The organism is Janthinobacterium fluminis (assembly GCF_028595325.1).
GTDB lineage: Bacteria > Pseudomonadota > Gammaproteobacteria > Burkholderiales > Burkholderiaceae_D > Janthinobacterium > Janthinobacterium fluminis.
Genome location: NZ_JAQQXR010000016.1, coordinates 1 through 57,671, shown reverse-complemented (window position 1 = coordinate 57,671; position 57,671 = coordinate 1). Strand labels below are relative to the sequence as shown.

Below are 57,671 nucleotides of genomic sequence, written 5' to 3'. Positions count from 1 at the left end.
CACCGCGAAATCTTCCACGACGAAATGCTGCACCTGTTCCGCCAGATCATGTCGGGCGAGATGTCGCCGAGCATGATCGCGGCCCTGACGATGGGCCTGCGCGTGAAAAAGGAAACCATCGGCGAAATCGCCGCCGCCGCCCAGGTGATGCGCGAATTCTCGACCAAGGTGCCGATGGCCGACACCAGCAATCTGCTCGACATCGTCGGCACCGGCGGCGACGGCGCCAACACCTTCAACATCTCGACGGCGTCGATGTTCGTCGCCGCCGCCGCCGGCGCCCGCGTCGCCAAGCACGGCGGGCGCAGCGTCTCGTCCTCTTCCGGCAGCGCCGACGTGCTCGAAGCGCTGGGCGCCCACATCAACCTGAAGCCGGAGCAGATCGCCCAGTCGATCGCCCAGACCGGCATCGGCTTCATGTTCGCCCCCAACCACCACGCCGCCATGAAGCACGCGGCGCCGGTGCGGCGCGAACTGGGCGTGCGGACGATTTTCAACATCCTCGGGCCGCTGACGAATCCGGCCGGCGCGCCCAACATCCTGATGGGCGTGTTCCACGCCGACCTGGTCGGCATCCAGGTGCGCGTGCTGCAGCGCCTGGGCGCGCAGCACGCCGTCGTCGTCTGGGGCCGCGACAATATGGACGAGGTGTCGCTGGGCGCCGGCACGCTGGTCGGCGAACTGGTGAACGGCACCATCCGCGAATATGAAATCCACCCGGAGGACTTCGGCCTGCAGATGATCGCCAGCCGCAACCTGAAGGTGTCGGGCACGGCCGAATCGAAAGAGAAGGTGCTGGAGGCGCTTGACGGCGTGCCCGGCGCGGCCGGCGACATCGTCGCGCTGAACGCCGGCACGGCGCTGTACGCGGCCGGCGTGGCCAGCTCGATCGCCGACGGCTTGGGCCGGGCCCGCGCGGCCATTGCCTCGGGCGCGGCCAAGGCCAAGCTGGAGCAGTTCGTCCAGGTGACGCAGCAGCTCGGCGCCAATTAAACCCCGGGGGTAACCGGGCGCGGCGCATTCCGCCGTCCCCGCCCCCAAGGCCCGCGCCTCCGCCTCCAAGGAAAATTCCACTATGCTCGGCATCCAAAACCTGTCCCTGTTCATCGCCTCCGGCCTGCTGCTGAACGTCATCCCCGGCCCCGACTCGCTGCTGATCATGGCGCGCAGCGCCACCCAGGGCTGGCGCGCCGGCTCGGCCGCCGCGCTCGGCGTCGGCGCCGGCACGATGATGCATGTGCTGGCGGCCGCCGCCGGCCTGTCGGCGCTGCTGGCCACCTCGGCCGCCGCCTTCGCCATCGTCAAATGGGTGGGCGCCGCCTACATCGTCTATGTCGGCATCGCCCTCTTGCGCAGCAAGCCGGGCAAGGCCGCGGCGCCCGCCGCCCTGCCGCCGCAGCCCTACCGGCGCATCTTCCTGCAGGGTTTCCTGACGAATGTGCTGAATCCGAAAGTGGCGATCTTCTTCCTCGCCTTCGTGCCGCAATTCATCTCCGCCGACGCGCCCAGCAAGCCGCTGGCCCTGGTCGTCCTCGGCTGCGTGTTCAATTTCAACGGCATGCTGTGGTGCCACGCGCTGGCCGTGTTCACCGCGTTCGCCAGCCAGCGCATGCGGCTCAAGCCGCGCGTCACCGCCTGGCTGAGCCGCCTCACCGGCGGCCTGTTCATCGGACTCGGCCTGAAGCTGGCCCTGTCGAAACCAAACTGACCTCTCACCCTGGAAGCGCCATGTCCGACATCCTCAACACCATCCTGGCCGTCAAGGCCGACGAAGTCGCCGCGGCGAAAAAACAGCGCGGCTTTGCCAGCCTGCGCCGCGACGTCGAGGCCGACGCCGAATTGCGCGCCAATCTGCGCGGCTTCGAGGCCAGCCTGCGCCGCCACATCGGCGCCGGCGGCGCCGCCGTCATCGCCGAGGTGAAGAAGGCTTCGCCGTCGAAGGGCGTGCTGCGCGCCGACTTCCGCCCGGCCGACATCGCCGCCAGCTACGCGGCCAACGGCGCGGCCTGCCTGTCCGTGCTGACGGACGCGCAATTCTTCCAGGGCGCCGGCGACTATTTGCGGCAAGCCCGCGCGGCCTGCGCCATCCCCGTGCTGCGCAAGGACTTCATGGTCGATCTGTACCAGATCTACGAGGCGCGGGCGATGGGCGCGGACTGCATTTTGCTGATCGTCGCGGCGCTCGACCACGGCCTGATGGCCGAGATGGAGGCTTGCGCGCACGAGCTGGGCATGGGCGTGCTGATCGAGGCGCACGACGGCGCCGAGCTGGACGCGGCCTTGAAGCTGGACAGCGCGCTGGTCGGCATCAACAACCGCAACCTGCGTACCTTCGAGACCTCGCTGCAAACGACGCTCGACTTGATGCAGCGCATTCCCGCGGAAAAGCTCGTCATCACCGAATCTGGTATTCTGGTGGCGGACGACGTGCGGCGCATGCGCGACGCCGGCGTCCACGCTTTCCTGGTGGGCGAAGCGTTCATGCGCGCGCCCGACCCCGGCGCCGAATTGCGCCGTTTGTTCAGCTAAGAGCAAGGCGCCAATGCCGGGTCCGCGCCTGTGGTGTTGATTCAGACTGCCGCCCGACCAAGCTTGGGTGGCGCGGGAGGTGTGACATGTCGCGCGCTATGAAGAAACTGCTCGTGCCGGCATCGCTGGGGCTGTTCGCCCTGCTGCTGAGCGCCTGCCAAAAAGGGCCGCCGCGTGTGCCGCCCACGCCAACGACGGGCGAGCGGCCGCCCGTGGCCGTGGCCGCGCCCACGCCCGCGGCGCCGGCCGACTCAATCGAGCAGTACAAGGCGCTGGTGGCCCAGCAAATCCTCGACGCCAACCCGAGCATCACCTTCAGCGGCCGCCTGCCGCCTATGCTGCCGGCCATCGTCGTCGTCAACATCAGCGTCGACAGGGACGGCGGCTTGAGCGCGGTCGTCGTCAAGCGCTCGCGCGACAGCGAAGCGTCGAAGGTGGCGCTGGCCGCCGTGCGCCGCGTCGCCGCGCCCTTCCCGAAACCGCTGCACCTGCTCCATCGCAGCCACAAGACGCTGGAATTCTCCGAAACCTTCCTGTTCAACGAGCTCTATCAGTTCCAGCTGCGCAGCCTGGCCGGACCGCAATAGGCGCCTGCGCGTCGGCCAGCTCGACGCGATCGCGCCCGTTCGCCTTGGCGCGGTACAGCGCCGTGTCGGCGCGCGAGAGCAGCTCGTCCAGCGTTTCCGCCGGCACCAGCTGGCAGGCGACGCCGATGCTGACTGTGTAGGCCGGCAACTGCACATCCAGCCCCTGGCGCAGCGACGCGCGGATGCGCTCCGCCACCCCCAGCGCCAGCTCGACGCCGGTGTCGGGCAGCAGCACGATAAACTCCTCGCCGCCGAAACGCGCCACCGAATCGCTCTCGCGCAGCGCCTCGCCAATCTGGCAGGCGACGTGGATCAACACGCGGTCGCCCGTGGCGTGGCCGAAGCGATCATTGATCGACTTGAAATGGTCCAAATCGATGCTCAGCAGCGCCAACGGGCGCGCCGCGCGCCACAACTGCGCCTTCTCCCTGGCGTAGACGTCGGCGAAGCCGCGCCGGTTCAGCACCAGCGTCAAAGGATCATGCGTCGAGCGCCGCTCCAGGATAGTCTGCAGGCGGCGCGTGGCGACGGCCATGAAGGCGACGTTCAGCAACAAGGCCATGAAATTGGCGGTCGCGACATACACGCTGGCGACGACACCGCTCCTCAACAAGTCGACGCTGGCGCCGCCATACAGCAGCGCGGCGACGCCGCGCGTGAGCACCACCGCCGACTGGATCAGCATCAAGCCCGCGAAGAAATAGCTGGAAAAATGGCGCTCGCCGTAACGCACGACCAGCGCCAGCTGCGTCGCATAAAAGACCAGCACCAAAAAGGAGAAATAGGCCACGCGCAGCGCGAAATCGGGCTGCACGAGCAACCACCAGGCCAGCCCGGCCACGCCGGCTATCCACACCGCATGAAACAACCGCCAGTTGGGCAGGCGGCCATAAAACAACTGCGTGCCGACCATCGACAAACCGATACCCCAGAACAGGGCCGCATTCGCGCCCAGCACCGACAACCAGTCGGGCACACCGCCGCGCAAAGAAAACATCAGCGCCGCCGCGACCAGCAAAGCCAGGCCGAGCGACCAATGCCCCAGCCCCCTCACCTCGCTGCGGAAGCTGCGATAGACAGAATACATAGCGACACTCATCACGCCGCACATCAGCGTGGTCATAAACAGCAGCGTGCGGAGGTCGAGTGAAGTCACGGTCGTTTAAAGAACGCCAAGTTCGGTATAGCAAGAAGAATTTCTCGCGGGAATTCTATCAGAAATTAAAATTTTGAAATGTTTAGTGAAAATATGACAGTTTTTTAGAACCAACTTTGGGGTCAGGTCTAGACATGGCGGTTTTTATCCGCAAAAACCGCCATGTCTAGACCTGACCCCATTGTTGCTTTAGCGGGTGGCGCTCGGGCGGCGCAGGGCCGGGGCTTTTTTGCCCGCCGCGACGCTCAGTGCGACGCCCGGCGTGCGTTCGCCTTGCAGGGTGGCGGTGAAGTCCATCAGTTCGTCGCGCCGGAAGGCGTGGATGATGAGGCTTTCGCCCACTTTGTAGCGGCCCAGCAGGGTGTCGAGCGTGGCCGGGTTGCCGCTCACGCGCAGGCCGTCCAGCGCCACCAGGATGTCGCCCGCCGACAGGCCCGCCAGGTGGGCGGCGCCGCCTTCGTGTACGTGCGCCAGTTTGGCGTCGTTGCCGTCGCGCCCCAGGCCGACGTCGAGGCTGGGTTTGGCGCTCTTGCGTTCGTCGGCGTAGACGACGCCGAACGGCGCCAGCAGTTTCGCCAGCGGCAGGTCGGCGGTGCCGCGGATGTAGCGCTCGAAGAAGGTTTTCATTTTGGCGCCGCTGATTTCGTCGAACAGGGCTTCGACTTCGGCCGGTGTGACGCCACGCCCGCCGTTCGGGTAGAAGTCGCGGCCGTAGCGTTGCCAGAGTGCCTGCATGACGTCGTCCAGCGTTGTTTTGCCCGCCGTTTTGGCGCGCAGCGTCAGGTCCAGCGCCAGCGCGATCAGTGAGCCTTTGGTGTAGTAGCTGACGATGGCGTTCGGTGCGTTTTCGTCCTGGCGGTAGTATTTGCCCCAGGCGTCGAAGCTGGAGTCGGCCACGCTTTGTTTGTTGCGGCCGCTGCCGCGCAGTACGCTGTTGACGGTTTTGCCCAGCAGTTTCAGGTAGGCGGCTTCGTCGATGATGCCGGCCCGTACCAGCATCAGGTCGTCGTAGTAGCTGGTGAAGCCTTCAAACAGCCACAGCAGCGGTGTGTAGCTTTCGGCCTGCAGTTGGTAGGGCGCGAAGGCGGCCGGTTTGATGCGTTTGACGTTCCAGGTGTGGAAGTATTCGTGGCTGCACAGGCCGAGGAATTTGATGTAGCCGTCGCTGGCCGCCTGGTCTTTCGGCGCGGCGGTGCTGGGCAGGTCGGCGCGGGCGCAGATCAGCGCCGTCGAGGCGCGGTGCTCCAGGCCGCCGTAGCCGTCGCCGACGGCCAGGGTCAGGAACAGGTAGCGCTGCATCGGCGCGCGTTTGGTTTTCGGCTCGAAGAAGGCGATCTGCGTTTCGCAGATGGCTTTCAGGTCGGCGCTCAGGCGCGCCAGGTCGAGGTTGGGCACGCGCCCGCTGATGACGATGTCGTGCGGCACGCCGTGGGCCTTGAAGGTGGCCAGCGCGAAGTCGCCCAGTTCGACCGGGTGGTCGATCAGTTCGTCGTAATTGGCGGCCAGGTAGCTGCCGAAGCCGTAGCGCTTGGCGCCCAGTTCCGGCAGCGTGGTGGCGACGCGCCAGTTTTTGCAGGCGCTGTCGTCGGGACGTTGGATGTCGACCTGGTGCGGCGTGTCTTCCTGCCCCAGCACGCGCAGGAAGACGCTGGTGCCGTTGAAGAAGGCGTGGGTCTGGTCGAGGTGGGCGGTGCGCACCGACAGGTCCCAGGCGTAGACGTCGTAGCGCAGGGTCAGCGCGCCCTTGCACGGCGCCGCCTGCCATGTGTGTTTGTCGAGCTTGGTCAGGGCCACGGCCCAGCCGTTCGATTCGGCGTTGATCTGCACGATGTTGCGCGAGAATTCGCGGATCATGTAGCTGCCCGGTATCCACGCCGGCAGCGCGAAGATTTGCCCGCCGGCGGCCGGCGCCTGCACCGTCAGCGTCACTTCGAACAGGTGGCCGGCCAGGTCTTTGGCGCGGATGGCGTAGGCGATGGCCGCCGATTTTTTGTTTGGTTTTTTCATGTCTTTCCTCGTGTTTTACACGTGTTTTTTATCATTGCAGCTCAGCGGGCATGTCCATGTCCTGCGGGGCGCCGGGATGGCCGGCGATTCCGGCGCATACAGGATAACGCGTAAGGAGCCCGCGTGCACAAGATCGGCGGGCCGCGGCGCCTGTTCCACGCCGCCAGTGGCGGTCTTTTGGGGCCGCGGACGTAAAAACGGCGCGCCGGATCAGGGGCGCGCCGCGTGGCGAATCGGGGTGAACCCGATTTACTGCTTGATGGTTGCCAGCTTCGCTTCCAGCGCCTTGGCGTCGATGGCGCCGGGAATCCGGCTGCCGTCGGCGAAGAAGATCGCCGGGGTGCCGTTGACGCGCAGCTTCTGCCCCAGCGCCAGCACTTTTTCGTGCGGCGCGGTGCAGCCGGCCGGTGCGGCCGGCGCCGCTTTACCGTTCAGCATCCAGTCGTCCCAGGCCTTGTTGCGGTCGGCCGCGCACCAGATGTTCTTCGACTTGGCGATCGAGTCTTCCGACAGGATGTTGTACATGAAGGTGTAGATGGTGACGTTGTCGACGGCCTTCAGCGTGGTCTGGCGGAAGCGCTTGCAGTAACCGCAGTTCGGGTCCTCGAACACGGCGATGACGCGCTTGCCGTCGCCCTTGACCACTTTCGTGGCCGCCTCCAGCGGCAGGTCGGAGAACTTGATGCGGTTGATCTCGTCGAGGCGCTCCTTGGTCAGGTCCTGCGAAGTCTTGGCGTTGAAGACGTGGCCGACGATCAGATATTGCGCCGTCTTGTCGGTGTAGAGAATGTCGCCGCCGGTGCGGATTTCGTACAGGCCGCCGTACGGTGTCTCTTTGATGGAGTCGACCTTGGCGCCCTCGCCCAGGCGCGGCTCGATCAGCTTCTTGATGTTCGCCTCGGTGGGCGTTTCGGCGCCGACGCAGGACATCATCAAACCCGACAGCAGCAATAACGCGATCTTACTCTTTCTCATAACGTCTCCAGTGACTTCCGCAAAAAGCGACGGGCGCGCGGGCGCGCGTCGCGTGGCCGCAGCCATTGTACTTTTCACCACTTAAGCGTGGCTTAATTCCGAGGTGGCTGAAAGCGGCCGGTTTAAGCCTGTTTTCCCAGCGCGTGGGAGATCAGCCGGCGCTTGAGCCCGGGCAATTTATCCAGCAAGTTTAATCCCAAATTGCGCGCCACGCGCAAAGGCTCGATATCCGTGCCGAAAAGCCGCGCCAGACCGTCGGTAGCCAACTGCATCAGCAGCACGTCTTCCTTGCGCGCGCGGGCGTAGCGGGCCAGCACGCGGGCGTCGCCGATGCCGCGCTGCGGCTCGCGCTCGCTGACCGTCTTGACCAGCTCGACGACGTCGCCGAAGCCCAGGTTCATGCCATGGCCCGCCATCGGATGGACCACGTGGGCGGCGTCGCCGACCAGGGCGACGCGTGGCGCGACCATCGCGTGCGGGCGCATCAGCACCAGCGGGAAGTCGCGCACCAGCTCCGGCTGCAGCGGCGTGAGCTCGCCCAGCTTGTCGGCGCAGAACACGGCCAGGCGCGCGGCCAGCTGGGAAGCCGATTCGCGCCGCAGCGTGTCGGCCAGCGCGTCCGGCGCCGACCACACCAGCGACACCCGGTCGCCGGGCAGCGGCAGCAGCGCGACGATGCCCTCGGCGCCGGTGAACCACTGGTGCGCCGCGCCGTGGTGCGGCTTGGCGCAGGCGAAATTGCTGACCACGCCGCGCTGGCCGTAGGCGCGGTAATCGAGGCCGATGTCGCACTGGCCGCGCACCCAGGACTGGGCGCCGTCGGCGCCGACCACCAGCGCGGCGCGGATGCTGTCGCCGCCGTCCAGATGCACGGTGGCGCAGTCGGCGCCGCTTTCCAGGCGCACGGCGCGGCCCCGCACCAGTTGCACGTTCTGCGCGAATTTCAAGGCGGCGTCGAGCGCCTGGCCCAGATTGCTGTCCTCGATGATCCAGGCCAGCGTGCCGACGTGGGCGCCGTAGGCGTCGAAACCGAAGCCGCCGGCGTTGGCGCCGTCGCCACTCACCAGCATCGCATCGACCGGCGCCACGCGGGCGGCGTCCAGCGCGCCCCAGACCTTCAGGGCGGACAGCAGGTGGTAGGCGGTGTGGTTCAGCGCAAAGACGCGCACGTCCCAGCTCGGCACGACGGCGCCGGTGGCGGCCGGCGCCGGCGGGGGGCACAGCAGCGTCACGCTTTGCCCGGCCTGGGCGAAGGCCAGGGCGGTGGTTTTCGCGATGGCGCCATTGCCGACAATGCAAACGTCGCTTTGACCGTGCAGGGAGCGCCGCATGGTGGGGGAAGATGGACTGTTCATGCAGGCATTATAGCGTTTGCCGGCCGCTTTTCCGTCCGCCGCGGCCCCCGCCAAAAGACCTACACCGGACGGCGCGGCGGCGCCGGCCTGGGCCTCAGTCCCACTGCGGCGCCAGGCCGTCCGGGTTGGCCAGGCGCTCGTTGCGCTCCAGGCCCGCGATCTGCGCCATGTCGACGGCCGACAGCACGATGTCGCGCGCCCGCAAATTCGCCTCCAGGTTGGCGCGCCGGGTCGACGACGGGATCACCGCGTAACCCTGCTGCAGCGACCACGCCAGCGCCACCTGGGCGGCGCTGGCGCCGTGGCGGGCGGCGATCTGGCCGATCAGCGGCTCGGCCATCACCTTGCCATAGGCCAGCGGCATGTAGGCGGTGACGTGGATGCCCTGGCTGCGGGCGAATTCGACGACCCGGGAGTTTTGCAGGAAGGGATGGACCTCGACCTGCTGCGTGGCGATCTGCGCCGCGCCGACGGCGTCGATGGCCTCGCGCAAATGCGCGTTGGTGAAGTTCGACACGCCGATCAGGTCCGTCCAGCCCTGCGCCTTCGCCTCGGCCAGCGCCGCCATCGACTCGGCCACGGCGACGGCGCCGCCCGGCGACGGCCAGTGGATCAGCGTCAGGTCGAGCCGTTCCAGGCCCAGCTTGCGCAGGCTTTCCTTCAGGCTGGGGATCAGCTTGTCGCCGGCCAGGCTGTCGATCCAGATCTTGGTGGTGACGAACAAATCGGCGCGGTCGACGCCGCTGGCGGCGATGGCCTGGCCGACCTCGGCCTCGTTGCCGTAGATTTGCGCCGTGTCGATGTGGCGGTAGCCGGCCTCGATGCCGTTGCGGACGGAGTCGATGGCGACCTGGCCTTGCAGGCGGAAGGTGCCCAGGCCGATGTTCGGGATGGTGCTGGTCATGGTGTTGTCCTCTTGTTGGATGAGCAGACGTACTATGCGCCCATCGTTTATTGAGAAAAATACCGTTCCAGGCAAATAATAATTGACCAACAAGCAAATATAATGGGACGAACGGCGCCGTAGATCGCCTCCAGCTCCCGCGTATTTGTTGAAAAGATGCTTTCCAACCCTTGCATTCCCACTTGAGCCTGCTATAATTCTCCTCCTTGGCCTGGTAGCTCAGTCGGTAGAGCAGAGGATTGAAAATCCTTGTGTCGGTGGTTCGATTCCGCCCCGGGCCACCAAGAACATCCTAGACAAAACGCCAACCCATGCAGGTTGGCGTTTTCTTTTTCGGCATTCAAAGTCCTTGTGTCCGGTCTATTTCCGGTTTGCGGACCGCATCAGAATTCGCCCGCTTTCCCGCATTTTCGCCCCCCCCCCCCCGACTGGGTATATCTCCGAATATCACCTTACGCAACGCTAAGGCAACGACCGAGCAAAGCAGAAGATCATGCTCTACGTCGAGCACTCGCCTACCGATAGCCAAGGTGGTAAACTGCATTCTTTACGATTTAAGCCGATTTAATGCGATCAAAACACGTTATGTCGGAGTGCTGCCATGACTTCTGAACCTTGGGTGTCCGTCGAACAGATTGCTGAGCATCTGGGCGTGACGCGTGATTCAATCTACCGCTGGATTGATCGCAAGGGCTTACCTGCGCACCGCGTCGGACGGCTTTGGAAGTTCCAAGTGTCTGAGGTTGATGACTGGGTACGCATTGGCGGCGCTGACGAAGAAAAAGAGCACGAATAACAGGGACTGCACGGCATGGACAAATACCAGCTCAGTGAGCGCGATATCTGCACCAAGTTCATTACCCCTGCTATTGTGCAGGCGGGCTGGCAGCAGCATCAGTTTCGCGAGGAAGTAAATCTTACCGACGGTCGTGTCATGGTGCGTGGCAAGCTCGCTGCACGTATAAAAAATCCAGATGCCAAAGGCGGCCCCAAACGTGCCGATTTTGTACTCTATGCCAGACCGAACGTTCCGATTGCGATAGTCGAGGCGAAGCAAGCCAAATTCTCCGTAGGACATGGCATGCAGCAGGCCTTAACCTACGCCGAAATGTTGGATGCCCCCTTTGCCATCAGCAGCAATGGCGCGGGTTTCCTGATTCATGACCGCACGGGCATTACTCAACCTGTCGAGCGTGAGTATCAGCTCAACGAGTTTCCGTCATTAGATTATCTTTGGCCGCTGTACCAACAGTGGAAAGGTCTGGCGGCACCCGAAGCCGTCAAACTCATCGAGCAACCGTTCTACACTGACGGTAGTGGCCGTGAGCCGCGCTACTACCAGCGCGTTGCTATTAACCGGTCTGTCGAAGCGATCGCCAAAGGTCAGCAGCGTGTGCTGTTGGTCATGGCCACTGGCACCGGCAAAACGTACACCGCCTTCCAGATCATCTGGCGTATGTGGAAAGCCAAGGCAAAAAAGCGCATTTTGTTTTTGGCCGACCGTAACATCCTCGTCGACCAAACCATGCAGCAAGACTTCGCCCCATTTGGCGAGGTCATGCACAAAGTCAGCAATCGCGAAATCAAGAAAAACTACGAGATCTACTTGGCCCTTTATCAGGCCGTCACCGGCAATGAAGAATGGAAACAAGTCTACAAACAGTTTCCAGCAGACTTCTTCGATTTGGTTGTCGTCGATGAGTGTCACAGAGGCAGTGCAGCAGATAATTCTGCCTGGCGCGACGTACTCGAATACTTCAACAGCGCCACACACATTGGCCTGACGGCCACGCCGAAAGAGACCAAAGAAGTCAGCAACGCCACTTACTTTGGCGATCCGATTTACATCTATTCGCTCAAGCAAGGTATCGAAGACGGCTTCCTCGCCCCCTACAAGGTCATTCGCATCGCGACCGATGTCGATGCCGTAGGCTACACCCCCGAAAAAGGCAAGATCGACAAACTGGGCCAGACCATTGAGCAACGCCAGTACAACACCAAGGATTTCGACCGCAGCCTGGTATTGGAAAAGCGCACCAAACTCGTCGCCAGCAAGGTGTGGGAGTACCTCAAAGCAACAGACCCGCTGGCCAAAACCATCGTTTTTTGTGACGATCAGGACCATGCCGAACGCATGCGGCAAGAGTTGGTGAAGCTCATCCCCGCCGCCGCCAGCAATCGCCGCTACGTGATGCGCATCACCGGCGACGACAATGAAGGCAAGGCGCAGCTATCCTACTTCATCGACAACGACGAGCCGTACCCAGTAATTGCCACCACCTCCAAGCTGCTGACCACTGGGGTCGATGCTAAAACTTGCAAGCTCATCGTGTTAGACCAAAACATCAATTCGATGACTGAATTTAAGCAGATCATTGGCCGTGGCACGCGCCTGCGTGAGGATTATCAAAAGCTGTACTTCACCATCATGGACTTCAAAGGAGCCACGCGACTTTTCGCCGATCCTGATTTCGATGGCGAACCGGTGGTGATCTACGAACCCAAGCCAGATGAACCCGTCGCGCCTCCAGAAGAGGCGAACCCACCGGGTGTTAGCGAACAAGATCCTCCTCCGTACTGCCCTAGCGCGAACGGTGGCAAAGACGACTGCGGCAATACAAGCAGTGGAGGCGGCGGCGAAGGCCGCATCAAATACGTGATCGATGACGTCAACGTGCGCGTGGCTGTTGAGCGCTCACAATACCTCGATGCCGACGGGAAGCTCATTACCGAGGACTACCGCGTTTTGCTTAAGGATGACATCAAGAAAGCGCTGCAAGCCGAGTTCGGCACGATGGTCAATTTCCTGCGCCGTTGGAACAGTGCTGAACGCAAGCAGGCGGTACTGGAAGAACTAGCCGAACATGGCGTACCGCTCGAAATACTGCAGCAGGCCGTAGCCAACGGCAGCGAGCTCGATGTCTTTGATTTGGTCGCCCACGTGGCCTTCGACCAGAAACCGCTCACTCGCCGCGAGCGCGCCAACAACGTCAAAAAGCGTAATGTGTTCGGCAAATACGGGGAGCAAGCCCGAGCAGTACTTGAGGCACTGCTCGATAAGTTCTCCGACCACGGCGTTCAAGACATTGAAGATGCCAAAGTACTGGAGCTACCTCCGTTTGATCAATTCGGCAGCAAAACGCAAATCCGGCGCGGCATATTCGGCGGCGTCGAACAATACACTCAAGCCGTACACGAGCTTGAAAGAGCGCTCTACGACGTATCTGAACAGAAGCAGGCATGAGCATCGCTCAAGCTGAACGAAACGAGAAGAATTCAATGAATCTAAGCAGCACCATCAAATCCATCCAGGACATCATGCGCAAAGACGACGGCGTCGACGGCGATGCCCAGCGCCTCGGTCAGCTCACCTGGATGCTCTTCCTCAAAGTGTTCGACCAGCGTGAGGAAGAATGGGAGGACGACAATGCCACCTACAAGTCGCCATTGCCCGAGCGTTACCGCTGGCGCAACTGGGCCGCCTACATTGCCGATGCCGAAGGCAAGAAGAAACCGCAAATCGCTGGCAGCGAGTTGATCAGTTTCGTCAACAACGAACTATTTCCTTCGCTCAAAGATCAGATCGATGCGAGCAAGAGCCCGCAACATAAGGTCATCAAGCAGGTATTTGAAGACGCTAACAACTACATGAAATCCGGTCCACAAATGCTGGCCGTGATTGAGAAGTTGGAAGACGCCATCAATTTCCACGACTTCAAAACCCGCGCTAGCCTGGGTGACGTGTACGAGCAAATGCTCAACGACCTACGTGGCGCAGGCAACGCGGGCGAGTTCTATACGCCACGTGCCATCACTGCCTTCGTTGCCGACCGCGTCAACCCTCGCTTGGACAAACGCGAAACGGTGATGGACCCAGCTTGCGGCACCGGCGGCTTCTTGACTGCAGCCATTGACCAGTTCCGCAACCAACTCACCACAAAATCAAGCACGGAAGATAAACGCGCCATTGAAGAGTTGATCCACGGCATCGAAAAAAAGCAGCTACCCCACCTGCTGTGTACCACCAACATGCTGTTGCATGGCATCGATGTACCCAGCCAGATCGAGCACCGCAATACGCTCGGCATCGGCTGGAACGAGTGGAGCGCAAACGACAAGGTCGATTGCCTCATTACCAATCCGCCTTTTGGCGGCTACGAAGATGATACGGTTGGCGGCGATTATCCAACCGACTTGCGCACCCGTGAAACCGCCGATATGTTCATGGCGCTCATCATCAAGAAGCTGTTGAAGGAAAATGGTCGCGCCGCCGTGGTACTGCCAGATGGCTTCTTGTTTGGCGACGGCATCAAGGGTACGCTGAAAAAACTGCTGCTCCGGGACTGCAAGCTGCACACGATCATCCGTCTACCTAAAGGCGTGTTCGCGCCCTACACCACCATCAAAACCAACCTGCTGTTCTTCACCAAGGGCGCAACAGTAGACGATGGCACCGAACACTTCCATACCGACACCATCTGGTTCTACGAGCACCCCTACCCGGCGGGCTACAAGAGCTATTCCAAAACCAAACCCATACGGCTGGAAGAATTCAAACCCGAGCAGGACTGGTGGGGCGATGAGGCCAACGACTTTGCTGACCGCGTAGAAAACGAATTCGCTTGGAAGGTGGATTTCAAAACCAAACGCGAACAAGCAGAAGCCGCCGCACAACCTCGCTGGCAGCGCGCCGAAGAACTGAACAACCTTGCAGCCGCGCTGGAAGGTGAAGCTGGCGACTTGCGCAAGAGCTTGGTAGGCAGCACTGACGCGGCCTACCGCGAAAAAATCGACACCCAAATTGCTGAACTGCGTGCAAAAGCGGAACCGCTGCGCCTGCAAGCGCGTGACGCGCAGGCAGCAGGCGACCGTATTTATTGGCCGATCTTCAACCTCGACATCAAGAATCCCAACGCGCCGGAAGAAGAGACCCATGACCCCGACCTCCTTCTGGAGAAATACAAAAAACTGTTGGGCGAAATTGAAGAAACCGAGAGCCAGCTCAAGAGCGAACTAGCGGCTGCATTGGCGCATCACTTTGTAAATGAGAATGCCTGATGGATGCACAGCAATTTCTGGCCGAATTTGGGCATATTGCGAATGCACCGAACGGCGTGACTCGGCTGAGAGAGTTGGTTCTTTCACTGGCATTCAAAGGAGAGCTGTGCTCCCCTTCTGATGGGGCAAGCAACACTTTGCTTGACGATATCGAACGCCAACGATTGGATTTCAATGGCGAAACACGGAAGCAACGTCTCACGAGGCAAAGCAATGCAGCGGGAAAATTTGTCGGGCCATATGAAATTCCAAAACATTGGAGCTGGGTAAGTCTAAGCACTGTTGGTCACACTTGGGGCCAAAAAAAACCTGACGACTCATTCGTATACATTGATGTTTCTTCAATTGATAACAAGGCCGGGGTTCTGAGCCAAAGCCCGGAGGTTATAAGCCCAAGCGCAGCTCCAAGTCGGGCAAGGAAGATTGTCAAAAAAGGAACGCTCGTCTACTCAACGGTACGCCCGTATCTTCTGAATATCGCAATCATTGATCGCGATTTCGACTCTGAGCCGATTGCAAGTACTGCGTTTGCAATTGTTCATCCATGGGAAGGTATCTCAGGTCGCTACCTTTATTTCTATCTGCGCAGCCCGATTTTTGTGAGGTACGTCGAGAGCGTTCAAATCGGAATGGCCTATCCAGCAATCAGTGACGAAAAATTCTATTCAGGAGTGGTCCCACTCCCACCGACGGAAGAACAATCACGCATCGTAGCCAAAGTAGATGAGCTGATGGCCTTGTGCGACAAGCTGGAAGCACAGCAGCTGGTCCATCGTAAACTGCAAAACAACCTGCGCCACTCTACCCTCCAAGCCGTCGCCAGCGCCACCAGCCCGCACGAATTGCAAACCACCTGGGTGCGTCTGGCCGACAACTTCGGGCGGCTGTTTCATGCGCCGGAGGATGTTGCTGCTTTCAAGGGGTTGATTCTCGACTTGGCTGTGTCTGGCGAGTTGCTGAGCATCGAACATCACCGCGCTGCTACTGGTGCCGACTTGCTCGATGCAATTGCAGCGAAACGACTTGAATGGTCACGGAAGTCAGTGGATCAAGAGCAGAAGGAAGCCGTGGCAATGCTGAAAAAGCTCCGCACACAGCAAGCGTCTATTCCAGACGCAGCATTGCCAGAACACTGGGCGTGGGCGTCACTGCTGCAGGTGTCGCAAGCCGTTGTTGATTGCCACAACAAGACCGCGCCATATGTCAGCGAAGGTATTCATCTCATTCGAACTACTGACATCCGTAACGGCAGAATGGATTTGTCCAGCACACGAAAGATTTCAGAGGAGACGTATGCCTATTGGGCGAGGCGGATGCCTCCAAAAGGCGGTGACATCTTCTTCACGCGCGAGGCTCCAATGGGCGAGGCCGCGATCGTTCCTAATGGAGAAAAGGTGTGCCTAGGACAGCGCTCAATGTTGATTCGACTCTTTCCTGATCTGTTCAGCAATCGCTTCCTATTGTGCGTAATTCAGAGCCCAAGTTTTCAATCGCGAATGATCGAAGCCGCCATTGGCATGACGGTCAAGCATTTGCGGGTCGGTGGCGTGGAAGATCTTGTTGTTCCGGTTCCACCCAAGGCAGAGCAAGATCGAATTGTTGCCATCGTTGATGCGCTTTTCCGCATTTGCGACCATTACGCGGATCAGCTCTCGCGAAAGCAGCATATCGCAACCAACCTTGCAGCTAGCGCAGTGTCCGGCCTAACCGGCATCGCCGTCGAACAAGAAGAGGAACCCATGAAAGCCCCGCAAACCGAATTGATCGCTCCGCTACGTTTAGGCATTGCGCCAGATGTCAATGCCCAAGCCCCGCTGGCCACTATTCTTGCCCGCCACAACGGTGAGACGAGTGCCAAAGATTTATGGCAACGCTTTGGCGGTGAAATCGACGCCTTTTACGCGCAGTTGAAGACCGAGGTGGCCCACGGCTGGATCTTGGAACCCGCATCCGCCGAGATGCGCGAGAAACCAGCCGAGACGATGAGGACCTGAAATGCAACTACAGCGTATCCGTATCCCGGTCTTTCGCAATCTGCGTGATCTCGACATCGCCTTCGCTTCGCATTTGCAACCTTCAAAGGGTGCGCCAGCGAATACTCAGCCTAAGCCCATTCGCAGCCACGCGCTGATAGGGCAGAATGGCACTGGCAAATCCAACTTGATAGAAGCGCTAATCACCATCTTCCGCGATATTGATCTGGATCGCGAAGCCGCGTTTGACTACACGCTGGAATACAGTATTCGCGGCCACGCGGTATGCATTGAGGCAACTAAAGAGAAGCGCCCTTCGGTATGGGTGGATGGTGATCGTGTCAAGCAGGATTACTTGGCTAGGAACGATCCGCCCGACAAAGTGCCACAAGACCATCGTCGTGGTCCGCGCCTGTTGCCAACACATATCTTTGCTTACTATTCCGGACGCAACGAACGTATTGAAGTCTTGTTTCAGGAGCATCAGCGCCGCTTCAACCAGCGTCAGGAAATCACTACCGACGAGGTGCTGTCCGGACAGTTGCTGGAAAACTTTACCGGGTCCGAAGCTGATATTCGCGCCGTGGAAGAGGCCAGGCGCCGTCGCGAGTCGCGGCTGAAACAAGCGGGCGACGACCGCTTGCGCCGACTGTTCTACTGTCGTGGTGGCCACAGTCAGTTGGTATTACTGGCGTGTTTACTGTCCGATGACCCCGTGTTTCAGAAGGTGCTGAAGAACCTGCATATCGAGACACTAGAATCGGCTTTGTTTGTTTTGAAAGAACCACACCGCTTGCGCGAAAAGCGCCGTGGCGGCAAGTTCGACGAACAAGAGTTGAACGAAGGCGACCCGCGCTTCTGGTATGCCCGAGGCAATGTGGTGAGCGAATTCCTCGACAAGCTTTGGCAAGTATCTTGGGCACCAATCGAACAGGAAGCCACCAAACAAATTGATTTCCGTGGCCGGACAGAAAAGCAGAAGCAACTTTATCTGTTTGTTCCCAACCAAGAAAAGCTGAGGCAACTGGGTGAGCTGGTTGGCGGTACCGACAGCTTCTTCCGTTACGCTGAGGGCGCTTACATCGGCGACCTTATCGACGAAGTACGCATCACTGTCAAGAAACGCGATGAATACGGCGGCAAGGTGAGCTTCACACAGCTGTCGGAAGGCGAATTGCAGATGCTGACGGTGCTTGGCCTGATGCGTATCACCCGTGAAGACCATTGCCTTTTCCTGCTAGACGAACCGGACACACACCTCAACCCGATTTGGAAGCTGCGCTATTTCGATGACATTGAAGGCGTTTTGGGCGATTTCCGTGAGGACGGGAGCGGTACCGCCGCATTTGGCAGCGGTGCCTTTGATACATCATCCGGGCAATCTCAGCTCCTCATTACCACACATGACCCCATGATGCTGGGTAGCCTCAAGCGCGAACAGGTACATATCCTGCGCAAAGATGGCCATCGCACAGCAGTGGTTACGCCTGATGAACACCCACAAGGCATGGGTGTTACCGGGTTGCTCAAAAGCGAGCTCTTCGGCTTGTCGTCCACACTGGATATCGAGACCGAACGTCGCCTATTCAGGCGCAATGAGTTGTTTGTGAAAGCGCCACGCTCGCCGGAGGAAGATGCTGAGTTGAGCTGCCTGTCTGCCGAGTTAGCCGATCTCGGTTTTTCAACCGCTGATTTTCGTGATCCTGATTACGCATTATTCGTACGCAAGATGGCACAACACCGCCGCTTCCGAAAACCCACTCTGACGCCCGAGGAGCAAGCCGAGCAGGACGCTATCGCCGACTCAATCATCGACGAAATTCTGCGCGAGGAGGATGGGGAGTGATTTTCATCGATCTTGAGAATAAGCTTCCCACCGATGCCGACCTGCCTACTCACATTCGCTGGTCCCAAGCAGATTGGGATGCATGGCTGGCTGAGACATCAATCTTGGTCGCAGCGCTTGCGACGCTCGACGCAGCAGGACAGATCAAAGAACGCAATGCGCTAATCGACAAGCGTAGCGACCATTGGGGAAAGCTGAAACCTTGGTTGCTGGCCTTATCTGGCGGCAAGTGCTGGTTCACCGAAGCTCGGGACATTGCTTCGCATTTGGATGTTGAACACTTCCGCCCAAAGAAGACTGCTCGCAATGTCAAGGGGCCCGAGCGAGACGGCTATTGGTGGCTGGCTTTCGACTTCATGAACTTCCGTATCGCCGGAACGGTACCCAATCGAAAAAAGGGGGTTTGGTTTCCGCTCCGATATGGATCTCAATGTTCGACGTACATCCGTCGTTGCGAAGGGGATGAAGTTCCTCACTTTCTCGATCCGACGAATGCCTATGACGTCACGCTGCTGGCGTTTGACGAAGAAGGCAAAGCCATTCCTGCACCAGGGATTACACGCTGGGAATACGTGCGGGTGAAGCGGACAGTGGAGCGGCTGAAACTCACTGAGCACCAAGCGTTGGCTGAGGAGCGCCGGAAGGTTTGGCAGAACACTACGAAGCTAATCAACAAGTATCTGCAGGCGCTCTCAGAGTCACGAACTTCTGGTGCGGCACGAGAGCGACTAAAGGCAGCAGCGCGCGAAATAGTCTGCCTCACCAAGGCGGATGCCGAACTTTCGGCTGTCGCGAAATGGTGCGTCCGCTTACGCAACAATTCGCAACTTTCGCGCCTGGTGGGATAAGACAGTGAAATGACCGAACTTCAAGCCCGCCTGCCTAGTGGACTCCTGCTCTACGAAACAAATGATGCGTATGCCCGAGTGAAATGCCGACTCACGGAAGAAAGAGCTAGCGACGCCAAACGAAAGCAAGAAGAAGCCGCTTATTGGCAGGAATGAAAATCCCCGCGTTGAAATAGGCAGCTAACCATCACAGTCGGGACCTGCCCGGTATCTACCCCGCTTTCCCGAATATATGATTTTCAGGGTTAAGCCCAATTAAATCCCGAAGCCCTGTGTAGGTCTTCGGGATTTTTTATTCCATCGCAGAAAAGGAAATCATGAAACGTCTGAAATTTGGCATCACCGCCGCAAGCATACCGATAGCGTTGTTGTCGGGCTCTGTACTTGCAGCGCAGGACTGTAGCGCCTACATCCCCTCCACCAACAAGCAGATGGCGAGCCATCTTGCTGCCGCCGGGCCGCGTGCGATGAAGAACGTGAGCCTGGACGAATTCGGGAATATGGTAGACCCCATGTGGGGCCGCCCTATCGTCAAACTTGACACCTATGCGCTTCCGAAATCGATCAGCAAGAAGCTGGCATATCGCTTCACCGATGCCGCCACCAAAGGCGTGCGTTCCGCCAATGGGCGAACCGTCTGCAACTTCAAGTACGAAGCCAATGACGATTTCAAGATAGAAAAGGGCTACATCAACTTCGACGTTGAGCCGTTCTCGACAACGTCTGAGGTAGTGATGTTCGTCAGCCCCGGTGAAGCCACGAGTGGCGTCAAATTCCGACCTGATGGCTTTGCCCAACAGGTCATCAACTCGGCGATCCGCAAATCACTGGCGAGTGATCCGCAATACAAGGGTAAATTCAACGTGGTCTTCTAACCATCCACGGCCCTCTTAGAAATTAGCGATGGGGCCGGTCCGCAAGCCTTCGCTAATGATCTGGTCGTCTTCCGACAAATCGTCGCAGCCCGAAGCCATTACGGCCTTGGGCTTTTTTTCGTCTCAACAAAACAGAAAGGAACAGCCATGCTGAAGATCAGCGCCAACCCCAGCTGGGAATGGCAGAGCAGGAAGCCCATCAATCGGCATGATCTCCTCATCTCGATCACCGGCAACGAAAGCGGTGGCTACTTTAGCCGCGAGTTGGTTCCATTCCCGAAGGTCGAGGCCTGCCTCGCAAAATGTGAGGCAGGCAAGGCATTCCCATCTAAAGCGCTCAAGGATGCCTTCGTCGGCCTCAGCAGCAATAACGCCGGCTTCCTGGCCGCGATCCTGCGCAGTGAGGGCTTGTTAGGCGCTGCACTCGACGCAGAATCCAAGCACATCGCAATCGGCAATGTGGAAGGGTGGAAAACGGCACTGCTGGCGGAACCCGGAACACAGATTGAGCTCCCCGATACCGGCAATGGCAAGGCCGAGACCAGCACCGAACCGGCGCCGACCGCCAAAAAGACGCTGTCCTTGCCGCGAAAAAAACAGCAATAACGCCCCCTCGTAAGCCCCCGAAGGAAATTCAAATGAAACAACCAAGCCAGAATTTCACCATCATCGTGAACTGGAAGAAGAAGGGCTTCGGGTGCGCCAAGGCCCTGCTCATACTGCAACTGGCGCGATTCGCCACTGCTGCCCCACGGCGGTCAAACTAAAGAAGCACTGGCCGCCTTCATCACGCAATGTGATAAGTCGTTTATCACGATCAGTGGCGGTGCCGATCCCTTATACAAGTTCGAGGAATACGGCCCCGAATTGCTCGCGATGATCCAGACCATCAAGGAACATGGTTACAAGGTCAGGATCATTACCCGCGAAATCCAGCATGTAGCAAAGCTCAGGGGGCTCGTGGATTACGTCTCGATCTCACTGGACGCCGACGTACTCGGCGGCATCGCGCGCTACCGGCACGAATGGGCGGGATTTGACATCGAATACTCACTGGTCTTGCCGCCACTACCAACCGCCGACATCGTCACGCTAAAGCCACAGTATTCCGCTCTACAGCGCCAACTAGGCCAGCGCCTCGTGCTGCGCGAAAATCTCAACAGCATCCATTCACTCGACTTCAGTAATCTGATCTTCGGGCACAGTGGCATCGTGTTCGTCGCTAAGAAACTGTGCCTGGCCAGCCGCTATCTGAAGGCCATCGTCGCCGGCGACTGGGTGGAAGCAGAACGCAAGTTCCAGCCTTCATTCTCGTACCAACCGTTCGTTCGCATTGTCGCCGCGACGAACTCACTGCCCTACACACGCACAAAAGCCAGTCTATCTCTCAGGTCAGTAATAGCACCACCAATCCTCCATGCGCTCGTCGCATGGAGGGTTTCTAGTCCCGCTTGCCGTGCTCTTCACCGCGTCGCCAGGTGGGCAGCTGTTTGGAATGTTGCTAGTGACACTTCTCATGAAGATGCGAACCCTCCTTAACCTCGTCAGAGGTGCCCGTCTCCAGGCAAAAGGGGCATAATTTGTGGCTGTTTGCTGTTCGTATAGCAGATCGGGCGCGCTGATTCACGTCTCTGTGAAGGTCGCTTCTTTGGGGACCATCTGCCGCGTCCTGGCGCTTCGGGCAGCGCTCGGCGATGTACCCAACCGATCCATACTGCCTCCCAAACTGCCCCAGCTGTCACGACTTGATCAGTGGGTCAATGGCAACCTCCGACCGGCACTCGTCCGCAAGCTTCCATTCCTTGTCTTCCGGGCGCTTAACCCAAAGGTCTCGCCATGCGTTACGACTATTTCCCGCGATAGTGTTTGCCAAACTGCCGGGTGAAATCGGTTTGCCGTCGTAGATAATTTCGTCACCATCTACCTTTGCGTAGAAATACGCGCCCTTGTACTGCATGCGGATCTGAGTGCCGCTGGCCAGAAACAGGTTCTTCCACTGGTAGCCACGGGTATCGCTTTCTGACAAGAGTTCCGGCTTCCAACTGGCGTTATCAAGCCAGTAGTCGATTGCGATAGACACGATCTCGACCGGGTCGCGCGGGTCTCCGTTGCTGCGAAGAAAATTTACCAACTCAAGAAATTGTTGAGTATGTACCGGCACTGATATTTGCGTTTTCATACGTTTTTCCCCTTATTTTGACTTAACTAAGTCTAGAAGGATAAAATCGCATTGTCAAGTTGAAAAACGCGCAAAAACGCATGAAAAAGTAAGCAGCCTTGTTTTGTGGCCCAGATAAGCACAGGTGCAAGGCCACGGTTCACTTCAATGCAGCGACGTAAAGCTGCACAGCAATATTGCGTGTCCGGGGCGTATAGTTATGCAATCCTTACAGCCGCCACGAGCACAACATGCCCGCAGAAATCGATCCTATTAGTTCACTCGCGTTTTCAATTTCTACCAATAAAGGAGTCTATGCGCTCCTACTCGGGTCCGGCGTTTCCCGGTCATCTAAGATTCCAACCGGCTGGGAAATTACATTGGACTTAGTACGGAAGGTCGCAGCATTGCAAGGTGCGGAGTGCGAACCTGATCCATCGGCGTGGTATTTGGCGACGTTCGGGAAACAACCAGACTACTCAGAACTACTTGATGTGTTATGCAAGAGCCCTGCCGAACGCCAGCAGCTTGTCCGCGCATATTTGGAGCCTACAGATGAGGAGCGGTCCGAAGGTGATAAGCAACCGACGCCAGCGCATCGGGCCATCGCGAATCTTGTAAAGGCTGGCTTTGTCCGCGTAATTCTGACGACAAATTTCGACAAATTGACTGAACTAGCTCTACATGATGTTGGCGTCGTTCCTACGGTCTTAAGTTCTGTCGATCATATTGCGGGGGCTTTACCGCTCGTACACACAGCTTGCACAATTATAAAGATTCACGGCGATTACCTTGACACTCGCATTCGAAATACAGCCAGTGAGCTTGCGGAGTATCCAGAGGAATTCAAGCAACTGCTTGACCGCGTATTTGATGAGTACGGCCTGATTGTTTGTGGATGGTCTGCTGAATGGGACGATGCGTTGCGCGCCGCACTTGTTCGCGCCCCCTATCGGCGGTTCTCGACGTACTGGGCAACTCGCGGTGATCCCGGCATGCAAGCGCAAGACCTGATTAAACGCCGAGCTGCGCATGTCGTTCCAATCGGCGGCGCGGACGCCTTTTTTTCAAAGCTAGGCGAATTGGTAACCATACTTGAATCATTTTCTCAGCCACATCCCTTGTCTACAGCTGCCGCCGTCGCCAGCTTGAAAAAGTACCTGTCTGAAGAGAAATATGCCATTCAGCTTGATGACCTTGTATCAGAAGAGACGAATCGAGTTCTCAATGTCATGCATGGTCAAAAATTCGACATGAGTCCGCGCGACCTAGATAGCAAATCGTTGGGTGATCGCGTCCATGCTTACGAGGCTGTATCAACGACGCTTATTGAAATGGCAGCCGTCGCTGGGTATTGGGCAAAACCAGAGCAGTTAAAGCCTTGGTTGCGATCCGTCGCCAAGGTTTCGCAACGCAAGCATGAAAGTGGCTTGGTGGCGCTTGTCGAATTTCAACGATACCCGGCGTGCTTGATCGCTTATGCTTTGGGGCTAGGAGCGGTCGCTGCAGGAAATCTAAACGTCCTTCGCGAGCTATTTTCCACAAGAATTGTAAAGGAACATCGGAATGACGTACTGGCTGTCGTGGCCCTCAATCCGGTTGCGATGTTCGAACGTGGCACGGCAGGCGCAAAACTCCTACCCGGAAAAGATCGTCACTATTTGCCATTAAACTCATGGCTTGAAGACTATTTTGCTCCGTTTGGCGGTCGCCTTTTTCAGAGCGATCAGGAATACAGAAATGGCTTTGACAAGTTGGAATTCCTTTGGTCGCTCGCGTATGCCCATTCGATACGTGCCAATGACGGCCATTTTTGGGTTCCGTTTGGCAATTTCATTTATCGCTCGGACAGGTATAGCCAGCTCATGAAGGAATTTCGTGATTCGCTTACGACGGCGGGGGACCAGTCGCCCTACGTCCTATCCTCAATCTTCGGAACGTCGGCTCAGCAGTGCCTGGAGATTCTAGACAAGATCGAACCAGTCGCAGCTGAATGGAGTCGCCAGCGCTGGTAAGGCGCGGCACGTGCATAAAGAATAAGAAAAGAGAAAACCAATGAGCAAATACAGCGCGTTAGGTCAGTTCCTTCGCAGCGTTGAAGGTGACATAGTCAAACTTGCCTTTGCTGACATTGAGCGGATTCTCGACGATGTGCTCCCCAAGTCTGCCTATAAGCACGATGCATGGTGGGCGAATTCCAAGACCGAAGACAGTCACACCTGGGCACACCTATGGCTGGCGGCCGGCTGGCAGAAGGAGAGCCACAACCTAGCTGAACGCAGTGTTGTTTTTCGACGCCTTACCGCAGAAATGCGCGGGGCTACGGACTTACTGAAGAGCCTTGAGCCGCACACGTCAGAAACCTTGTTTGACATCCTTGCCCTGGCCAACATTTCCACAGCTGACTGGCTCTATACCGGACGCGGCGAACCTGTCGTTGACGTCAAAGCAAATCCAAACTACTGCTACAACTGGTCCTTCGGCTCGGAAACCGAAGGGTTTGCTCTATGCATGTGGCACGACCTCATGGCAGTAGAAAACGACCAAATTATTTACGAAAATAACCATCAGGATCTCGCTCGGTCATTAGAGAAAATAACGCGAGATCTAACATTTGACTCTGTTCGCAGAAGCAGAGCATCTCAACAAGCCGCTCGGGCTCGCGCCTTTGATGCGGCGATCAATACCTCGTACCGCAAAGGCCTGCCGATCTTCGCCATTCTGACAGCTGGTAACCGGCGAGGTGATGACGAGCTAGGCACGGCTTCTTCCGAGGTGAAATTTAGAACACTCGATCCTGTGCATTGGTACGTTCACCAATACAACCCAGTTACGGGTGTCGCTCGTCTCGTTCGTGGTGAGAAGCCAGAGGGCGTAGTTGGTGACGAGGGGGCTGAGTTCGACACAGTCAACAACGGGACGCCAGATGAAATCCAATTTAGAGCCATTCAGACACGCCGGGGTCAAGCCAAGTTCCGTGAAGCCTTACTGGCCGCCTATAATCGCCGCTGTGCAGTAACAGGTTGCAGTATCGTTGAGCTGCTAGAGGCAGCACATATCAGACCGCATGCCGAGCAGCCGGACTACAGTGTCAGCAACGGACTGCTGCTAAAGGCTGATATCCATACGTTGTACGATCTAAAGCTACTTTCGATCGACCAACGTTGCATCGTCCACTTGGCTCCGGCCTTGCAGCTTTCGGAGTATCGCCATCTACATGGGCAGCCTTTGCGCTTTGGTCCTGATCGCTTCCTTTTTATGCCAAGCCCACAAACACTGGAGCGACGGCACCGCGAATTTTTGGATAAGCATGGCCTGAAGTAACTCCAGCTGTACGGTCAGATACGCGCTTCATTGCCGTTCTTTTCGTCGCGACATTTTGCAAAAAATCCAACGCTGAGACTGCATTTTTTGACGAGCAAAAATTGCCGCCGGTTAGCCGCTGGCCTTCACGCCGGTCTTTACGCATCAACACTTACATCGCAAAAAAATTTGGTCAGGTAGGTACCTGACGCAATCAGCTTGTCGGAGAGAGAAGCGCCGGTCTTTGTCCGGCCTCTCAGGAGAAAATGGGCGGCCTACGTGGTCAAGAGCACAGATATCGGAGATGCTTTTGCCCAGGCAAATCAGCCACGAGAACCGAACGTCCGACCTGCATCAAGGATCGACCTGGCTGAATTCATGAAAAATGGCTGCCTACCGGAAGAACCTTCATGGCGCACTTTTGCGGGTATTATTCTTGCTCGGCGTTCGACTTGAAAATCCTTGTGTCGGCAGTTCGATTCCGCCCCGGGCCACCAAGAACATACTAAGCAAAACGCCAACCCATGCCGGTTGGCGTTTTTGTTTGCGAAATCAAAGACCCTCGTGATTTCAGATTTACGTAACTGCAACTTTACCACCTCGGTGAAGGTGCCACACGACGGTCCCCTTCTGCAAGTTGCCGACTTCCTTCAACATATGCCTCCCAATGTTCATGTCGTCATGCCACATGAACATTGGGGAGGATGAGCGTAGCGAGCCCCATCGCTATCGCGTTACGCTCGCCAACCCGGCGCTGGCGATCAGGCCGCGCAAAAACACCAGGATCAGCCGTCCAGACGGATCTGGCCGGGCCCCCATGCTTTGCAGCGCCAAGCCATGCGTCAGCGCCATGAAGGCGGCCGCCAGCTCCTCCGGGTCGGCCGGCGGCGTGCGGCCAAGCGCGGCGAATAACTTGCCGACCACGCCGCCGAGCCTGCCCCGGTGCGCATCCCACACGGCCTGGTACTTGGTCGCGAACGTCGGGCTACGATTGGCGTGCAGCTGAAGTTCGATCGACATCATGCACCAGTCCGCATCGTGGTTGAGCGTGGCGGCCCAAGTCTGCAACTCCTCAAATATCTGCTCAGGCGCGTGCCCTTCGCTATCCAGTATCTTGGATAGCTGCGCGCCTTCGGCTTCCATATGCCCTCGCAGCAACTCCAACAGCACCTCCTCCTTGCTGGCGAAATTCGAGTAGAACGCCCCCTGCGAGTAACCAGCCCGATCGGCAATATCGCGGATCGACGTGCCCCCGTATCCGTTCGTGACAAACAACTGCTGCGCGGTGTCGATCAGACGCGCGCGGGTCTGCGCCTGGCTTTCCTCGCGGCTCAGCCGCTTTCTTGGTGTCGATTCATTCATGCCCTGAAAGATATCACACGAACGCCGGATAGCGTGAAACTCGGATATCACTTGACATTTATATTTGGCGCCGCCAGACTAGATATCAATCGAACTTTAAAATTCACTTGACATGAAAAATACCGCCCAACTGCAATCCGCGTTTGTCACCGGCGCCACAGGTCTGCTCGGCAACAACCTCGTGCGTGAACTGATCTGGCGCGGCTTCACCGTCAAGGCCCTGGTCCGCTCATTGGCCAAGGGTCAACAACAATTCGCTGGATTGGCGGGCGTCGAACTGGTGTTGGGTGACATGGCCGATGTGTCCTCCTTCGCCAGCAAGCTGCAAGGGTGCGACGTCGTGTTCCACACGGCGGCCTTCTTTCGGGACAATTACAAGGGCGGCAGCCACTGGCAAGAACTCAAACGCATCAATGTGGAGGGAACCGAGTTGCTCATCGAACAGGCTTACGATGCCGGTATCCGGCGTTTTGTCCAGACCTCGTCGATTGGCGTGCTCAATGGAGAACCCGGCGCGCCTATCGACGAAACCTGCCTGCGCGAGTTGAGCGACGCCGACGACTATTACCGCAGCAAGATTTTGGCCGATCAAGCTGTGCTGCGCTTTCTGGCGCGCCACCCGGACATGCATGCGAGCCTGGTGTTGCCTGGGTGGATGTGGGGACCGGCCGACATCGGCCCCACGTCGTCGGGGCAATTTGTCAACGATGTGGTACTCGGCAAATTGCCGGGGCTGGTACCCGGCAGTTTTTCGGTGGTCGACGCGCGCGACGTGGCGCATGCCCATATCACGGCGGCGGAGCAAGGGAAGCGCGGAGAGCGATACTTGGCGGCCGGCCGCCACATGACGATGCGACAACTGGTGCCCTTGCTGGGCAAGATCGCGAACGTCAAAACGCCGACGCGCGAGTTGCCTTTACCGCTGCTGTACGCCTTGGCGGCAGTGCAGGAAATTTACGCGCGCATCAGTGGCCGGCCTATCCTGCTCAGTCTGGCCACTGTGCGGCTGATGGTCAAAGAAGCCGGGCGTACCCACTTCAACCACGCCAAGAGCGAGCGCGAACTCGCATTACATTTCAGGCCGTTTGAACAAACCGTGGCCGATACCGTCACGTGGTATCGCAGCCGAGACTGGTTTTGACGCGCCGCTCGGCCTTCTCGCCGCCGGCCTCCCCATGCCCTTGGGCGCAAACCGTAGCGCCTGGTTTTAAACATCCTTGCGCCGGTGGTTCGATTCCACCCCGGGCCGCCAAGAACCAGCTCTTAAAACGCCAATTCATCGTGATTGGCGTTTTTGTTTCCAGGACTTGCAGTCCTCGGCTCCGCTCAATAATGGGCCGGAGCACGATCACGTCCAGACTCGCCACGGACGCCAGAGCAATGCTCGTCTTCATGTAAGAATATTCCTACAGTGCAACGAACGGCGTCGGCAGGTGTTCAAAATGCCAAGTCCTTGTGCCGGATTTCCCTATGAAAATGACAAAACCCCGGCTGCACAAGCATCATATTGCCTTGAGGAATTATCATCTTTCCCCCCGCGCACGCTTGCGCGCATGGGCTTAAACGCAGAGCTCGCCTGCTAGCATGATCGTCCCGATGATTCATCAACCCTGGCTGCCTATGCGGCCATTTTTTTAAGAAGGCATTTATGAAAAAAACCACTTCCCTGATCGCGGCCATCCTGGTCGCGGGCGCAACCTTCGCCTCCTCGGCGACGATGGCGGCCGACATGAGCCACACGCCCACGGTACTGACCCTGCTCGACGGCACCTCCGCCGTCGGCAGCGCTTTCGGCGCCGGCAACAAGGGCAACACCTTCCTCGACCAGTTCACCTTCAGCTTCAGCGGCTTCGGCAGCATCGACGCCCAGATTTCCTCGTACAGCCCATCCGCGGCGAACGGCCTGGACATCACCTCGCTGGGTCTGTACGGCAGCAACGGCTTGATCGCCAGCGGCGTGCAACTGCAGACCGGCAAAACCGACCTGTGGGAACTGTCGTTCGCCAACCTGGCAGCGGGTAACTACTACCTGCAAGTGGGCGGCAGCGCCGTGGCGGGCAAGGCCGGCAGCTTCGGCGGCAACCTGACCGTCAGCGCAGTGCCTGAGCCAGCAACCTACGGCATGCTGCTGGGCGGCCTGGGCCTGTTGGGCTTCATGAGCCGTCGCCGCAAAAACGCCGCGTAAGCAGCGTTAGGCATCAGTAAAAACGGGGGCTACGGCCTCCGTTTTTTTTGGCCCGGCCCGCCACGCGTGTCGTATTGCAACAGTGCAGCGACGCCGCGCCGGTTTACCGGGCCGCAAGCGCTGATCATACCCTCCGTCAACGTATAATCGGACAGGCATCGCCGGCGCGGCGGCGGCCGCCCCCGCTGCCGGGCCGCGCGAGAAAAACCGCCCCCATCCGTAGGCCGCTACCCTGGAGCCGCCTCGGGCATGAGCCACATATGAACAGACTGCTTCGCTTCGTGTTGACCGCCGCCGTGGCGCTGCCTGCCTGGCTGTGGCCGGCGGCGGCGCGGGCGCTCGAACCCGTCACGCTGCAGCTGAAATGGACACACGCCTTCCAGTTCGCCGGCTATTACGCGGCCAAGGAGCTGGGCTACTACCGCGACGCCGGCCTCGACGTGACGCTCGTCGAAGGCTCGCCCAGCGCCGACCCGGTGCGCAATGTGCTGAGCGGCCAGGCGCAATACGGCGTCGCCACCAGCAGCCTGCTGCTGGCGCGCCAAGCCGGCCAGCCGGTGGTGGCGCTGGCCGTCATCTTCCAGCACTCGCCGGCCGTGCTGATCACGCCGGCCGGCGGCGCCGGCCGCAGCCTGCGCGGCCTGCTCGGCAAGCGCGTGATGATCGAGGCGCAATCGGATGAGCTGCTGGCCTACCTGGCGCTGGACGGCGTCACGGCCGGGCGCTTCGTGCGCGTCGAGCACAACGACCGGCCGCAGGATCTGGTCGAGGGCAAGGTCGACGCGATCAGCGCCTATGTGACGACGGAACCGTATTATTTCGACCAGGCCAAGTTCGCCTACCAGATCTACACACCGCGCACGGCCGGCATCGACTTTTACGGCGACAACCTGTTCACGACGGAGGCGGAAATCCGCGCCCACCCGGGGCGCGCCAAAGCCTTCCGCGACGCCAGCCTGCGCGGCTGGCAGTACGCGATGGCGCACCCGCAGCAGATCGCCGAACTGATACGCAGCCGCTATTCGAGCGCGCACAGCCTCGACTTCTACCTGTCCGAGGCGGCGGCGATGGCGCCGCTGCTGCGTACCGACCTGATCGAGGTCGGCTACATGAACCCGCTGCGCTGGCGCCACATCGCCGACACCTACGTCAGCCTGGGCCAACTGCCGCGCGACTTCTCGCTGCAGGGCTTCCTGTATCAGCCCGATCCGAAGCTCGACCTGAGCTGGCTGGGCAGCGCCCTCGGCCTGCTGGCGGCCATCAGCGCGCTGGCGGCCTACATCTTCCGCATCAACCGGCGCCTGGCCACGGCGCTGGACGACAGCAAGCGCGCCGGGCGGGCGCTGCGCGACAGCGAGGAGCGCCACCGCCTGCTGACCGACCACGCCTCCGACCTGATCTGGACCATGGACCTGGACGGCCGCTTCACCTACCTCAGTCCCTCGGCCGAAAAACTGCTCGGCTACCGCGCCGCCGAGCTGCTGCCGCAGACCCTGGCCGCCACGCTTGCGCCGACCTCGGCCGCCATCGCCACCACCGGCCTGCAGGGGCTGATCGCGGCGATCCGCGCCGGCGGCCCCGTGCCGGCCTTCCGCCACGAACTGGAGTATACGCACAAGCAGGGCGGCACCGTGTGGACCGAGGCCACCGTGACGGGCATGCGCAACGGCGCCGGCCACTACACGGGCTTGCTGGGGGTGACGCGCGACATCAGCGAGCGGCGCCTGATCGAGGAGCGCATCCGCCACCTGGCCCAGCACGACATGCTGACGGGCCTGCCCAACCGCGCGCTGTTTTCCGACCGCCTGCAACTGGCGCTGGCCGGCGCCCGCCGCGACCACCGGCAACTGGCCCTGCTGTTCATCGACCTGGACCTGTTCAAACCCGTCAACGACCAGTTGGGCCACCGCACCGGCGACCTGCTGCTGCAAGACGTGGCGCAGCGCCTGCTCGACTGCGTGCGCGAGTCGGACTCGGCGGCGCGCGTCGGCGGCGACGAATTCGTCGTGCTGCTGCGCAGCATCGACAACGCCGAGGCGGCGCTCGGCGTGGCCGAGAAAATCCGCCACAGCCTGAGCCGCCCCTACCTCGTCGCCAGCCACGCGCTGCGCATCTCGGCCAGCATCGGCGTCGCCCTCTTCCCCGAGCACGGCGGCGACGAAATCGAACTGTCCAAACACGCCGACATCGCCATGTACCGCGCCAAGCGGGCCGGCCACGACCGGGTGCAGTTGTACCAGGGCGGCTAAGGCGCCAAACGGCCGCGCCTAATGCTGCAACACAAAATACTGCAACAGATCGGCGGGATAATATTTTTGGAAGGACTTCCACAGCACGCCCTTGCGGGCCCGCTCCAGCAGGGCGTACAACTCGGCCTGGTCGGCGGCCGACAGCGAGCGCTTCGAGATATACGCCCCGCTCTCGGTCGGCGGCAGGCCGTCGAGCGTCGTGTATTCGAGCTTGTCGCGCAGGCTGGCCAGCGCCGGGTCTTCGCTGAGCGAGGTCAGGAACACCGACGGCGCGACGATGGTGAAATCGCCGCGGCCGACCTGCAGCATGCGCGCCACCGTCGCCAGGCTGTTGGCGTAGAAAATCCGGTTCTGCGCATCGAGGCCGCGCACCAGCGCGTTATATTCGTCGCCGAACACATAGCTGCGCACGACGATGCCATTCCACTGGCGGCGGGCCAGCAACTCGCCGACGCTGGCCGGCCTGACCTGCTTTTGCTTCAGGCTGATCAAGGCCATCTTCAGCGTCATCATCGGCACGAAAATGGCCAACTGGTCACGCTCGGCGCTGCGCGAGGCCGGCAGCATCAAATCGGCCTCGCCCGACTGCAGGAACATCGACGCCAGGCGGGCCCGCGGCACGACGGGAAAGAGAAACTTGCAACCCATCTTCTCGCCCAACTCGCGCAGCATGTCGGGGAAGGCGCCGGACACGGTGTCGCCGGCGATGATGACGCTGTAGCCGGTCGGCGCCACGGGCACTATGATGTCCCGGGAACACGCGGCGCACGCCCACAGCGGCAAGGCCAGGCCCGCCGCCAGCAGCGGACGGCCGGCGCGCCGCAGCGTGCGTAGAATCGGCAACAATTTTCACCTCCGAAAGTGGCATCGCCCAGCCGCGCGGAGCGGGCGCGCAGCCGTATTGCCAAGGGCCGGGACGGACACGGCAGAGCCTCGATTCTACCCCGCGCACCGGCGCAAACAGGGCGCCGCAGAGCTTTCCACGCGGCAAAATACACCAGACGAGACAGTTGGGAAACAGGCCCTAGCCATTTGCGCCGGCGGCCTGCTATAATTCTGCACCTTGGCCTGGTAGCTCAGTCGGTAGAGCAGAGGATTGAAAATCCTTGTGTCGGTGGTTCGATTCCGCCCCGGGCCACCAAGAATAAAAAGTGAAAACGCCGATCCATGCAGATCGGCGTTTTTGTTTTCAGCTTACGTTACCCAGCTTTTCGGTCCATTTCCGGCCCACCTCAGGCAAGCGTCCCGCCGACCAAATCCTCCAACCGTCCAATACGGGCAGCCCGCACGCTAGGGCCACTAAAACAGCTCAGATTCCCAATGTCCATGAGCTGACGCTTGCATCCCTTGTCTTTGCAGAGAATCCACGGATCACTACGTTCACCCATAGATGGATTTCCTGTCACACAAGGTGCTATCCTTGACGCAAGATAATTACTTGCTCAATTCCGTCTGACATGACAATCCCTGACTATCAAACATTAATGTTGCCCTTACTTCGAATTGCAAGAGATGGCCTGGAGCGCCGTTTCAGGGACGCAGTCGAAGTACTTGCGGAGGAATTCGCGCTCACGGATGAAGAACGCAACGTCATGCTACCGAGCGGCACTGCGCCGTTATTTGATAATCGCGTTGGTTGGGCGCGCACATATCTCAAACAAGCAGCACTCCTACAATCTAGGAAACGAGGTTTTTTTCAAATATCAACAAGAGGCTTGGAGCTTCTTGCAAAACAGCCTTCGAGGATCGATAACTCTACTCTTGAGCAATACCCTGAGTACTTGGATTTTAAATTACGTCGTGGCGGACAGCGGGTTGAGCTTAAAGCGTCCGATGTAAACCTCCAAATCCCAAACCTTGAATTGCCTGACCGTCAGTCGGATTCGACTCCGGAAGAACTATTCTCTCAAGCCTATCAGCGCCTGCGCGGCAACCTAGAGGCCGAACTACTAGAGCAAATCAAAGTGTCGTCCCCAGCATTCTTTGAGCGACTAGTGATTGATCTTCTTGTCGCCATGGGGTACGGAGGCTCTCGTCGCGATGCAGGACGTGCGATGGGAAAAAGCGGCGACGGTGGCATTGATGGAATGATTAAGGAAGACAAATTGGGTTTGGATGTGATTTATGTACAAGCCAAACGCTGGGAAGGAACCGTTGGACGCCCCGAAATCCAGAAATTCGCTGGCGCATTGCAGGGACAACGAGCAAACAAAGGCATCTTCATCACGTCCTCCAGTTTTACCCGCGAGGCAATGGAGTACACAAACATTATCTCTGCGAAGATCATCTTAATCGATGGAGAGCAGCTCACTTCCTATATGGTCGATCACAACGTCGGAGTCTCGCCAGTGAGCAGTTTCGACATAAAACGAATCGATTCTGACTATTTCGAAGGAGAAAATGTGTAACGCGCGTTAATGCTCCGATGTTTACACAGAATAAAACATGCTTAAATTCCATATCACCACTACTGGTGTCGAGCTTGAATACGGAGTGGAACTAGGGGCGAATACAAAATGGGTCTGGGACGATCTGACGACAAATAACGAGACGCGAATATCCCGAATATTTTCGTTCAAAAATGCTGACCTGCTAAACCCTCCTGCGCCTAACCAAGATTTCGATACCTACGAATATCGGTTTCAGTTCGGAACCTTTGACAATGGCTATGTACGTATCCCCGGGCGAATCCTTGATATCAAGAACGATTTGCTTATAAGTCAAGAGGTGAAAATCAAGCGGTCAATCTTTGCTGCGGAGCGTAACGTCTCAATTTTTGGTCGGCTTTCAGATCTGCTAGATCACTCCGATCCTGTCGTGATTGGAGGGACACGCCCCGACGCAATTCCTTTGGAAGTCTTCAATGAGCTGCTAAGAAAGTTCCCCAACACCTATGAGTTAGATCGCTATGCCGATGCGCGAGTTCACACTATTCTTTCTCAATACCTGGATGGGATGAAAGATGCAAGAGGACGATATGAGAGTTATCTAAACAAAAAATCATCTCTTGGAAGCTCCGTAAGACTTGACTTGGACGCCCTGAAGAAGCTAGAAATCGAGAAGTACGTCTTGATCCGAGACCTTATCAAGGATGCATTGACGACCAAAAAAAATTGGACTGAAGATGACTGGCAGCAGCTAATGCTGTCTTTCCTGCTCCTTTTGTTTCCCAAATACATCAAGGTACTTGAGAAGGTTACGATTCACGATTACTACAGTGACCCCACAAAGAAAACCGATCGTTATATTGACATCGCTCTCATTGATGCGAACGGCAATCTTGATGTCATAGAAGTTAAGAGACCTTTCGATGACAAAATTCTTCGCAAGAGCCTTTACCGTGGCAATAGCATTCCAACCTCCGAATTAAGCGGCAGTATCATGCAGGCCGAAAAGTATCTATTTCATTTATCGAAATGGGGTATCAAAGGAGAGAATGTACTCACCACAAAGTATGCGGCGGATCTGCCGACAGGTATGCGAATTCGGATTTCCAACCCCAAGGCGATCATCATTGTTGGACGTGACCAAATTAGCGGTTCGAACATGACGGGAAGTCAGCTGCTGGATTTCGAAATAATTAAGCGCAAGTATGCGCACATGATGGACATCATTACATACGATGACCTGCTGCGACGGCTCAACAACACCATTGCTGCACTTAGTGGATAACTACATACATATTTAAGGAAAGTTCATTAAGCTTGACCAGCTCGATTATTTTTCTGCACAACCGATAGTCCCTTAGTCATTTTAAATTTCCTGTTCACGGGGTCGTAATGCAAACGTTATCCGCCCATCTTATTGAAGCGACTGGCTTGACGCCAGAACAAACAAAAACCCGCAGCGCCGAAGTTTCTCAAGCAGTGATGGCATGGCTTAAGCACAAAGGTGTAGTCGATCCAGCCCATTCTCAAGGCGAATTCCCGTCATTAACAAAGGAAGGCAACGGCCGCTATACACGAGAGCTGACAAGCAGTGAAAAAGGAACAGTCGTTGAAACACGGCTAGAGGAGGCTTCTCGCGGCGGGCAATCCTTCGTCACAACAGTTTGGGTGATATCCACCCCAACAAAGGTTTCCGTCTACTGCACTTTGAACGTGAAGAATACTATTAGTGTAATCGCCCCGGTTGTCACTGATCCTCGTTGCCCGTCCGTTCTTCGTGACATACTTAACCTCTACTCGGATTGGACATTCGGCGGTAAGCCGGTCGAAATCCTGCCGCAGGTAGTAGTCGAGAGTGAGAACGAAGCGCAAGCGCTTATTTCAGAGATTCTTTCACCAGATCGGAAATTACCTATTTTGCTCGTTTCCCAAAATGATGGTGAGCCGATATGGCCTTTCATCGCAAAGGAGCTGGCCTATGACCTCGCAGGCTTAGCTACGGTAGTGACTATCGGAGAAGAAACTTCGTGGGACATCACCGACGCACTTGGAAAGCAGCACTCTTGTTACATGGGGGCAATACGACTCTACTGGCCTGTCCCGAGAGCCACAGACAGTCAGGTACCAAGTAGTGTATGGACTGCATCAATGCTATTGTCCAATGACAAGGACGGAAAAGGCAACCTGCGATTCCGGTCAGCCATGCGGAAGACTGTTATGTCAGTTGCGGCTTTGACCATCATACCTCCGGCAGAAATACGGGAAGTTCAGGCAGCTGTCGCTCGCGAGAAACTTACCCGCCTTGAGCAAAAAGCTACGGCAAACACCGAAGAACTTCAAATGGCAAGGCTTTACGCCGATGACAATGAGGACTTGCGGAATAAGTTGAACGAAGCTCAGGAGATGATCGCCAATCTGAGTAATCGCATAGCTATCGCTGAGTCTTCCTTATCCCAAGCTAAGGAAACCCAACTAGATGAAGCCCAGAATGCAGAGATTGAAGCGGACGAAGCGCCCTCGGCAGGTGACACTCGCTTCTATAAGAAACACCACAGCAAACCTGGCTATGACGTTCTCATTCGAATAGATGATTGTGGTCACTCCGCATGGCAAAACGCTAGCAAAGCGGAGAAAGCAAAAAAAGGGGTTGAGCGCCTTGAAAAGTCCAACGACTGGAAGCTGATTCAACACTGCGGAACCTGCACGGGTGGGGGGACTTGGAAAGTGAAGTGGTAACAACAAATCAGAAAAAGGTGCCGGACAACGCCAGATAATCCTTCTGTCGGTGATTAGATTAGATCATGTCCAGTCCCATGCGTGAGTGGTCCCGAGATCACTCTCAAAAACGATCGCACAGGACTAGCAATTCTCAAATTCGTGGGGAGGATGGGTGCTGGCAAGCCAACAAAATGGCTTGCCCTGTCCCTACCCTGTCTGCGGAACAATCCGTCCACTGTCCGGATGTCTTGTCCAGCCGGTGGGCTGAACGACATCCGCGACGCATCGGAATTGCCTTCGCTGGCTTCGCCTGTCTATCCTCGGTTCGTCAGCTCGAAAAAACCGCGCCGATCGCTCCTGCTCATGACGTGCAACGCCGCCGCGTCGCGGACCCATCAGGCGAAAAGGCGAAGTCCTATACGCCAAGGATTTCCTTGACGCATGCCGTGATCGGCGTCAGACTCGGTATCTAACGGATGGCCCAAGTCGCTTGGCAGCGCGTACGGTAGAGCCTTGTTTTGAAAATCCTTGTGCCGGTGGTTCGATTCCGCCCCGGGCCACCAAGAATACTTCAAGAAGAACGCCAACCCATGCAGGTTGGCGTTCTTGTTTCCACGACAGAAAGTCCTTGTACCGGTCCATTTACGACACGCCTGGAACTTCATCGTCTACTCTGATGCCAGGCGAAAGATCGCCACGTCCCCCTGGCGATCAACCAGGCATTGTGCGCCGGAAAATGTTTGCGCTTCATGGTCAAGCCCTCCCGCAAAGGAATTATTGACCAAAAACTCGCGCCCGGAAGTGTCTAATTTCGCCAAAGCAGACCAAAGCAAAGGGAAAGTCAGGATATTATCCAAAGCAATCGTCGGTCTCGTTTGAATCATTCGAGTCAAACTACAAGCACTTTTGAGGCACCATCAAATGATCGCAACACAACGACTACTCATACTTTGTGTCGTGCTTCCATTGATCGCAAACGCAGCCCCAGCCGCGCTGCAGAAGGACATGTCATTCATTACTGCCCGCAAACTGTTGCTGAAGGAGAAATGGAAGCCGATCAACGTCCATGCCCATGACGACTATGCCCTCATGGGTGTCGAACATGAACTCGCCAAGAGGAATTTTAAGGAATTCGATTCTTGTAGCATCGATTACTCAAACTGCATCATGCGCTACAAGCGTGGTGGTGAATGCCTTACAGTATTCACCATTGGCGAAAAAATCAAGTATATGAAAGTCGTCCATTGGTCTGATGAGTGTCCGACTGAGGTGTACTAACGTGTACCCATCATTTTCTGGTTAATTTAAGCTGTGCCCATTTCCACTTCGTCAACTGCTCTCGGCGCTGCTCCGTACTGCGAATGACGGAAGTTTACTGTCGCGATCAAGCTCAAACTGGATTAGCCAGTCACCAATATGATTCTCACCGATCATCGAGTTGCCAGCCGATGCGCTGGAGCTGAGACATGCAGCAGAAACCACTGCGCCATTGCTGAAATTCGTCGGCTATCGCGGCTTGGATCGACGCAACCACAGCGTAACAAAAACAAGCGCTGCAACTCCGAAAAAGACGAGGAAAAGTATCCCCAACGCATTTTCCACATAGGTTGAAGCAGGAATGACAAACCATACCAGCACACAAGAAAAAAATGCGGCCGCCACCGCCGCCAACAGCGAACGGATCATTTGAAGCGCTCTCGTGATGGGCAGTTAAGATACAGGCCAGCCTTGCTACCGCCGGCCTGAACGACATCTTCAACAAATGATGCGCAATTATTCGGCAGCACAAACCAGGACCACTGTTTTGCGAGTAATTCTTCGAGCTTAAAATGCGCCCCTTCCGGATTGGGCACCGCTACGAACGTTCGCCGAAGCTCGCGCTTCTGATGTTCTTGCAGATATCGTTGATACCCCTGCCGGCGCATAAATCTCGGGCATCCTTTACGTTCTGCAATATGGAAGTACCAGCCATTGTCGCTCCCCGTGTTTAACAGGGTATGCCCGCAAGGATTCCATGATGCTCCGCTAACGACAACGACAAATGCATGCTTAAAGTCGAACGGGCGGATGAAGCATTGACGCATGATGTCACCCGCATAAGGCTCAGTACCTCGCGCGACAACCATGATGATGTCCTCCATTAACGCCCAAAAAAATCAAAACTGATGGCCCCTGGCGAAAACTCCGCACGTTCAACGCCATTCCTATGCTACCCCTGGCAGCAATCGAACGTTTGGCGTAAAGCAATTATCAATGCGATGACGATGGCCATTGCCGACGCTACCCCCTCCCCCGACACCGCCATCGGTTTCGCATCGAGCCCGAAGTTGCAAGCCCAGGTGCAACAGCTATACTGAATTGGGCACATTCGCCCTCATCATTCGCCTTGTCTGCAAGGCGACAGGGAGTCGATCATGACACGCAAGTATATTGATTGCCGGGAGTTCCCCAGCGAAGCACACTGTTCGGTCGCCATCGCCGCCGACAGCGACCAGGAGCTGCTGGAGGTGGCTGTCCAGCACGCCGTCACCGTGCACCACCATGAAGATGGTCCCATGCTGCGCAAGCAGCTTCGACAATTGTTCAGGGAGGGCACGCCGCCCGAGTTCGCGCCGTTGGGAGCACGTTCCTTTCCCGACGCCAGCACCGAAGCGGGACATCGGCACTGAGGTTCTGCGCCGCACCGGGAACAATCGCGCAAGCCCGGTGCGGTTTGCTGCGCCGCCGGCAAGGTCAACAATTGGCGCTTCGGGCATCGCCAGCCCCTCCATTGGAATCATCAAAAGACCGCGCCGGATCTTTTGATGAATTCCAGGAAATTGATGCATTCCACGCGCACATCTTTCATCGCGCAGACCGCCGGGATTTTGTAGTTCATCAGTAAACGCTTCGGCAAATCCGGCTGGGTTCGCTCGTCGGATACTAAGGTCGCGTGGTGCGCCCGTGCAATCGCGATAATGAACAGCTCATTTTCCCCCACTTCATGGCCTACTTGTCGTCAACGATACCCAGCAGGGTCTTGATACGCAGCGCATCTGCAAGCACGGCATATGCCTTGCTGATAGCCGGTGACCAAACCCGGCAGTAATGTCAAAATCGCGTCGTGGCACGATTGACCAGATCGTCAAGTAAAAACGGCTCGTCCGACACATCCCAGGCCGCTAAGAGTTCGGAAAGCGATTCACATTTCCAAGCATCTGCCACGGGCGAATAGCTATCCAGCCTTTTGCAAATGTTGTCTCTTGAAAGTTCGCCTATCTCTTGTCTAAGCTCTGACATGAAGGCATCAAGCGAGATTATATCTGGCGTAGGCCAGTCGTTCATGGCGGAGACCAGTGCGGAAGTTATTCTACGCACGTCAGCCGACCTTGACGCATCATCCGCCATGTCTAGCAATTCCTGTATATAAATCACCCTTTGCTCACTCGCATCAGTATCTACACTTGGCCACATTCGGCCATTTTACGCATCAGTTTTACCTGCACAATCCAACGTCCTAGCTAGCATAGCTGCAGGCCAGAGACTCATATGTCCACACCCATCAAAACCGGGATCAGGGCTTAATAATTTTCCGCGCACTGACACGCGCTTGCCGTCTAGGCGGGCGCAAACCTTCGGGTCAAAGTCTAGGCTACCACTTCCCACTTCAAGCCAAATTGAAGAACTATATCCAACTTCTCGTTCAAACACAGGAAAGTGGTAGATTGCAACATCTTCGAATTCAAAATGCAAGATTCCTTCGATATGCACATCGCTGCCGTCGAGTTCGACAAGCCTGCTAATAGCTTCATTAACTGAAAGCGGTTCTGTAGTCATTCTTCACACGAGTCGCGTCGGTAAGGGAGCAAAGACTCAAATCTGCATGACCGATTTTAGCTGCGGAAACGACACTTTTCCAAACTGTAGCGCATCTGGGAGTTACCGTCAGGCCAATATCGATCTACTGAAACATCCTGTGGTAATGCCACATGACCCGGGACGCCTATCTGCCACCTGTCTCTGGACGATACGGGCTTCAATCTACGACGCGGCTTCACCAGGCTCCCTGAAGGACTTACGCGAAGCGGCTGAATTGCTCGGCCGACCTCACCTGTCTATACTCGGTTCAGCGGCCAGAATGCAGAACACACCAGACAAGCCGCTGCGGATTGATCGATATGCGTTCCATACCGCCGATTATACATTCGCGGCGCGCTTGCCCGCCCCTCAGCTGGACAAAGCATGAGGCGCACGCCTACTCCGTCTGACAGGCACCAAACCGTTCGCCATCCCGCCAATGGCAGATGGCGCGCAGGCTGCCATCCTTGCCCCAGATATGCTGCGGCCCATGCATCTTGCCGTGGACGAAATGCGCGGTTTCTTTCAACACGCCGGTGTAATGCCAGATCCGCAGCGGGCCGTGCAACTGTCCGTCCAGATAAAAAAGGATGCTGACCGGCTCGCCGCCCGGAAACCATTCGCGGAACTCGCCCTGCGCCCTTTGCTGCTCGTCCCACTGGCCGCGGCGCAGCGGCTTGCCGTCCTCGCCCCAGACTTCCTCGCTGAGCATGATGTCGGCGCGGTACAGGGTCTTGCGCGCCAGCTTGCCGTCCTGGTGGTAGCGCAGCGACCAGCCGTCAAGCCGGTTGCGCACATATGCCTGGCTGCTCTGCAAGCGACCGTCGGGCCAGTAGCTGACGAGCGGGCCGTGTCTGGCGCCGTCCGCAAACGGGCCGCTTTGGTACAACTGCCCGTCCCCATAAAACACCTCGTAGACGCCATGCAACTGGCCGCCGCGGAAACGCGAGCGGCTGTTGATCTTGCCATTCGCATGGTAGGACAGGTATTCGCCATCGGCCAGCTTGCCCGCGCGGAATTCGCGGACGCTTAACAACTGGCCGTTCTCGTGAAACGTGGTGTACGCACCCTCGGCGACGCCGGCGCGGAAGGTTTCACGCTCCGCGAGCTGGCCATTGGGGTGGTAGTGGAGCGACTCGCCGTCGCGCACGCCGTTACCGTCCAGGGCGATCTGCACCGCCAACTGGCCATCGTCGTAGTAAGTCTTGCGCATGTGAACGTACTCGCCGGCGCTGAATTCGGGGCTTTTCACGTAGACGTCCAGATGCAAACGGCCGGGCGCCTGCACGTTGTACAGCTGGGCGTGCCAAGCCTGGCGCGCCTCGTCGCGCGGCAGGGGCTGGCGCAGCAGGTAGCTGGCCCGGTCGCGCTCGGTGGGCGCATAGTCTTCATCGAGATACAGCGTCTGCGCCTGGCTCGGCAACGCCGCGGGAGGCCCGGCATACGCCATCGCCGGCGACAGCATGGCAAGGGCGAGCGTGGCCGAATTTCGGCACGCCCGCAGCAAACGCAGGAACATGGCTGTTTTCAACTTTGTTCTTTCATTAAAATTTCTATCCGGGAAACACGCAGGATATAGGAAGCGGCGGCGCTGTGCAGCGCAGCATAGCTATTGATTGACCGCAACTAAGGGGGCTGCGATACTGAAATGAGATGATGGCAAGGCGCAAGCGACATGACCGAACTACAAGCCACGCTCAAGAGCAAGCGCAAGTTTTCGCTGAACTGGAGCTACCTGAACGCAATCGCCACCGGCGTGTCGGCGATCGACCTGGGCGCGCTGGCCTTGCGCAACCTGAACGACGCGCGCCAGTTCGTGCGCGAATACGGCTTCGACCTGGACCAGCCGGCGGCGCCGGCGCTGATCGCCCGCGTCCACCGCGAGGCCGTCGATTTCATCGCCGCCACCTTTCTCGCGCCCGGCCAGGCGGCGCTGATCCCGCCCGAAGTGGCGGCGCCGGACGAGCCGCTGCAACTGCTGGTCTACGCCTCGCTGCGCGGCCAGCACGCCGACGTGCTGCGCATGTGGTCTTGCGCCGTGCTCAAGGTCATGCACGGCATCTTCTATATCGACAACAACCTGAAGCTGCGCTACTTCAACACGATACGCGAGCAGGTCTTCGCCAGCCTCGACGAGGTCATCCACCAGGACGGCGAGCACTACTTCCTCAGCGACGGCGAGGTCTGCCTGCCGCTGCTGCACTTCGAAAGAAAAAGCAACAAGGGCCGCAACAGCATCCTGTTGAAGCTGCTGCAAAAGGCGGCCTACCTGGCGGCCGATATTTTCGACCATCTGGGCGTGCGCCTGGTCTTCGCCACGCGCTTCGAATGCATGTTTGCGCTGCGCACCTTGCAGCGCGCCCACCTGCTCTCCGTCACCAATGTCGACGCCCAGCGCACGCGCAACACCCTGCTCGACCTTGACGCCGCCAAGCAAGTGTTCATCAAGTATCGCGCCTTGCTCGAACGCAGCGCCGACTACCCCGCCGAGCTGCTGCAGCGCATGGACGAGGAGTTGCTGGCGAGTGCGCAGCCGCAGACGCGCAGCGACAATCCGCACAGCGGCGACGGCTTCAGCAGCATCCAGGTGACGGTGCGCAAAATGATCCACGTGCCACCCGACGAGGCCGCCGATGCCGGACAGGACTATGACGTGGGCTTCTTCTTCGAATACGAAATCCAGCTGATGGACAGCGCCAGCCACGCGCGCAGCCTGAGCGGGCCGGCCAGCCACGAGGCGTACAAGCGGCGCCAGGTGGAGACGGCGCGGGCACGGGTGTTCGGCCGCGAACTGCTGGACTGGATCGCACAGCGGGGCGAGGCGGCGCAGTCTCCTGATGGCTTGAACTAACGGCGCCAGGGACACTCCAATACTCAATCTCTGTTGCTTGTTGTTGAAATGGGATGCGTGCATACAGTTCAGTTTTACGAGAACGACAGTTTCTTAATTAAAGGATTGGCGGATTACATAGGCGCGGCCCTGCGCGCCGGCGACAAGGGTGTCGTCATTGCGACCCGGCGGCATCTGGACGAGCTGGAAGAGGCGCTGAAGGGCCGTGGACTGCTCGACAATGCCGGCGCCGAAGCCAATGGGCGCTATATTCCGCTGGAAGTGGACCACATGCTGCCGCTGTTCATGGAGAACGGCCTGCCGAACGAGGAGCGCTTCAGTAACGAAATCGGCGACGTCATCGCCCGGGCCGCATTCGGCCACAGCGGACATGTCTACATCTTCGGCGAAATGGTGGCGATACTGTGCGGTTTGGCCCGCTGCCCGCTGCGCTCGCTGGGCAAGCACGACGCCGCCATCTACGTGGAGCGCTATTTCAACAAGTTGCTGCAACAACACTCCTTTTCGCTGTTGTGCGGCTATCCGCTGAGCGCCTTTCCCCGCCAGCAAGACCACGCCATGTTCCAGGAAGTGTGCGCGCTGCACACGGCGGTGCTGCCGGCCGAGAGCTACGACATACGTGCCGGCGTCGATACCTTGCAACGCACCGTCGCCGACCTGCAGCAGCAGGCTTTCGCGCTGGCCGCCGAGGTGCACGACCGGGCGCAAATCGAGCAGGCCCTGCGCGAAGTCAATTTCGACCGCCTGACCGGATTGCCCAACCGCAGCGTGTTCCAGAGCCACCTGGAAATGGACATCAAGCGCGCCCACCGCAGCCAGTTGCCGCTGGCGCTATTGTTCATCGATCTGGACCATTTCAAGGAAATCAACGACACGCTGGGGCACCAGACCGGCGACCTGCTGCTGTTGCAGGTCGGCCGGCGCCTGGCCAGCTACGTCCGCGAAACGGACACCGTCGCGCGCCTGGGCGGCGACGAATTCACCATCACGCTGAGCGAGTTGCAGGATGTCGACAGCGCCACCCATATCGCGCAAAAAATCCTCGACGACCTGGCCCGGCCCTTCCACCTGGGCGCCGAGGTCGCCTACATTTCGGCCAGCATCGGCATCACCCTGTATCCCCAGGACGCCGGCAACGCCAGCGAGTTGCTGCGCAACGCGGACCAGGCCATGTACCAGTCGAAGGACGCGGGGCGCAACCGCTTCAGTTACTTCACCCGCAGCATGCAGGAAGTCGCGCAGGCGCGCATGAACCTGAGCAACGACCTGCGGCGGGCGATCGGCGGCCCCCAGTTACAGGTCTACTACCAGCCCATCGTCGACCTGGCCACGGGGCGGATCGGCAAGGCCGAGGCATTGCTGCGCTGGCGCCACCCGGCACAGGGGCTGATCAGCCCCGTCGAGTTCATCCCCATCGCCGAACACAACGGCCTGATCGTCACCATCGGCGACTGGGTGTTCCACGAGGCGCTGCGGCAGGCCGGGCACTGGCGCGCGCTGGACGCCGACTTCACCGTCAGCGTCAATGTGTCGCCCGCCCAGTTCTACCGCAACAACGACGAGCACTACAGCGAATGGCTACGCCATTGCAAGGGTGGCAGTCCGGCGGTCGGCCTGGAGATCACCGAGGGCTTGCTGCTCGCCTCCAACGCCGCCGTTATCCAGCAACTGCTGGCCTTCCAGGACGCCGGCATCCAACTGTCGCTCGACGATTTCGGCACCGGCTATTCCTCGCTGTCGTATCTGCGCAAGTTCAATCTGGACTTCCTCAAGATCGACCAGTCCTTCGTCTACAACCTCGAACACGATGCGGCCAACGTCGCCTTGTGCGAGGCCATCATTGTCATGGCGCACAAGCTGGGCCTGAAGGTGATTGCGGAAGGCATCGAAACCTGGCCGCAGTGCGAACTGCTGAGCCGCGCCGGCTGCGATTACGGCCAGGGCTTCCTGTTCGGGCCGGCGCTGCCGGTCGAGGAATTCGAGGCCCTGCTGAAGGCGCCGGCCGGCGGCAAGCGGCTGGGATGGGACGCGCCGCCGCTCGCCGCACCGCTGAGGGACTGAGCAAGATACGCATCCGACCTACGCATCCCTCAGCCCACGCTTCGCCGGGCTATTTTTTCCTGTCCAATTCATGCATCTTGCGATGAACAAACTCGGCGGGGGTTTCCCCACCGGGCTGGCGCCGCACCTCGGCTTGGCCGGGAGTAGCGGCCACCCCGCCTACCAGTTCCCGCACTTTCCGGCGCAAGCTTTCCGCCCTCGCTTTGCGGGCGGCCGCGTTATCGTCTGCCATGATAGCCTCCATGAACAATTTTGCTATTAGACACCTCAATGGCGATTCAGTTCATTTTTTTCTCAGCAAGGCATCGATTTGCGCGCGCAGCACATGCACTTTGGCGCGGCTGGCGGTGGCGACCTCGCGCTGAACCGCGCTGGCGGTCAGCGTCGCTTGCTGCCCCGGCGCTTTCAGCTTCGATGCCTCCGGCGTCCTGGCATAAATTTGACTGCGGATACTCTCCCGCGCGTCGGAGAGCTGTCCAAGGTCGCGGAACTCGGGTTCGGAACCGAAGTGAATTTTCTGAAACCAGTGGTCGCTCTCGGTATCGTGCCAGCTAAGGTAGCCGCCGGGCAACACTTGGCGTGGCTCGGTGATGGCCCCGGTAAAGCTATAACGGGTGCCTGGGGCGGTGACAGGATCGAAATAACGCGGCGTATAAAAGTCGGAGACCGTGATGCCATTGACAGGATAGGCAAAGGCATGCGCCTCCGACGGGTCGCACACCTCAACCAGAAAACGCACCCGCCCTTGGCCCGGCATCGGGGACTTTCCGGGTTGCAGTCTGTTCCCCGCGGGGTCGCAGAGCATTTCCAACTCCTCGTGGCTGGCCGTCAATGACCACGTCGGCGAATACCGCACCAAACCAAATGGTTGCCCGTCCTTGTCCTTGTGAATGCCCCACGCGCCATCTACGCCGATATCGTCCTGCACCAGAATCGGCCAGTAGTCGATCGGCACGTCATCGAGGCTGGCAAATGCGTCCACGGTTGCCTGCACGCCCCAGATTGGCGAAAAATCGCGCAACATTTGCTTTTGCAACGCAGCGCTGACGCGCGCGACCTCGTCAAACCCTACGCGCGCTGTTTCTGAAACGATGGCAATATGCCTCAAGGACTCCGTATTGTTCATGACCTTCTCCTGGCTGCTGGCTGGGGAAGCCCACCGTCGAGGCGGGCGCCGCGCGGCCAGACAGCGGATCGGTACACCTCCGGAACGGCCTGGCCCGTCATTGGATAGTCCGCCAAGACCGGGCATGCCGCGTTGAGTCCACTCAAGGGTGCGCGGCGCTACTTCGGACGGACGGTGATCGTCGTGCGGCTCAGGTCGATGGCGTTGACGCGCACGCTGCCGAAGCTGTTGTCGTCGGCGGCGTTGACGCGGATGCTCGGCACGTCGATCGTGCCGACCCAGTCGGGCAGCGCCAGCGTCACGGAGCCGTCCGCGTTCCACACCGGCAGCGCGCCGCCGGCGCCGTACAGCACGTCCTTCGCCAGGATATCTGCGCTCAGCATGCCCAGCACCGGATTCAGCAGCAGGTCCGGATTGCCCAGGCCGCTCTGGCCGGCGCCGGGCTGGGGCCGCAGCCGGGACTGGGCGAAGACGATGCTGGCGTAACCTTTCGCCACCACGCCGCGCATGTCCTCGTCGTCGAGGGCGCGCCAGGCGATGGCGGCGGGCGCCGCCGCCGGCGCCGGACGCGCCAGAAAACGCGCGAACAGGCTTTTGCGCGGTTTGGCCGGCGCCGCTTGCTCGGCGCCGGCGGCAAGCGGCGCCGCCGGGGCGACGGCGCCGTCCTGGCAAAAGGCGCTGGCGGCAAACGTCAGCGCGGCTGCGGCAAGCATCGGCCGGCCCGTCTTCATGTGCACTCTCCCGAACGGCCATCGCGCCTGGCCAGGGCGTCCGCGGCGCCGTGGTGGCCGCGGAATCAAGCCCGATTGTAATGGATGTTTTTTAAACAATCCGCATCCGGCGCCGGGATTAGAGGAAGACCTCAGCGTTGCAGCGGCAGATAGCTTTGCTTGAGCTGGCGCAACACAAAACTCGATTTGCTGTGGCGGATGCCGGGGATTTTGTAGAGGCGCTCGCGCAGCAGGCGCTCGTAGTCGCGCGTGTCGCTGACGGCGATGCGCAGGTAGTAATCGTAGTCGCCCGACACGAGGAAGGCTTCCAGCACCTCGGGGATCAGCGCCAGCGCGTGGCCGAACTCGAACAGCGCCTGGTCGGAATGGTCGTCCAGCGTCACCTGCACGATGACGGTGTCGGCCAGCCCCACCTTGGCCGCGTTGACGCGCACCGTGTAGCCCTCGATGACGCCGTCCTCCTCCATGCGCTTGATGCGCGCCCAGCACGGCGACGAGGTCAGGCCGACCTTGGCGCTCAATTCGTGCAGGCTGAGGCGCGCGTCCACTTGCAGGGCGCTCAGGATGGCGCGGTCGAACTTGTCCAGCCTCATTCTGTATTTTCCATTTTTACGGTAAATTTTTCTGAATGGCTCGCAATTTACGAGAAATATGGAAGCCTTTCCTCCGTATTATGCAACAGAATCAAGGGCATGCATACTTCCGCCCACGCCGCCCCCCTCCCCTACGCCGCGCCCCGCAACGGCGCCGCCGTGCTGATCGAAACCCTGCTGGCGCTGGGCGTCGACACCGTCTTCGGCTATCCCGGCGGCGCCGTGCTGCCGCTCTACGACGCGCTGCACGCCGAGCCGCGGCTGCGCCACGTGCTGGTGCGCCACGAACAGGCCGCCGTGCACGCGGCCGAGGGCTACGCCCGCAGCACGGGCCGGCCCGGCGTCGTCTTCGTCACCTCCGGCCCCGGCATGAGCAACACCACCACCGGCCTGCTCGACGCCCTCTGCGACTCCGTGCCCGTGATTTGCATCAGCGGCCAGGTCGCCACGACGGCCATCGGCACGGCCGCCTTCCAGGAATGCGACGCCATCGGCATTTCCCGCCCCGTCACCAAATGGAACAAGCAAATCCGCGACGCCGAGGACGTCGCCGCGACGCTGCTCGACGCCTACCGGATGGCCAGCGGCGGGCGGCCCGGGCCGGTGCTGGTCGACTTCCCCAAGGACTTGCAGCTGGCCGCGGTGCGCGGCGCGCCGTGGACGGCGCCGGCGGCGAAGGCGGCGGCCGTCGTCGCGCTGCCGTCCGCCGCCGGCCAGATCGGCCAGGCGGCGCGCATGATCGCCGCCGCGCGCCGCCCCGTGTTCTACGGCGGCGGCGGCCTGATCAATTCCGGCGCGGCCGCCTGCGCCAGCTTCCGCGAACTGGTGCATGCCAGCGGCGCACCGTGCACGCTGACACTGCTCGGCCTTGGCGCCTTCCCCGGCTCCGACCGGCAATTCCTCGGCATGCTGGGCATGCACGGCACGCTGGAGGCGAACCTGGCCATGCACCACGCCGACCTGATCGTCTGCGTCGGCGCCCGCTTCGACGACCGCGTCACGGGCCGCCTCGACGCCTTCTGCCCGGACGCGGCCATCATCCACGTCGACATCGACCCGGCCTCGATCGGCAAGGTGGTGCGGGCCGACGTCGCCCTCGTCGGCGACTGCGCGCCCATCCTGGCGGCGCTGCGGGCGGCGCTGCCGGCGCCGGCCGATCTGGCGCCGTGGTGGCGCCGCGTCGACGGCTGGCGCGCGCAGCGCTCGCTGGCCTTCGACGACAGCGCCGCGCGCATCGTGCCGCAGGCGCTGATGAGCCGTCTGCAGGCGGCGCTGGCCGGGCGCGACGCCATCGTCTCGACCGACGTCGGCCAGCATCAGATGTGGGCGGCGCAGCACCTGCGCATCGAGCGGCCGGGGCGCTGGCTGACCTCGGGCGGCGCCGGCACGATGGGCTACGGCCTGCCGGCCGCGATCGGCGCGCAAATCGCCCACCCGGACGCCCTCGTCGTCTGCGTCAGCGGCGACGCCTCGATCCTGATGAACATCCAGGAAATGGCCAGCGCCACCCAGCACCGCGCGCCCGTCAAGGTGGTCCTGTCGAACAACGGCTACATGGGCATGGTGCGGCAATGGCAGGAGCTGATACACGGCGGGCGCTACAGCCACAGTTACACCGAGGCCCTGCCCGACTTCGTCGCGCTGGCCCGGGCCTTCGGCTGGCAGGCGCGCACGGTGGCGCGGCGCGAAGAACTCGACGCCGCGCTGGCCGACTGCCTGGACGCCGACGGCCCCTACTTCCTCGACGTGCGCGTGGCCGGCGACGAAAACTGCTTCCCGATGATACCGCCGGGGCGCGGCCACCACGAAGTGCTGCTGGCCAAGGGCGTCGCCTACACCGAGGCGCCGACGTAGCGCGAATTGGCGGCAGGGTGAGAATTGGTGACTATTCGACGGTGAAAAAACGGCATCATCCGGCTAGCCCGTGGGCCCGCGATGGCGCCACGGCAGCCCCGAACCACGCTCTCAAGGAATCCTATGCACGCACTCAAAACCCTGCCCGGCAAGGCCAGCTTCTTCGCCGCCTGCCTGGCATTTTCCCTCATCGGCGCGACGCAGCCGGCGGCCGCCGCGCCGGGTGACGACGGCGACGCCGTCCTCGCGCTGGTGCGCCAGCACGCGCAGGCGCAAAGCGGCTTCGACCAGGCCGCGCTGCGTGCCCTGACGGCCGACAATTACATCGAAGTGTCGCCGGCCGGCGAAGTCGACACGCGCGAAAAAATGCTGGCGTTTTACGCGCCCGAACAAAAAAGGCCGGCCCCGGCCGTCGCCGTCGAAGAACCGCTCACGCGCATCAGCGGCGACACCGCCATCGTCATCGCCAGACTGGCCTATACGATGAGCGCCGGCGGCCAGACCCGCAGCTTCGCGATGCGCGCCAGCTATGTCGCGCAAAAAAGCGCCGGCACCTGGAAACTCGTCGGCGCCCAGTACACCGGCATCCGCCCGCCGCAAGCGGCCGGCTAAGGCCGGGCGTCAGGACCAGATGCGGTAGACCCAGTAGCTTTCGTCCTCTTGGCCGGCGCGCAGCAGCTCGGTCGGGCTCAGGCCGGTGATTTCCTTGGTTTCCCGGCACAGGTGGGCCTGGTCGGCATAGCCGCCCCGGGCGGCGATGTCGGCCCACGAGGCCCGCCCTTCCAGTTTGGCGGCGCGCCAGGACAGGAACGATTGCTCGGCCCGGCTCATGCGCCGCAACGTGCGCATCGGCTGCCCCGCCCACGCTTTGACGCGGCGTTCGAGGTTGCGCGCGCCCCGGCCCCAGCCGGCCGCCGCCACTTGCACGCCGAGCCGTTTGACCCAGTCGCCGACGATGCCGCCGCGGCCGTCGTCCTCGGCCCGCGCGGCCAGCCAGCGCGGCTCAAGAAACGCTTCGATCAGGGCCACGCGGGCCGCGTCGTCCGGCGCCGCCAGCGCCTGCCGCGCCATCGCGGCCCAGTCCGGCCCCAGCGCCTCCTCGACCGGCGCGAAACGGTCGACCCAGGCGGAGATGTCCAGGCCCGTCAGCTTGTGCAGCGCCGCCGGGTACAACAGCAGCATGAAGCCGTGCATGGGCCCCGGGTTGTAGCTCACCGTGGGACGCGACTGCGGCCCGCCGAACAGCATGGCCGGGACAGGCACGACGGCGCCCGGCATCGGCACGACCATTTCCGCTTCGCCCGCGACCATCCAACTGATGCTGCACAGCGGGCTGGCCGGGAAGCGGTTCAGGCGCTGCTGCGGCGTCAGCGGCGCGCAAGCCATCGAGCTGCGCGCCAGATAGGCGCGCGCGCAGGCGGCCAGCGACAGGCGCGGCGCGATCAGACGCGTACTCGGTAAAGCGGGGATGCTTGCACTCATGGTCGGATGATTGTACCCGCGCCCGCTTTGCCGCGCGCCGTTTTGTCGGAAACGTTCAAGACGGCGCGCCGCCGCGACGCTACAGTCTGGCGATCATTCCATCACAAAGGAGTCCGCATGACGTTCAGTTCGAGCACCGCCCTTAACGCGCCGGCCGGCAGTCCGGCGCTGCGTTCGATCGCCTCGCTGCCGGGGCCGTTCGCGCTGCCGCTGGTGGGCAGCGCGCTGCAAATCCGGCCGACGCGCGTGCATCTGGACGTGGAGCGCTGGGCGCGCCGCTACGGCCCGCTGTTCCGCCTGCGCCTGGGGCGCAACACGATGCTGGTGGTGGCCGGCCACGAGCACGTCTCGGCGGTGCTGCGGGAACGCCCGGACGGCTTTCGCCGGCCCAGCGTCACGGCCGACGTGGCGCTGGAAATCGGCGGCATCACCGGCCTGTTCCTGGCCGAGGGCGCGGACTGGCGCAACCAGCGCCGCATGGTGATGCAGGGTTTCGCGCCAGCCGCGATCAGGGCGTACTTCCCGGCACTGGTGACGGTGGCGCTGCGCCTGCAGCGGCGCTGGGAGGCGGCCGCGGCCGGCGGCCGCAGCATCGATCTGAGCGAAGATTTGAAGCGCTACACGGTCGACATCATCGCCGGCCTGGCGTTCGGCACCGAGGTCAACACCATCGACTCCGGCGAGGACGTGATCCAGCGCCACCTCGACGTCATGCTGCCGGCCGTGGCGCGGCGCAGCCTGGCGCTGTTCCCCTACTGGCGCTATGTCAGGCTGCCGGCCGACCGCCGCCTGGAGCGCAGCGCGGCGGGGCTGACGGCGGCCGTCGCCGATCTGGTCGGGCAGGCGCGCCGGCGCATGCAGGCCGAGCCGGCGCGGCGCGCGCGGCCCGCGAATCTGCTCGAGGCGATGCTCGCCGCCGCCGACCAGGAGGGCAGCGGCGTCGACGACGACACCGTCGGCGGCAATGTCGCGACGATGCTGCTGGCCGGCGAGGACACCACCGCCAATACCATCGCCTGGATGCTGTATCTGCTGCATTGCCACCCGCAAGCGCTGCGCAAGGCGCAGGACGAAGTGCGCCGCGTGGCCCCCGATCCGGCCGCCTTTTGCGTCGAACAGATGGACGCGCTTGAGTATCTGGGCGCCTGCGCCAGCGAGGCGATGCGCCTCAAGCCGGTGGCGCCGTATCTGCCGCTGGAGGCGCTGCGCGACAGCGTCGTCGGCGATGTCGCTGTACCGGCCGGCACGACGCTCTGGTGCGTGATGCGCAAGGACAGCGTCGCCGACACGCACGTGCAGGACGGCGCCGCCTTCGATCCGCAGCGCTGGCTGCGCAAGGACGAGGTGGGTCCGCCCGACAAACACCTGTCGCTGCCCTTCGGCGCCGGGCCGCGCACCTGCCCGGGCCGCTACCTGGCTTTGCTTGAAATGAAGATCGTCGTGGCCATGCTGCTGGCGCGCTTCGAGCTGGCCGGCGTCGATACGCCGGACGGCCGGGAGGCGCGCGAGCTGATGGGCTTCGTGATGTCGCCGGTCGGCCTGCGCATGCGGCTGCGCCAAGCCGGGGGCGCCGTCTAAGCCCGGCCCAGCAGCTTCGTGTTGAAGAAGTTGTGCACGCCCTTGCGCAGCTCGTCGACGTGCTCGAACTCGATATAGGTGACGTCGGCCAGGTCGTCCAGTTCGCGCAGCAGGGTGGTCTTGATCGGCGCGTGCTTCCACACCAGGAACAGGATGGGCGCGTTGCTGCCCCTGAAGAGGTGGTAGCCCAGCTCGAAGGCGCTGCTTTCGCTCATGCCGACGCGGATGTTGATGAACAGGTCGGCCCGCTCCAGCAGCCCCAGGCGGTGTTCGCGGAAGTTCTGCGGCGTGAACAGCTTGCCCGTCTCGCGCTCGAACGATTGCTTGAAGGTGGTGGCGCTTTCGGCGCGTATCCCCGTCAGGTAGTGGAAGGCGTAGGGCGCGCCGTTGGCGCTGTCGATCAGCACCAGGATGTCGGCGATCATGCGCTGCTGCTCCTGGTCGGCCTCGGTGAAGGGCTGGCGGATGAAGATTTCGATCGGGGTCGCGCCGACGTCGCGCCTGTCGCGCCGCCGCGCGCGCCGCTCCGGCACCTCGATGGCGGCCGCCTCCCAGTCGAGCGCGCGGGGCGCCAGGCGTCCGCCGCCGGGGCGCGCCACCTCCTCGTCCGTCTCCGGCGGGCGGTGCTGCTGCAGCAGCGGGTAGAGGGCGAAGCTGTCGATGTAGCGCACCGCCTCGCTGGCCGCGTCGGCGCCGGCGATGGTGCTGTAGAAGGCCGCGCCGGATTGCAGCGCGGCGATGCGGATGGCCCGCGAGGCCATGATCGCGCCGCGCTTTTCGTCCACCGTCAGGATCACCATGGCGATGCTCTTGGCTGCCAGTTGTTCCAGCACCTCGGCGTCCTCCACCGCCAGCGCCGGGATGTCGGCGGCGCAGATGACGGCGGCCGTGACCAGGCTGGCGCAGATGCCGAAGCCGAGCGTGTGCAACTGCCGCGCCACCGCGACGGCGCGGGCCTGGTCGCCGCGCTTGACGCGCATGTAGACGCGGCCGCCGCGCGGCAGGTTCACGCCGGCCGCCAGCTGCGATTTGTAGTAGGCCTCGCCGAAGGTTTTGCCCACGCCCATGACTTCGCCGGTGGATTTCATCTCCGGCCCCAGCAGCGTGTCGACGCCGGGGAATTTGGCGAAGGGGAAGACGGCCTCCTTGACGCTGAAGTAGCGCGGCTGCGCCTCGTCGAGCACGCCCTGCGCCTCCAGCGAGCGCCCCGTCATGCAGCGCGCCGCGATCTTCGCCAGCGCCATGCCGGTGGCCTTGGAGACGAAGGGCACCGTGCGCGAGGCCCGCGGATTCACCTCCAGCACGAAGATGACGTCTTGCACGCGGCCGTCGACCTTGCTCTGCTGGATGGCGAACTGCACGTTCATCAGTCCGACCACGTGCAGGCCGCGCGCCATCAGCACGGTCTGGCGCTTGAGCTCCTTGACGGTTTCCGCCGCCAGCGAGTACGGCGGCAACGAGCAGGCCGAGTCGCCCGAGTGCACGCCGGCCTGTTCGATGTGTTCCATGACGCCGCCGATGACGGTGCGGTGGCCGTCCGACAGGCAGTCGATGTCGACCTCGATGGCGTTGTCGAGGAAGCGGTCGAGCAGCACCGGCGCGTCGTGCGACACGCTGACGGCCTCGCGCATATAGCGTTCCAGCTCCAGCGGTTCCTCGACGATTTCCATGGCCCGCCCGCCCAGCACATACGAGGGCCGCACCACCAGCGGATAGCCGATTTCCTGCGCCAGGCGGCGCGCCTCGTCCTCGGTGCGGGCGGTGCGGTTTTCCGGCTGGCGCAGGCCCAGCTTGCGCAGCAGTTGCTGGAAGCGTTCGCGGTCCTCGGCCACATCGATCATGTCGGGCGAGGTGCCGATGACGGGCACGCCGGCGCCGGCCAGGGCCAGCGCCAGCTTCAGCGGCGTCTGGCCGCCGTACTGGACGATGACGCCGAGCGGCTGTTCGAGGTGGACGATTTCCAGCACGTCTTCCAGCGTCAGCGATTCGAAGTACAGGCGGTCCGAAGTGTCGTAGTCGGTCGAGACGGTTTCCGGATTACAGTTGACCATGATGGTTTCATAGCCGTCCTCGCGCAGCGCCAGCGCCGCGTGCACGCAGCAGTAGTCGAACTCGATGCCCTGGCCGATGCGGTTCGGCCCGCCGCCCAGCACCATGATCTTGCGCCGCTCGCCGGGGCGGGCCTCGCACTCCTCGTCGTAGCTGGAATACAGGTAGGCGGTGTTGCTGGCGAATTCGCCGGCGCAGGTGTCGACGCGCTTGTAGACGGGGCGCACGCCGAGCGCGTGGCGGTGCGCGCGCACCTCGGCCTCGCTGCTGTGCAGCAGCGTCGCCAGGCGGCGGTCGCCGAAGCCCTGCTGCTTCAGCTCGAACAGCGCGCCCTTGTCGAGCGCGCCCAGCGACTGCCCGGCCAGCCACAGCTCGGTCGTGATCAAGTCCTGCAACTGGGCCAGGAACCAGGGGTCGATGCGGCTCAGCTGGTGGACCTGCTGCAGCGAATAGCCCTGGGCGAAGGCCTCGCCCAGATACCAGATGCGCTCCGGCCCCGGCGCGGCCAGCTCCTCGTCGATGACGGCGCGCCCGCTGCCGTTGCGGCGCAGGCCGTCGGCGCCGACTTCGAGGCCGCGCAGGGCCTTCTGGAACGATTCCTGGAAGGTGCGGCCGATCGCCATCACCTCGCCCACCGACTTCATCTGCGTCGTCAGGCGGTCGTCGGCGGCCGGGAATTTCTCGAAGGCGAAGCGGGGAATCTTCACCACCACGTAGTCGATGCTGGGCTCGAACGAGGCCGGCGTGACGCCGCCGGTGATGTCGTTGCGCAGCTCGTCGAGCGTGTAGCCGACGGCCAGCTTGGTGGCCACGCGGGCGATCGGGAAACCGGTCGCCTTCGAGGCCAGCGCCGACGAGCGCGACACGCGCGGGTTCATTTCGATGACGACCATGCGGCCGTCGTCCGGGTTGACGGCGAACTGCACGTTGGAGCCGCCGGTGTCGACGCCGATCTCGCGCAGCACCGCCAGCGCGGCGTTGCGCATGATCTGGTATTCCCTGTCCGTCAGCGTCTGCGCCGGCGCCACCGTCACCGAGTCGCCCGTGTGCACGCCCATCGGGTCGAGGTTCTCGATCGAGCAGACGATGATGCCGTTGTCCTTCTTGTCGCGCACCACCTCCATCTCGAATTCCTTCCAGCCCAGCAGCGACTCCTCGATCAGCAGCTCCGAGGTCGGCGACAGTTCCAGGCCGCGCGTGCAGATGGCGAGGAACTGCTCCAGGTCGTAGGCGATGCCGCCGCCGCTGCCGCCCATCGTGAACGAGGGCCGGATGACGACGGGGAAGCCGAGCGCCTGCTGCGCCTCCCAGGCCTCGGCCATGTTGTGCGCCACGCCGGAACGCGCCGAAGCCAGGCCGATCTTGGTCATCGCCTGCTTGAACTTGGCGCGGTCCTCGGCCTTGTCGATGGCCTCCGGCGAGGCGCCGATCAGCTCGACGCCGTATTCCTTCAGCACGCCGTGGCGGTGCAGCTCCAGCGCGCAGTTCAGCGCCGTCTGCCCGCCCATCGTCGGCAGCACGGCGTCGGGCCGCTCGCGCGCGATGATGCGCGCCAACACCTCCCAGTTGATCGGCTCGATATAGGTGACGTCGGCCAGGTCCGGGTCCGTCATGATCGTCGCCGGGTTGCTGTTGACCAGGATCACCTTGTAGCCCTCCTCGCGCAGCGCCTTGCAAGCCTGCACGCCGGAGTAGTCGAACTCGCAGGCCTGGCCGATGACGATGGGGCCGGCGCCGATCAGCAGTATGCTGCTCAGGTCTTTACGCTTAGGCATTTTTATGCTTCTCCATCAAGGTCACGAAACGGTCGAACAGGTGGCCGATGTCATGCGGACCGGGCGCGCCCTCGGGATGGCCCTGGAAGCCGAACGCCGGCTTGTCCGTGCGGGCGAAGCCCTGCAGCGAGCCGTCGAACAGCGACAGGTGGGTGACGCGGCAGTTGGCCGGCAGCGATTCGAGGTCGACGGCGAAACCGTGGTTCTGCGAGGTGATCATCACGTGGCCGCTGTCGAGGTCCTGCACCGGATGGTTGGCGCCGTGGTGGCCGAACTTCATCTTGCGCGTCGTCGCGCCCGAGGCCAGCGCCATGATCTGGTGGCCGAAGCAGATGCCGAAGGTGGGAATGCCGTGCTCGATCAAGTCGCGGCAGGCGCCGATGGCGTAGTCGCACGGCGCCGGGTCGCCCGGGCCGTTGCCGAGGAAGATGCCGTCCGGATGGTGCGCCAGCGCCTGCGCCGCCGAGGTGTGGGCCGGCAGCACGGTGATCTGGCAGCCGCGCGCGGCCAGCATGCGCAGGATGTTGCGCTTGACGCCGTAGTCGATCGCCACGACGCGGCGGCCGGGCCGCTCCAGGCGGCCGTGGCCGCGGCCCAGCAGCCATTCCGTCTCGCGCCACTCGTAGGGTTCGCGCGTCGTCACCTGGCGCACCAGGTCGACGCCGCTCAAGCCGGGAAAGGCGCGCGCCAGCGTCAGCGCGTGGCCGGCCTGGTCGGTGCCGGCGACGATGGCGCCGCTCTGCGCGCCGCGCTCGCGCAGCAGGCGCGTCAGCTTGCGCGTGTCGACGCCGGCGATGGCGACGACGTTCTCGTCCTTCAGATAGTCCGACAGCGAGCGGGCCGAGCGGAAATTCGAGGCCAGCAGCGGCAGGTTCTTGATCACCAGGCCGGCCGCGGCGATGCGCTCCGACTCGGCGTCCTCGACGTTGACGCCGGTGTTGCCGATGTGCGGATAGGTCAGCGTCACGATCTGGCTGCGGTAACTGGGGTCGGTGAGGATTTCCTGGTAACCCGTCATGGCCGTGTTGAAGACCACCTCGCCGCAGGTGTGGCCGGCGGCGCCGATCGACACGCCGCGGAACACCGGGCCGTCGGCGAAGGCCAGGATCGCCGGCGCGAAGGGCGGGCGCAAAGATCGGGGGGCAGTGCTCATGGACTCTCCTAGGATGAGGGCAAGGCGGGGCGCGCGGCGGGCCGGCGCCGCCGCGGGGACGACGACGCCGGCTCAGGCGCGCCGGGCGCGCCGCGCCGCCGCGGCG

Annotated in this window: 48 protein-coding genes, 2 tRNA genes and 2 pseudogenes (1 of these 52 running past the window's edge); 31 read left to right on the top strand and 21 right to left on the bottom strand. The window is 60.6% G+C overall.

The window, feature by feature from the left end:
* From trpD to OIK44_RS24235, 4 genes are all read left to right on the top strand, one after another.
* Positions 1-993 carry the 3' portion of an anthranilate phosphoribosyltransferase gene (trpD, locus tag OIK44_RS24250; RefSeq protein WP_273674654.1) on the top strand. The gene continues 42 nt to the left of window position 1, outside the view, so 993 of the gene's 1,035 nt are visible here — the last part of the coding sequence; its start codon lies beyond the left edge, outside the window; it ends in the stop codon at positions 991-993.
* Positions 994-1,075: 82 nt separating this feature from the next.
* Positions 1,076-1,708 carry a LysE family translocator gene (locus OIK44_RS24245; protein WP_273674652.1) on the top strand — a complete coding sequence of 211 codons (633 nt, stop codon included), beginning with the start codon at positions 1,076-1,078 and terminating at the stop codon, positions 1,706-1,708.
* Between the two features lie 20 nt (positions 1,709-1,728).
* Positions 1,729-2,529: an indole-3-glycerol phosphate synthase TrpC gene (gene trpC / locus OIK44_RS24240; RefSeq protein WP_273674650.1), complete on the top strand. Its 801-nt coding sequence runs from the start codon at positions 1,729-1,731 to the stop codon at positions 2,527-2,529.
* An 86-nt stretch (positions 2,530-2,615) separates the two neighbouring features.
* On the top strand, positions 2,616-3,116 hold the full coding sequence (locus OIK44_RS24235) for a TonB C-terminal domain-containing protein (RefSeq protein WP_273674648.1): 501 nt from the start codon (positions 2,616-2,618) through the stop codon (positions 3,114-3,116).
* Here the strand turns inward: OIK44_RS24235 and OIK44_RS24230 are convergent.
* The 5 genes from OIK44_RS24230 to dkgB all read right to left on the bottom strand — a co-directional run bounded on the left by OIK44_RS24230 (position 3,067) and on the right by dkgB (position 9,513).
* The gene (locus tag OIK44_RS24230) at positions 3,067-4,203 is read right to left on the bottom strand and encodes a GGDEF domain-containing protein (protein WP_273674646.1); all 1,137 of its coding nucleotides are present in this window, start codon (positions 4,201-4,203) and stop codon (positions 3,067-3,069) included. The genes OIK44_RS24235 and OIK44_RS24230 overlap by 50 nt on opposite strands.
* Before the next feature lie 258 nt (positions 4,204-4,461).
* Positions 4,462-6,279 carry a M61 family metallopeptidase gene (locus OIK44_RS24225; RefSeq protein ID WP_273674644.1) on the bottom strand — a complete coding sequence of 606 codons (1,818 nt, stop codon included), beginning with the start codon at positions 6,277-6,279 and terminating at the stop codon, positions 4,462-4,464.
* Positions 6,280-6,528: 249 nt separating this feature from the next.
* Entirely contained in the window at positions 6,529-7,254 is a 726-nt protein-coding gene (locus OIK44_RS24220; RefSeq protein ID WP_273674642.1) for a DsbC family protein, read from the bottom strand.
* A gap of 122 nt (positions 7,255-7,376) precedes the next feature.
* Complete coding sequence (locus OIK44_RS24215; protein WP_273674640.1) at positions 7,377-8,609, bottom strand: FAD-dependent monooxygenase; 1,233 nt, start codon at positions 8,607-8,609, stop codon at positions 7,377-7,379.
* A gap of 94 nt (positions 8,610-8,703) precedes the next feature.
* Positions 8,704-9,513 carry a 2,5-didehydrogluconate reductase DkgB gene (dkgB, locus tag OIK44_RS24210; RefSeq protein WP_273674638.1) on the bottom strand — a complete coding sequence of 270 codons (810 nt, stop codon included), beginning with the start codon at positions 9,511-9,513 and terminating at the stop codon, positions 8,704-8,706.
* Positions 9,514-9,721: 208 nt separating this feature from the next.
* Here dkgB and OIK44_RS24205 point away from each other — a divergent pair.
* The 11 genes and pseudogenes from OIK44_RS24205 (at position 9,722) to OIK44_RS24155 (ending at position 21,652) form a co-directional block, all read left to right on the top strand.
* Positions 9,722-9,797 (top strand) — tRNA-Phe (locus OIK44_RS24205).
* Between the two features lie 308 nt (positions 9,798-10,105).
* A pseudogene (locus OIK44_RS24200) lies at positions 10,106-10,309 on the top strand (helix-turn-helix domain-containing protein); the annotation flags it as partial.
* 15 nt (positions 10,310-10,324) lie between these two features.
* Positions 10,325-12,757, top strand: a complete 2,433-nt coding sequence (gene hsdR / locus OIK44_RS24195; protein ID WP_273674635.1) for an EcoAI/FtnUII family type I restriction enzme subunit R — start codon at positions 10,325-10,327, stop codon at positions 12,755-12,757.
* Positions 12,754-14,571: a class I SAM-dependent DNA methyltransferase gene (locus tag OIK44_RS24190; RefSeq protein ID WP_273674633.1), complete on the top strand. Its 1,818-nt coding sequence runs from the start codon at positions 12,754-12,756 to the stop codon at positions 14,569-14,571. Before hsdR ends, OIK44_RS24190 begins: the two co-directional genes overlap by 4 nt.
* A complete protein-coding gene (locus tag OIK44_RS24185; protein WP_273674631.1) occupies positions 14,571-16,565 on the top strand; it encodes a restriction endonuclease subunit S in 1,995 nt (664 codons plus the stop codon). Before OIK44_RS24190 ends, OIK44_RS24185 begins: the two co-directional genes overlap by 1 nt.
* Before the next feature lies 1 nt (position 16,566).
* A complete protein-coding gene (locus OIK44_RS24180; protein ID WP_273674629.1) occupies positions 16,567-18,390 on the top strand; it encodes an AAA family ATPase in 1,824 nt (607 codons plus the stop codon).
* Complete coding sequence (locus OIK44_RS24175; protein ID WP_273674627.1) at positions 18,387-19,238, top strand: hypothetical protein; 852 nt, start codon at positions 18,387-18,389, stop codon at positions 19,236-19,238. Before OIK44_RS24180 ends, OIK44_RS24175 begins: the two co-directional genes overlap by 4 nt.
* 317 nt (positions 19,239-19,555) lie before the next feature.
* Positions 19,556-20,113, top strand: a complete 558-nt coding sequence (locus tag OIK44_RS24170; protein ID WP_273674625.1) for a hypothetical protein — start codon at positions 19,556-19,558, stop codon at positions 20,111-20,113.
* Between the two features lie 147 nt (positions 20,114-20,260).
* The gene (locus OIK44_RS24165; protein WP_273674624.1) at positions 20,261-20,719 is read left to right on the top strand and encodes a hypothetical protein; all 459 of its coding nucleotides are present in this window, start codon (positions 20,261-20,263) and stop codon (positions 20,717-20,719) included.
* A 32-nt stretch (positions 20,720-20,751) separates the two neighbouring features.
* Positions 20,752-20,880 carry a hypothetical protein gene (locus tag OIK44_RS24160; protein ID WP_273674622.1) on the top strand — a complete coding sequence of 43 codons (129 nt, stop codon included), beginning with the start codon at positions 20,752-20,754 and terminating at the stop codon, positions 20,878-20,880.
* Positions 20,881-20,989: 109 nt separating this feature from the next.
* On the top strand, positions 20,990-21,652 hold the full coding sequence (locus OIK44_RS24155; protein WP_273674620.1) for a hypothetical protein: 663 nt from the start codon (positions 20,990-20,992) through the stop codon (positions 21,650-21,652).
* Between the two features lie 199 nt (positions 21,653-21,851).
* Here the strand turns inward: OIK44_RS24155 and OIK44_RS24150 are convergent, their stop codons facing one another.
* Positions 21,852-22,292, bottom strand: coding sequence for a hypothetical protein (locus OIK44_RS24150; protein WP_273674618.1), 441 nt, complete (start codon positions 22,290-22,292; stop codon positions 21,852-21,854).
* Between the two features lie 230 nt (positions 22,293-22,522).
* Between OIK44_RS24150 and OIK44_RS24145 the strand changes: the two genes are divergently transcribed.
* Together OIK44_RS24145 and OIK44_RS24140 are read left to right on the top strand one after the other, a co-directional pair.
* On the top strand, positions 22,523-24,286 hold the full coding sequence (locus tag OIK44_RS24145; RefSeq protein WP_273674616.1) for an SIR2 family protein: 1,764 nt from the start codon (positions 22,523-22,525) through the stop codon (positions 24,284-24,286).
* Between the two features lie 40 nt (positions 24,287-24,326).
* Entirely contained in the window at positions 24,327-25,595 is a 1,269-nt protein-coding gene (locus OIK44_RS24140; protein ID WP_273674615.1) for an HNH endonuclease, read from the top strand.
* A gap of 705 nt (positions 25,596-26,300) precedes the next feature.
* On the opposite strand, the gene OIK44_RS24135 is transcribed toward OIK44_RS24140, so the two are convergent.
* Positions 26,301-26,936 (bottom strand): TetR/AcrR family transcriptional regulator, encoded by a 636-nt coding sequence (locus OIK44_RS24135; protein WP_273674613.1) that lies wholly within the window; start codon positions 26,934-26,936, stop codon positions 26,301-26,303.
* 112 nt (positions 26,937-27,048) lie between these two features.
* Here OIK44_RS24135 and OIK44_RS24130 point away from each other — a divergent pair, with 112 nt between their 5' ends.
* The 3 genes from OIK44_RS24130 (at position 27,049) to OIK44_RS24120 (ending at position 31,370) form a co-directional block, all read left to right on the top strand.
* Positions 27,049-28,077: an SDR family oxidoreductase gene (locus tag OIK44_RS24130; protein WP_273674612.1), complete on the top strand. Its 1,029-nt coding sequence runs from the start codon at positions 27,049-27,051 to the stop codon at positions 28,075-28,077.
* Between the two features lie 507 nt (positions 28,078-28,584).
* Positions 28,585-29,121 (top strand): FxDxF family PEP-CTERM protein, encoded by a 537-nt coding sequence (locus OIK44_RS24125; RefSeq protein WP_273674610.1) that lies wholly within the window; start codon positions 28,585-28,587, stop codon positions 29,119-29,121.
* Between the two features lie 260 nt (positions 29,122-29,381).
* On the top strand, positions 29,382-31,370 hold the full coding sequence (locus tag OIK44_RS24120) for a diguanylate cyclase domain-containing protein (RefSeq protein WP_273674609.1): 1,989 nt from the start codon (positions 29,382-29,384) through the stop codon (positions 31,368-31,370).
* Between the two features lie 18 nt (positions 31,371-31,388).
* Here the strand turns inward: OIK44_RS24120 and OIK44_RS24115 are convergent, their stop codons facing one another.
* Entirely contained in the window at positions 31,389-32,216 is an 828-nt protein-coding gene (locus OIK44_RS24115; RefSeq protein ID WP_273674607.1) for a substrate-binding periplasmic protein, read from the bottom strand.
* Between the two features lie 219 nt (positions 32,217-32,435).
* Here OIK44_RS24115 and OIK44_RS24110 point away from each other — a divergent pair.
* The 5 genes from OIK44_RS24110 (at position 32,436) to OIK44_RS24090 (ending at position 37,753) form a co-directional block, all read left to right on the top strand.
* Positions 32,436-32,511: transfer RNA gene (locus OIK44_RS24110), tRNA-Phe, on the top strand.
* Between the two features lie 316 nt (positions 32,512-32,827).
* On the top strand, positions 32,828-33,778 hold the full coding sequence (locus tag OIK44_RS24105; protein WP_273674605.1) for a restriction endonuclease: 951 nt from the start codon (positions 32,828-32,830) through the stop codon (positions 33,776-33,778).
* Between the two features lie 37 nt (positions 33,779-33,815).
* Complete coding sequence (locus OIK44_RS24100; RefSeq protein WP_273674603.1) at positions 33,816-35,042, top strand: Shedu immune nuclease family protein; 1,227 nt, start codon at positions 33,816-33,818, stop codon at positions 35,040-35,042.
* 107 nt (positions 35,043-35,149) lie between these two features.
* Positions 35,150-36,493 (top strand): hypothetical protein, encoded by a 1,344-nt coding sequence (locus tag OIK44_RS24095; protein WP_273674602.1) that lies wholly within the window; start codon positions 35,150-35,152, stop codon positions 36,491-36,493.
* A 903-nt stretch (positions 36,494-37,396) separates the two neighbouring features.
* Positions 37,397-37,753 (top strand): hypothetical protein, encoded by a 357-nt coding sequence (locus OIK44_RS24090; protein ID WP_273674600.1) that lies wholly within the window; start codon positions 37,397-37,399, stop codon positions 37,751-37,753.
* Between the two features lie 228 nt (positions 37,754-37,981).
* Here the strand turns inward: OIK44_RS24090 and OIK44_RS24085 are convergent, their stop codons facing one another.
* Positions 37,982-38,161: a hypothetical protein gene (locus tag OIK44_RS24085; RefSeq protein ID WP_273674599.1), complete on the bottom strand. Its 180-nt coding sequence runs from the start codon at positions 38,159-38,161 to the stop codon at positions 37,982-37,984.
* Entirely contained in the window at positions 38,158-38,616 is a 459-nt protein-coding gene (locus OIK44_RS24080) for a hypothetical protein (RefSeq protein ID WP_273674597.1), read from the bottom strand. Before OIK44_RS24080 ends, OIK44_RS24085 begins: the two co-directional genes overlap by 4 nt.
* A 273-nt stretch (positions 38,617-38,889) precedes the next feature.
* Here OIK44_RS24080 and OIK44_RS24075 point away from each other — a divergent pair, with 273 nt between their 5' ends.
* On the top strand, positions 38,890-39,144 hold the full coding sequence (locus OIK44_RS24075) for a DUF1059 domain-containing protein (protein WP_273674595.1): 255 nt from the start codon (positions 38,890-38,892) through the stop codon (positions 39,142-39,144).
* 110 nt (positions 39,145-39,254) lie between these two features.
* On the opposite strand, the gene OIK44_RS24070 is transcribed toward OIK44_RS24075, so the two are convergent.
* The 4 genes from OIK44_RS24070 to OIK44_RS24055 all read right to left on the bottom strand — a co-directional run bounded on the left by OIK44_RS24070 (position 39,255) and on the right by OIK44_RS24055 (position 41,843).
* Positions 39,255-39,455, bottom strand: coding sequence for a DUF4411 family protein (locus OIK44_RS24070; RefSeq protein WP_273674593.1), 201 nt, complete (start codon positions 39,453-39,455; stop codon positions 39,255-39,257).
* Between the two features lie 110 nt (positions 39,456-39,565).
* A complete protein-coding gene (locus tag OIK44_RS24065; protein ID WP_273674591.1) occupies positions 39,566-39,799 on the bottom strand; it encodes a hypothetical protein in 234 nt (77 codons plus the stop codon).
* Between the two features lie 138 nt (positions 39,800-39,937).
* Positions 39,938-40,291: a hypothetical protein gene (locus OIK44_RS24060; protein WP_273674589.1), complete on the bottom strand. Its 354-nt coding sequence runs from the start codon at positions 40,289-40,291 to the stop codon at positions 39,938-39,940.
* A gap of 418 nt (positions 40,292-40,709) precedes the next feature.
* Complete coding sequence (locus OIK44_RS24055; protein WP_273674587.1) at positions 40,710-41,843, bottom strand: toxin-antitoxin system YwqK family antitoxin; 1,134 nt, start codon at positions 41,841-41,843, stop codon at positions 40,710-40,712.
* Positions 41,844-41,987: 144 nt separating this feature from the next.
* Here OIK44_RS24055 and OIK44_RS24050 point away from each other — a divergent pair, with 144 nt between their 5' ends.
* Both OIK44_RS24050 and OIK44_RS24045 read left to right on the top strand, forming a co-directional pair.
* Positions 41,988-43,163 carry a TIGR04552 family protein gene (locus tag OIK44_RS24050; RefSeq protein ID WP_273674586.1) on the top strand — a complete coding sequence of 392 codons (1,176 nt, stop codon included), beginning with the start codon at positions 41,988-41,990 and terminating at the stop codon, positions 43,161-43,163.
* A gap of 48 nt (positions 43,164-43,211) precedes the next feature.
* Positions 43,212-45,224 (top strand): EAL domain-containing protein, encoded by a 2,013-nt coding sequence (locus tag OIK44_RS24045; protein ID WP_273674584.1) that lies wholly within the window; start codon positions 43,212-43,214, stop codon positions 45,222-45,224.
* A 49-nt stretch (positions 45,225-45,273) separates the two neighbouring features.
* Here OIK44_RS24045 and OIK44_RS24040 read toward each other — a convergent pair whose 3' ends face one another.
* The 4 genes from OIK44_RS24040 to OIK44_RS24025 all read right to left on the bottom strand — a co-directional run bounded on the left by OIK44_RS24040 (position 45,274) and on the right by OIK44_RS24025 (position 47,674).
* Positions 45,274-45,456 carry a hypothetical protein gene (locus OIK44_RS24040; RefSeq protein ID WP_273674582.1) on the bottom strand — a complete coding sequence of 61 codons (183 nt, stop codon included), beginning with the start codon at positions 45,454-45,456 and terminating at the stop codon, positions 45,274-45,276.
* A gap of 51 nt (positions 45,457-45,507) precedes the next feature.
* Entirely contained in the window at positions 45,508-46,350 is an 843-nt protein-coding gene (locus OIK44_RS24035; protein ID WP_273674581.1) for a replication-relaxation family protein, read from the bottom strand.
* Positions 46,351-46,508: 158 nt separating this feature from the next.
* Complete coding sequence (locus OIK44_RS24030) at positions 46,509-47,063, bottom strand: hypothetical protein (RefSeq protein ID WP_273674579.1); 555 nt, start codon at positions 47,061-47,063, stop codon at positions 46,509-46,511.
* A 149-nt stretch (positions 47,064-47,212) separates the two neighbouring features.
* Positions 47,213-47,674, bottom strand: a complete 462-nt coding sequence (locus OIK44_RS24025) for an Lrp/AsnC family transcriptional regulator (protein ID WP_273674578.1) — start codon at positions 47,672-47,674, stop codon at positions 47,213-47,215.
* 99 nt (positions 47,675-47,773) lie between these two features.
* Here OIK44_RS24025 and ilvB point away from each other — a divergent pair, with 99 nt between their 5' ends.
* Positions 47,774-49,528 carry a biosynthetic-type acetolactate synthase large subunit gene (ilvB, locus tag OIK44_RS24020; RefSeq protein ID WP_273674577.1) on the top strand — a complete coding sequence of 585 codons (1,755 nt, stop codon included), beginning with the start codon at positions 47,774-47,776 and terminating at the stop codon, positions 49,526-49,528.
* Between the two features lie 123 nt (positions 49,529-49,651).
* Positions 49,652-50,140: a nuclear transport factor 2 family protein gene (locus OIK44_RS24015; RefSeq protein ID WP_273674575.1), complete on the top strand. Its 489-nt coding sequence runs from the start codon at positions 49,652-49,654 to the stop codon at positions 50,138-50,140.
* 9 nt (positions 50,141-50,149) lie between these two features.
* On the opposite strand, the gene OIK44_RS24010 is transcribed toward OIK44_RS24015, so the two are convergent.
* Entirely contained in the window at positions 50,150-51,010 is an 861-nt protein-coding gene (locus tag OIK44_RS24010) for a helix-turn-helix domain-containing protein (RefSeq protein ID WP_273674573.1), read from the bottom strand.
* Positions 51,011-51,127: 117 nt separating this feature from the next.
* Here OIK44_RS24010 and OIK44_RS24005 point away from each other — a divergent pair, with 117 nt between their 5' ends.
* Positions 51,128-52,588: a cytochrome P450 gene (locus OIK44_RS24005; RefSeq protein WP_273674571.1), complete on the top strand. Its 1,461-nt coding sequence runs from the start codon at positions 51,128-51,130 to the stop codon at positions 52,586-52,588.
* A 679-nt stretch (positions 52,589-53,267) separates the two neighbouring features.
* Here the strand turns inward: OIK44_RS24005 and carB are convergent.
* Positions 53,268-56,412: pseudogene (carB, locus tag OIK44_RS24000) on the bottom strand (carbamoyl-phosphate synthase large subunit); the annotation flags it as partial.
* Entirely contained in the window at positions 56,405-57,565 is a 1,161-nt protein-coding gene (gene carA, locus OIK44_RS23995; protein WP_273674569.1) for a glutamine-hydrolyzing carbamoyl-phosphate synthase small subunit, read from the bottom strand. The pseudogene carB and the gene carA, both read right to left, overlap by 8 nt.
* Positions 57,566-57,671: the final 106 nt, after the last annotated feature.

Excerpts from the sequence above, each read along its gene's own strand:
- OIK44_RS24120 (WP_273674609.1), top strand. The coding sequence starts at position 29,382 with ATGAACAGACTGCTTCGCTTCGTGTTGACCGCCGCCGTGGCGCTGCCT.
- OIK44_RS24090 (WP_273674600.1), top strand. The coding sequence starts at position 37,397 with ATGATCGCAACACAACGACTACTCATACTTTGTGTCGTGCTTCCATTG.
- OIK44_RS24085 (WP_273674599.1), bottom strand. The coding sequence starts at position 38,161 with ATGATCCGTTCGCTGTTGGCGGCGGTGGCGGCCGCATTTTTTTCTTGT.
- OIK44_RS24165 (WP_273674624.1), top strand. The coding sequence starts at position 20,261 with ATGCTGAAGATCAGCGCCAACCCCAGCTGGGAATGGCAGAGCAGGAAG.
- OIK44_RS24235 (WP_273674648.1), top strand. The coding sequence starts at position 2,616 with ATGTCGCGCGCTATGAAGAAACTGCTCGTGCCGGCATCGCTGGGGCTG.
- trpC (WP_273674650.1), top strand. The coding sequence starts at position 1,729 with ATGTCCGACATCCTCAACACCATCCTGGCCGTCAAGGCCGACGAAGTC.
- OIK44_RS24225 (WP_273674644.1), bottom strand. The coding sequence starts at position 6,279 with ATGAAAAAACCAAACAAAAAATCGGCGGCCATCGCCTACGCCATCCGC.
- OIK44_RS24030 (WP_273674579.1), bottom strand. The coding sequence starts at position 47,063 with ATGCTTGCCGCAGCCGCGCTGACGTTTGCCGCCAGCGCCTTTTGCCAG.
- OIK44_RS24060 (WP_273674589.1), bottom strand. The coding sequence starts at position 40,291 with ATGACTACAGAACCGCTTTCAGTTAATGAAGCTATTAGCAGGCTTGTC.
- OIK44_RS24025 (WP_273674578.1), bottom strand. The coding sequence starts at position 47,674 with ATGAGGCTGGACAAGTTCGACCGCGCCATCCTGAGCGCCCTGCAAGTG.
- OIK44_RS24170 (WP_273674625.1), top strand. The coding sequence starts at position 19,556 with ATGAAACGTCTGAAATTTGGCATCACCGCCGCAAGCATACCGATAGCG.
- OIK44_RS24050 (WP_273674586.1), top strand. The coding sequence starts at position 41,988 with ATGACCGAACTACAAGCCACGCTCAAGAGCAAGCGCAAGTTTTCGCTG.
- carA (WP_273674569.1), bottom strand. The coding sequence starts at position 57,565 with ATGAGCACTGCCCCCCGATCTTTGCGCCCGCCCTTCGCGCCGGCGATC.
- OIK44_RS24160 (WP_273674622.1), top strand. The coding sequence starts at position 20,752 with ATGAAACAACCAAGCCAGAATTTCACCATCATCGTGAACTGGAAGAAG.
- OIK44_RS24185 (WP_273674631.1), top strand. The coding sequence starts at position 14,571 with ATGGATGCACAGCAATTTCTGGCCGAATTTGGGCATATTGCGAATGCA.
- OIK44_RS24125 (WP_273674610.1), top strand. The coding sequence starts at position 28,585 with ATGAAAAAAACCACTTCCCTGATCGCGGCCATCCTGGTCGCGGGCGCA.
- OIK44_RS24080 (WP_273674597.1), bottom strand. The coding sequence starts at position 38,616 with ATGGAGGACATCATCATGGTTGTCGCGCGAGGTACTGAGCCTTATGCG.
- OIK44_RS24035 (WP_273674581.1), bottom strand. The coding sequence starts at position 46,350 with ATGAACAATACGGAGTCCTTGAGGCATATTGCCATCGTTTCAGAAACA.
- OIK44_RS24150 (WP_273674618.1), bottom strand. The coding sequence starts at position 22,292 with ATGAAAACGCAAATATCAGTGCCGGTACATACTCAACAATTTCTTGAG.
- OIK44_RS24135 (WP_273674613.1), bottom strand. The coding sequence starts at position 26,936 with ATGAATGAATCGACACCAAGAAAGCGGCTGAGCCGCGAGGAAAGCCAG.
- OIK44_RS24220 (WP_273674642.1), bottom strand. The coding sequence starts at position 7,254 with ATGAGAAAGAGTAAGATCGCGTTATTGCTGCTGTCGGGTTTGATGATG.
- OIK44_RS24095 (WP_273674602.1), top strand. The coding sequence starts at position 35,150 with ATGCAAACGTTATCCGCCCATCTTATTGAAGCGACTGGCTTGACGCCA.
- dkgB (WP_273674638.1), bottom strand. The coding sequence starts at position 9,513 with ATGACCAGCACCATCCCGAACATCGGCCTGGGCACCTTCCGCCTGCAA.
- OIK44_RS24065 (WP_273674591.1), bottom strand. The coding sequence starts at position 39,799 with ATGAACGACTGGCCTACGCCAGATATAATCTCGCTTGATGCCTTCATG.
- OIK44_RS24040 (WP_273674582.1), bottom strand. The coding sequence starts at position 45,456 with ATGGCAGACGATAACGCGGCCGCCCGCAAAGCGAGGGCGGAAAGCTTG.
- OIK44_RS24130 (WP_273674612.1), top strand. The coding sequence starts at position 27,049 with ATGAAAAATACCGCCCAACTGCAATCCGCGTTTGTCACCGGCGCCACA.
- OIK44_RS24190 (WP_273674633.1), top strand. The coding sequence starts at position 12,754 with ATGAGCATCGCTCAAGCTGAACGAAACGAGAAGAATTCAATGAATCTA.
- OIK44_RS24005 (WP_273674571.1), top strand. The coding sequence starts at position 51,128 with ATGACGTTCAGTTCGAGCACCGCCCTTAACGCGCCGGCCGGCAGTCCG.
- OIK44_RS24010 (WP_273674573.1), bottom strand. The coding sequence starts at position 51,010 with ATGAGTGCAAGCATCCCCGCTTTACCGAGTACGCGTCTGATCGCGCCG.
- OIK44_RS24140 (WP_273674615.1), top strand. The coding sequence starts at position 24,327 with ATGAGCAAATACAGCGCGTTAGGTCAGTTCCTTCGCAGCGTTGAAGGT.
- OIK44_RS24015 (WP_273674575.1), top strand. The coding sequence starts at position 49,652 with ATGCACGCACTCAAAACCCTGCCCGGCAAGGCCAGCTTCTTCGCCGCC.
- OIK44_RS24155 (WP_273674620.1), top strand. The coding sequence starts at position 20,990 with ATGATCCAGACCATCAAGGAACATGGTTACAAGGTCAGGATCATTACC.
- OIK44_RS24075 (WP_273674595.1), top strand. The coding sequence starts at position 38,890 with ATGACACGCAAGTATATTGATTGCCGGGAGTTCCCCAGCGAAGCACAC.
- OIK44_RS24045 (WP_273674584.1), top strand. The coding sequence starts at position 43,212 with ATGGGATGCGTGCATACAGTTCAGTTTTACGAGAACGACAGTTTCTTA.
- ilvB (WP_273674577.1), top strand. The coding sequence starts at position 47,774 with ATGCATACTTCCGCCCACGCCGCCCCCCTCCCCTACGCCGCGCCCCGC.
- OIK44_RS24145 (WP_273674616.1), top strand. The coding sequence starts at position 22,523 with ATGCCCGCAGAAATCGATCCTATTAGTTCACTCGCGTTTTCAATTTCT.
- OIK44_RS24105 (WP_273674605.1), top strand. The coding sequence starts at position 32,828 with ATGACAATCCCTGACTATCAAACATTAATGTTGCCCTTACTTCGAATT.
- OIK44_RS24215 (WP_273674640.1), bottom strand. The coding sequence starts at position 8,609 with ATGAACAGTCCATCTTCCCCCACCATGCGGCGCTCCCTGCACGGTCAA.
- OIK44_RS24230 (WP_273674646.1), bottom strand. The coding sequence starts at position 4,203 with ATGTATTCTGTCTATCGCAGCTTCCGCAGCGAGGTGAGGGGGCTGGGG.
- hsdR (WP_273674635.1), top strand. The coding sequence starts at position 10,325 with ATGGACAAATACCAGCTCAGTGAGCGCGATATCTGCACCAAGTTCATT.
- OIK44_RS24100 (WP_273674603.1), top strand. The coding sequence starts at position 33,816 with ATGCTTAAATTCCATATCACCACTACTGGTGTCGAGCTTGAATACGGA.
- OIK44_RS24245 (WP_273674652.1), top strand. The coding sequence starts at position 1,076 with ATGCTCGGCATCCAAAACCTGTCCCTGTTCATCGCCTCCGGCCTGCTG.
- OIK44_RS24180 (WP_273674629.1), top strand. The coding sequence starts at position 16,567 with ATGCAACTACAGCGTATCCGTATCCCGGTCTTTCGCAATCTGCGTGAT.